Below are 57,671 nucleotides of genomic sequence, written 5' to 3' on the forward strand. Positions count from 1 at the left end.
TGTTGAAGGGGTGTTTGGGGCATACGGGTTGAGTGCGGTGGCGACCGTGCCGTGGTTTTGAGGGCAAGCTCTTAAGGTCAAGGTCGTGGGCTCGCCGCCCACACTGGCCCAGAGACCCGCAGTCGCGCGGGCCTCTGGACTCCACGCTCTTTTCACTGCGCGCTGTCGCAGGCACGATGGACATGTTTCGCGGCTCCTGTGTGTGGCGCAAAATCTTGCCGCGTTGCGGTGCCTTCACTCGGTCCTGAAGCCTCCGGTCTTCAGGCCGCTCCGTTCAGCAAGATTTTTGAACACGCCAGTCCAGAACGAATAAAACCTTCGTTCTGATTCTTTCGCAAAATCCAATGCGGAAGGGTGTTGTCTTTCCCCTTCCCCTGCGAAGGGGAAGGCCGGGATGGGGTATTAATGGCATCTCAGAAATAACCCTCTTTTTGGGGCTGTTCCTAACTCATTGATTTTAATTGTGGGTAAAAGCTTGAGGAAAAAGAGGGTATTTCTGCCTAAACAGAGATAATCTTTTACAGTTCAATGCGTAAACTTGAAAACCTAAATGTTCACTGCCGCATAGGCAGCTTAGAAACAGGCACCCACAATTGCCATTCTTAATCTGTCGTTCACTGCCGCATAGGCAGCTTAGAAATTCTCCGCTACTTTCGCAATGGCGTGACCAGCGTTCACTGCCGCATAGGCAGCTTAGAAAAAAAGAGGGTGATATCCCTTTAAAATCAACAAGTTAACTGCCGCATAGGCAGCTTAGAAAAGAACCGCATAGAAAGCGCCCCCAGCCTTCCTGTTCACTGCCGCATAGGCAGCTTAGAAAAGAGCAATGAAAGCCAAGGCCAAAACAGACGCGTTCACTGCCGCATAGGCAGCTTAGAAAGACAATCTGATACGAGCTGAAACGGTCTTGCCGTTCACTGCCGCATAGGCAGCTTAGAAATGAATAACATTCAGGGCAAGAAGATAGTCAGAGTTCACTGCCGCATAGGTAGCTTAGAAAGAACGGCTTGCGCCGATGGCAATCGGTGATGTGTTCACTGCCGCATAGGCAGCTTAGAAAGTTCACCGAGATCCGCAATTCGATTATTGCTTGTTCACTGCCGCACAGACAGCTCAAGATCGCAGGTCAATGCCGGTGGGCGCGTTCTGATGACTGAGAACAGGCGTTGTAAAATTAATTAATACTAAGATCTGATTTAAAGATGCCTGCTAATCATCATCATTATTAATTAAAGCAGGCATTTATAAAAAATCATCAGGAGTTATTATTTCGTGCAATAAACTCTTGCTTCACGAGGTGTGTATATTCCTAAAGTGACGATACGCAGGAATACATCCATTCCTGATTCCTGAACTTCAGTACGAACAACTTTATTTGCGCTGCCACAAATTTTTGCTGCGTCTATGGTATGTTCTTGTCCAATGCCATTAACGAAGAAAGCTTGTCTGGTGACATGAGCGGGTTGCTCTGCAATACCATCATTTAATTTGAATGTCTGTTGAGCACAGCCTGACAATGCAGTAACAGCAAGAACCGAAATAATAAATTTTTTCATGATAACTCATGTTGATAATAAAGAAGTGAAATCATATATTCTGGCCTGTTGATACTTTTACAAATCCGACCACTCACTATTATTAGTTATTAAAGTAAATGGTTTAGTCTGGGTTGAACTATGTGAGGATTTTCTGTGTTGTATTAAAGGATAGTAAAGGTTATTAGCCGGTTGCGTTTTTAATATGAATGATAATCAATAATATTCAGCTGTTATATTAATAATAAACGCTTCGCATTTATGCGGGTCACGGTTGGGCTGACAATTTACTGCCGTAAAGCCAGCCTCTGAACGCAAAATTCACCCCACCAAATCCCGCTCAACAAACCCTTTACGCCATTGTGTTGGTGTCGTCCCCAGCCACTGGCGAAAATGGTGACGCAACGTTTCCGGCGATCCAAAACCGGCCTGTTCGGCGACGCGGTCAATACTCAGTGTGCCGTTTTCCAGCAGGGCGCAGGCTTTTTCCAGCCGTACGCTCAGCATCCATTCGCCGGGCGTGGTGCCGGTTGCATCATGGAAACGACGCAGGAAGGTGCGGCGGCTCATTCCGGCTTGTGCAGCTAGCTGATCAATGACCATGGGCGTATTGAGATGGCTGCGCAAATCATCAAGCAGCGGGGCGAGCGTTTTTGCCGGATGCCTCGGAACGGGTTGCTGGATCAGCTGTGCCTGATTTCCTTCACGCAATGGCGGTGTCACCATCCGGCGTGCCGTGCGATTCGCCACTTCAATGCCGTAATCGCGGCGGATCAGATGCAGACACAAATCGACGCCCGCCGCACCACCGGCAGAGGTGATGATGCTGCCTTCATCGACATAAATCATGCCGTGCTCAACCTGCACTTTCGGGAATCTTTGTGCCAGAACATCGGTGCTGTTCCAGTGTGCAGTGGCGCGTTTGCCGTCCAGTAAACCGGCAGCGCCCAGCACGAAACTGCCCGCGCAGATCGATACAATCCGCGTGCCGTTGCTGTGCGCTTTTTGCAGCGCCGCAATCAGCCGGTCAGAGGCCGGTTCGTGGATGCTTCGCCAGCCGGGGATCACAATCGTTCCGGCATCTTCCAGCAGCTCCAGCCCGCCATCGACCACCAGCCGCACGCCGCCTTGTGCGCCGAACGTCCCTTCCTCGACCGATGCGACGGCTAAGTCGTACAACGGCTCGCCGGTGATTTCATCGGCGCGGCCAAAGGCTTCGACGGCAGTGCCGAATTCGAAGGTACACAGACATTCATAGGCCAGCAGTACCAGCCGCCGGTTACGCGGAACAGGGTTGCGCGGGGAAGACATCAGTGTCAGAGCAGCTTTTTGCATACAGGGAAAACCATCAGGTTGGCATAATATTGACGATACATGGCACACGGGCTGATTTCTACTGTGCCGCCAATCTTTCATGCTGTGTGTCTTTAACTCATCGCAGGATTTAAGCATGAAGAACACACTGGCGCTGATGGCCGTCTGCCTCGCTGCACTGATGTCCGGGCTGGAGATTTCCAGCGTTCCCGTTTTATCACCGGTACTTGAACAGGAGCTGCATGCCAGCTTCCGCGAACTTCAGTGGATCATGAACGCCTATACGCTGGCCTGTACCACGGTGCTGATGGCGACCGGTACGCTGGCGGACCGCTATGGACGGAAACGGGTTTTTATTATCAGTATTATCGCCTTCGGGCTGACTTCGCTGATGTGTGGTCTTGCCACAAGTTCGCAATGGCTTATAGCCGCGCGTTTCGCACAGGGACTGAGCGGTGGCGCAATGCTGACGTGTCTGATTGCGATTTTGTCTTCGCAATTTCCGCAAGGAAAAGCGCGCAGTCAGGCATTCGCCGCATGGGGGATTACGTTTGGTTTCGGGCTGGGATTTGGCCCGATCATCGGCGGCATGCTGGTCGCGTGGCTTAACTGGCGCTGGGTGTTTCTGGTTCATGTCTTTATCGCCATATTGACCCTGATTCTGGCGCTGAAAAATGTGGTGGAATCCCGTGACGGACAGGCCAAAAAATTGGATCTCGGCGGGTTGATCACGCTGTCGGTCACGGTCATGGGCGCAACTTTTCTCATTACTCAGGGCAGCAGCCTGGGCTGGGGCAGCGTCATCGCGCGTACCGTTCTGCTGGTAACCGCCCTCAGTGCGGCGATGTTTATCTGGATTGAAAAACGTCATCCGCATCCGATGTTTGATTTCTCGGTATTCCGCGTCCGCGCATTTTCCGGTGCGCTGATGGGCTCAGTGGGCATGAATTTCAGCTTCTGGCCACTGATGATTTATCTGCCGGTGTATTACCAGAGCGGACTGGGTTATGACAGCGTCACGACCGGTCTGGCATTGCTGGCCTACACGTTGCCCACGTTGCTGATGCCACCGGTCGGTGAAAAACTGACCGCACGTTTTGGCGCGTCCCGCCTTATCCCGTTTGGGTTATTCACTATCGGCGCGGGCTTTATCCTGATGCAAATCGCCGTCGTTCATCATCTGAGTTTATTGCCGGGCGCACTGCTGGCTGGCATGGCGCTCGGGCTGACCAATACGCCGGTCACGAACACTACCACCGGTTCCGTCGCAGCGAACCGTGCGGGAATGGCGTCGGGTATTGATATCAGTGCGCGGCTGATCACGCTGGCTGTCAACATTGCCCTGATGGGAAGTCTGCTGGTGGCAGGAATTGCCGCCAGCCTGAAAAAAGTTATGCCGGCAGCGGGAGATTTGTCTTCACTGGCAGAACGTATCGCAGGCGGATCGGTGGTTGAAGGATTACAAACTGCGCAGATTGCTCAGGCGCTGACGGATGGCTTTGCCGTCATTCTGATCTATGGCGCGGCGGGTGTGTGGATCCTGGCGCTGATGAGTTATTTGCTCTTTAACGATAAGGGTCGGCGTAAAACGGTAACGTGCGAGCCGTACTGACTTTAAAAATCAGCGTTGCAGAATGTGTCGCGCTGTTTTGCGTAACCTCTTCCATTTGCCTGAAAAATAATCATTTTTCTTGCGCATCATTTTACTGCTTATGGCGTTATAGCCCTGCGGGACGGGGCTTAACGAAAACAAACGGGAAGCCAAATGATAATTTGATTAAGTACGACAACTGGCGTACATTGAGGCCACATGAGTTTCAGAGAGATCAAATGGAAGGTGATCGAATGTTTAAAGAATGGAAATATTGAGTTTGAGGCACGACGCGGGATTCAGCTTAAGAATTTGTTGAGTACGGGCGACATCTCGCCCTATGAAGTGGCTGCCTTAATCGGCAGGGCATCTGGAGATAATTATCAGATTCGTCCCTACCATTTTGACAGCAGTATTGATGTCCATATCATCACTGTCAGTAGTGCCGGAGTACCCTGGTACATCAAGTGGTACTTTACAGAGCCTACCAGTGTTTTTATCAGCGTTCATCATTAAGGAAGAATATGATTATTTATAAAGTCGGAGACGAGAAAAAGGCGGTGTGTAACGTCTGTGAGGCTTTCCGCACGGTGAGTTATCAGCTGCGCGATGTACCGTTCGATGACGGCAGCGGTATGGTGAAAAATATCATCGCGGGCGTGTGTAAAACCTGCGACAACGTCGCGGTGATCCCTTATCAGTCTGTGCCTGCTATCAAAAAGCAGTTGCAGATACAACGCAAAGCAGTGGAAAGCCGTGTGCCTGCGCACATGATTGATCTGCTGAACATGGCGAGTGCGGAATTGGGGGCAACCCCTGATTTCGTGCCGTTACTGCTTAAATATTATATCCATCATCTGGCTTCCAGTCCGCAAGGCGCAATGCGTCTGGTGACTTTGCTGACGTCCGAACTGGCGACCGGTCTGGCGAACAAGCGTCTTTCCCTGAAAGGGCGCGAAATCGGCAATGATATCGAAAAACTCAAAAATCTGTCCCAAATCGACAACACCACCGAATTACTCAAAGGCGTGGTGCTGACCATCCATAACGATCTGCTGGTCAACCCTGACGCTCAACGCATCGCGCTGTTGAAGAGTTTTGTCGCCACTGTTGCCTGACCCCTCGCGTCTCCCCGAAAAAATCCGATCCTCATCACATAAAGTTCCCTCACTTTCTGCCGATAACTATTAAAGATAAATCCAATTCAAAAAGGAACAACATGTTTAACCGTATGAAAGTGGTCACGGGGATCGTGATCTTACTGGTGGTCTTCGGTGCTTTACAGTTGGTATCCGGTGGCCTGTTCTTTAAATCGTTGAAGACAGACAAAGACAACTTCACCACGTCTCAGCAGATCCGCTTACAGCAGGCAGAATTTAACGCCAGCTGGATTTATCTGCTGCAGACCCGTAACACGCTCAACCGGGCGGGTATCCGTTTCATGCTCGATGCTAACCAGATGGGCAGTGGTGCCACGGTGAAAGAGCTGATTGATACGGCGACGAAAGATCTGCAAATCGCCGATCAGCATTTCGCCAACTATCAAAAAATCCCGGTGGATGCGAGCCAGAATCCGCAGTTCGCCGCCGATGCCAAAAAGCAGTATCAGGTTCTGCATGATGCGCTTTCTGAACTGATTGAGCTGATTGGTCTGGGCCGCATCAACGACTTCTTCGAACAGCCTACACAGCAGTATCAGGACAACTTCGAAAAAGCGTTCGTGACCTATATCGACCAGAACGATCACCTGTACAACGACGCGGTGAAAGTGAGTGAAAACTCCTTCAAACACGCAATGTGGATGCTCGGCAGTGTCCTGATTGTCTTGCTGGTCTTCATCATTCTGGCCTGGACCGGCGTGCAGCGGATCCTGATCCATCCTCTGAAAAATATCGTTGAGACCATCCGCAAAATTGCGACCGGTGATCTCACGCATGAAATAGTCGTGAAAAGCCGTAATGAAATCGGCCAGCTTGCCGATAGTCTCAGGTACATGCAGGACGAACTGATCCGCACGGTTACCGGCGTGCGTCACGGTGCTGATGCTATTTACAGCGGCGCGAGCGAAATTTCGGCGGGTAACAGTGATTTATCTTCCCGTACCGAAGAACAGGCATCGGCGCTGGAAGAAACTGCCGCCAGCATGGAACAGCTGACCGCGACCGTGAAACAGAACGCCGAAAACGCCCGTCAGGCCAGCCAGCTGGCACTGAGCGCGTCAGAAACCGCGCAGAAGGGCGGCAAAGTGGTGGCAAACGTGGTTGATACCATGAATGACATCGCCAGCAGCTCGAAGAAAATCACCGACATCACCGGTGTGATCGACGGAATTGCCTTCCAGACCAACATTCTGGCACTGAACGCCGCGGTTGAGGCCGCCCGTGCAGGTGAGCAGGGACGTGGATTTGCGGTTGTGGCAGGTGAAGTGCGTACCCTGGCGCAACGCAGCGCGCAGGCAGCAAAAGAAATTAAAGGGCTGATTGACGATTCTGTCAGCCGCATTAATACCGGTTCAGTACTGGCAGAAAGTGCCGGCGAAACCATGAATGACATGGTGAATGCCGTCACACGTGTGACTGACATTATGGGCGAAATCACCTCGGCATCTGATGAACAGAGCCGCGGGATCGAGCAGGTCGCACAAGCTATTACTGAAATGGATCGGGTGACGCAGCAGAACGCCTCACTGGTTGAAGAATCCGCTTCCGCTTCGGCGGCACTGGAAGAGCAGGCCAGCCTGCTGACGCAATCTGTGGCCGTGTTTACGCTGAGTCAGACCACAAATAACAACGTGCGCCAGAACCCGGCCTCTTCGGCAAGGCTGCCTCTGTTGACTCCGAACCTTTCAGGTTCTAAAGCCGGAAAAGGTGGAGCACAAAGTACAGATTTAACTGAGAACTGGGAAACCTTCTAAGCACGTACATCAACATCGCTACCCAAACTAGTCAGGTTTGCAGAAAGGCGGCAAACGAGGAAACCCCGAGGAGCTTACTTCAGTAAGTGATTCGGGGACTCAGTGCAGCCAACGACTCTGCAGACCTGAATAACAAGGGTATTAAGACATAAGGTGCCGGTCAGGGCTGACACCTAACGAGGTTATCCATGTTTAAGCACATCCGTGTGTCCACCTGCATGTTTTTGTTATTGATCGTATTTTTTGTGATGCAACTGGTGAGCAGTGGCTTATCACTTTATGCCGCCCACACGGATAAAATGAATTTTGAGCAGATATCGAATACTGCTGAGCAGCGTGACGCGCTGAACCAGAGCTGGTCATATCTGCTACAAACCCGCAACACACTGAACCGCGCGGCCACGCGTCTGGCGCTGAAACAGCCTCAGGAAACCGTGACGCAACTGATGGTTGACGCGAAAAACAGCCTTAAGAGTGCTGAAGATTCTTACGCTGCTTTCCTGGCGCTGCCACGCAGAACCGAAAAGGCTTCCGAGCTGACCACCGTTAACAAAGCCAGCTACGAAGCACTGCACGGCATGTTGCAGGTGCTGATTGATTCGTTATCGCGCGGTGACATGGAGGCGTTTCTCGCCAGTCCGACGCAAAAATATCAGGATCAGTTCCAGCAGGAAGTTGGCAATTATGTCGCCTATGTCAGTGGCCGTTTCCAGCAGGCACAGACCCAGACTGCGGCGTCTTATCAGAGCGTGATGATCAACACCACGGTGATCACCCTGTTGTTGCTGGCGCTGACCGCACTGGCGCTGGTCGTTACCCGCCGGATCCTGTTCCGTCCGCTGACCACTATGCGTGCCCATTTTGACCGTATCGGTTCCGGCGATATTTCTGCGCCGATCGTGGCGGAAGGGCGCTACGAAATCAAAGTGATGCTCGAAAGTCTGCAACAGATGCAGACCTCGCTGGCAGAAACGGTGCGTACCGTACGCCACGGCGCTGACACCATGTTCGCTGGCCTGAAAGGCATCGCTGCGGGCAATACCGATTTGTCTTCGCGTACCGAACAACAAGCCTCTGCGCTGGAAGAAACGGCCGCCAGTATGGAACAGCTGACCGCCACCGTGAAGCAGAACGCCGAGAACGCCCGTCAGGCGACACAGCTGGCGCGTGATGCCTCAAATACCGCAGAAAAAGGCGGTGAACTTACCGGCAATGTGGTGAAGACCATGAATGACATCGCGGGCAGCTCGAAAAAAATCAGTGCCATTACCAGCGTGATTGATGGCATTGCGTTCCAGACCAACATTCTGGCGCTGAACGCCGCCGTTGAAGCCGCCCGTGCCGGTGAGCAGGGTCGCGGATTTGCGGTGGTAGCCGGTGAAGTGCGCAGCCTCGCGCAGCGTAGCGCACAGGCCGCGAAAGAAATCAAAGCGCTGATTGATGAATCTGTCAGCCGCGTCAGCCAGGGTTCCGTGCTGGTGGAATCCGCCGGTAACACCATGGATGACATCGTTCGCGCCGTGACGCGCGTGACCGACATCATGGGCGAAATCGCCTCAGCCTCTGACGAGCAAAGTCGCGGCATCGAACAGGTTTCTATAGCCGTCACGCAGATGGATCAGGTGACGCAGCAGAACGCCACGCTGGTTCAGCAGGCCGCTTCTTCCACGCATACGCTGGAAGCGGAGTCTGAAAATCTGACCCGCGCGGTCTCGGTGTTCCGTCTTGCCTCTGCCGGGAGTGCTCAGCCGCGCCACAACGGTCCGGCGCAGGGCTTTACACCACGTCAGGTGGCGCAACCCGCTTTGATTGCGGCGCCCGCGCGAGCAGGTTCTGCGGATAACTGGGAAACCTTCTGATAAGGCCATCTGATGAAAAGTCGCGGATGAACAGTCAGCGGATGAAGAGTGAATTGGGTACCCGTTACACCACCTGTCCCTTTAATGGAGCTGCACCATGAATCAACCAGGCTCGCCAATGAGTGCTGATAACACTTCGATCATGGCACAGATGATCCAGCGTTTACCGCTGTCAGATACCCATTTTCGCCGGATAAGTGAACTTATCTATCAACGTGCTGGAATTGTACTGGCAGACCATAAACGCGAAATGGTCTACAACCGCCTGGTCCGGCGGTTGCGTATCCTCGGGCTGAACGACTTTGGCAGTTATATGGTGTTGCTGGAAAACGACAGCAACAGCCCGGAATGGCAGGCGTTTATAAACGCACTGACCACCAACCTGACGGCGTTTTTCCGTGAAGCACACCACTTCCCGATCCTGGCTGAGCATGCCCGTTCACGCCCGAATAATTACAGTGTGTGGAGCACGGCGGCGTCGACAGGTGAAGAGCCGTATTCCATCGCCATGACGCTCAGTGAAGCGCTGGGTCCGCGCATGGCGAGCTGCCGTATTCAGGCCAGTGACATTGATACGCAGGTGCTGGAAAAAGCTACGGCGGGCGTTTACCGGCTGGAAGAGTTGCGCACGCTCAGCCCGCAGCAGTTACAGAAATTTTTCCTCAAAGGCACCGGCCCTCACAGCGGCCTGGTGCGTGTGCGTCCCGAGCTGGCGCAGATGGTGGCTTTCCAGCAACTGAATTTGCTGGCGAACCAGTGGCAGCTTAACGGTCCTTTTGATGCGATTTTCTGCCGTAATGTGATGATTTATTTCGATAAAGAAACACAGGAGAAAATTTTACGCCGGTTTGTTCCGTTACTTAAACCGGGTGGTCTGATGTTTGCCGGACACTCCGAGAACTTCAGCCAAATCAGCCGGGAATTTTATTTGCGCGGTCAGACCGTCTACGGCCTCGCCAAGGAGAGGTAATGAATAAAATCAGAGTGTTGAGCGTCGATGATTCGGCGTTAATGCGTCAGCTGATGACTGAAATCATTAACAGCCATCCGGATATGGAAATGGTGGCGACTGCGCCGGATCCGCTGGTGGCGCGTGATCTCATCAAAAAATTCAACCCTGACGTACTGACGCTGGATGTTGAAATGCCGCGTATGGACGGACTGGATTTTCTGGAAAAGCTGATGCGCCTGCGCCCGATGCCGGTGGTCATGGTGTCGTCGCTGACCGGTAAAGGCTCGGAAATCACCCTGCGTGCGCTGGAGCTGGGGGCGATTGATTTCGTCACCAAACCGCAGCTGGGGATCCGCGAAGGCATGCTGGCTTACAGCGAAATGATTGCCGATAAAATTCGCACCGCGTCAAAAGCGCGTCTGAATAAAAGCGTCAATACCGAACAGCCGCGCATTCTCAGCCATACGCCGTTGCTGAGCAGTGAAAAGCTGATTGCGATTGGGTCATCGACCGGTGGCACCGAGGCTATCCGCCACGTGCTGCAACCGCTGCCGCCGACCTGTCCGGCGCTGATGATTACACAACATATGCCACCGGGTTTTACCCGCTCGTTTGCGGAACGTCTGAACAAGCTGTGTCAGATCACCGTGAAAGAGGCCGAAGACGGCGAACGCGTTTTGCCGGGGCACGCCTATATCGCGCCGGGCGACCGGCATATGGAACTGGCGCGCAGTGGCGCCAACTATCAGGTTAAGTTGAACGACGGTCCGGCAGTGAACCGCCATCGGCCGTCGGTTGACGTGTTATTCCGTTCGGTGGCGCAGTTCGCCGGACGCAATGCCGTCGGGGTGATCCTGACGGGAATGGGCAATGACGGCGCAGCCGGCATGCTCGAGATGCACCGCGCAGGGGCTTACACCCTTGCACAAAACGAAGCCAGCTGTGTGGTTTTCGGTATGCCTCGCGAGGCTATCGCCACCGGCGGCGTAAACGAAGTGGTGGATCTCAGCCAAATCAGTCAGCGGATGCTGGCACAAATATCAGCCGGTCAGGCATTACGTATTTAATTTTTCAGCCTTGTGCTGGGTAGCAAACCTTAGGAGTAGATAAAACATGGCCGATCCAAATCTGAGATTCCTGGTAGTAGACGACTTCTCTACCATGCGTCGTATCGTGCGTAACCTGCTGAAAGAGCTGGGCTTCAACAACGTTGAAGAAGCGGAAGACGGCGTTGATGCGCTGAACAAACTGCGTGCTGGCGGTTTTGACTTCGTGGTATCCGACTGGAACATGCCAAACATGGATGGTCTGGATCTGCTCAAAACCATCCGTGCAGATGGCGCGCTGGCTAAATTGCCGGTGCTGATGGTGACGGCAGAAGCGAAGAAAGAAAACATCGTTGCCGCCGCGCAGGCCGGTGCCAGTGGTTATGTCGTGAAACCATTTACCGCCGCCACGCTGGAAGAAAAGCTGGGCAAAATATTCGAAAAACTGGGCATGTAGGGGCACACCTATGGCAGAGATACCAATGCCTGCAAATGATGCAGCAACCGCGGGCGATATTATCGCCCGCATTGGGCAACTGACCCGTATGTTGCGTGACAGTATGCGTGAACTTGGCCTGGATCAGGCCATTGCTCAGGCAGCTGAAGCGATCCCGGATGCACGCGATCGTCTCGATTATGTGGTCACCATGACAGCGCAGGCCGCCGAACGTGCCCTGAACTGTGTGGAAGCCGCGCAACCTCGTCAGAACAAACTTGAATCTGCCGCGAAGAAACTTGATAAGCGCTGGGATGAATGGTTTGAGAATCCGATTGAATTATCGGATGCACGCGAGCTGGTGACAGACACCCGCAGCTACCTGAAAGAGATCCCTGAGCACACCAGCTTTACCAATGCTCAGCTGATGGAAATCATGATGGCGCAGGACTTCCAGGATCTGACCGGTCAGGTAATCAAACGCATGATGACCGTGGTTCAGGAAATTGAAAATCAGCTGTTGATGGTGCTGATGGAAAATATTCCAGAACAGCAGGTTAAGCAGAAACGCGAAACTGACAGCCTGCTGAACGGCCCGCAACTCGACGCTAACGGTGTCGGCGTGGTGGCCTCGCAAGAACAGGTTGATGATCTGCTGGATTCATTAGGTTTCTGATGAAGAACGTGTTGTACCCATCCGTTTTCTGTGACAGGGAGCGGATGGGATGTTGGCTCCCTTTCCTCCTTTTTTCCTCCCTGTGTCCCCGCAAACCCTTTGCATAACGTTTCCCTCAAATTATTTTTAAAATTTTTTGCCGTCTCAGGATCCGCTATTCTTAATATTATCTGAGAAATATCCTGCATCATAAATCAGGCAGATCTGGCATCGGGCACGGCTGAATTTATCCGGTGCGCTTTATCTTAATTTTATATCAGAAAACTCCTGTGACCTGTGTAATAGAACGGTTGATTTTGCTCGCTTCATGTCATTTCAGGTGTATTGCCCAATTAAAAAACCGCCGCTACAATGCGCCGCATCCGATAATGAAAGCCTGAATGTTTATATTCAAGGGGATTATTTCGGAGTGCAGGGGGACATGTTTTTATCATGCTTTCTCTGTGCGGGGAGTCACTGGAAACAGGTCAGTGAATAATATCTCCAGACTATTGTTATATTAATTCTAACTAAATAAGGATATCACAGATGAAAAAGATCAACATGAATGAAGCAAGCGCAATTGTTGGCGGTACTACGACTTGCGTAAACAGCTTTGAATTAAACCTGGTGGGTGATGCAACTGTTTGTAACGCAGTGAAAACCTGTACTGACAAAAATGGCGTTGTGACTAAAACCTTCACCGCTGCAGCAATCATCAACTGCGGTAACGTAGGCTGAGAAACATCCGTTTCTTATTAAATCAGAATAAATAGTTTTACTGTTTTTCTGACAGGGCGTTGTATTTCATATACAACGCCCGCCTGATATTTCCCCGGTGAGCGTCGCGTATTATTATTTCAGGATGAAAAGCCTCCCATGAAAAAAAGAATTCTGCCCATTCTGGCGTATACCGTTTTTGTCGCGGTTATTTCAGCGCTGATTACGACAGCCTGGATCCATTACCTTGTGCGCAACCAAACCAGCGATGACGGACAACAGGTTCTGACGTCGCTGTCGGCGGATAAATTAGCCAAAAGTCCGATTACGGATGGTGAAGATATTATTGAAATCTTCTCATACGGTTGTCATTACTGTGCATTAAACGAAAAGAATGTTGAGGCGCTGGAAAAACGTATGCCAGCGGGTAAGAAACTGGTTCGCCTGCATTTCAGCCTGGATAATCAGGGCGGACTGGCGCGCTTTGCACCGGTATTTGCCACATTGCAGGTGATGGGCATTGAAGAAGCCCACCGTGAGAGCGCCTATGACGCGGTCATGAAAAATCACATCGATTTGGGTGATCCTGCAAAACGAGATGCGTGGCTGGCAGAGAATAAGATTGATGTAGACGAATACCATAAAGTCAGTCAGTCGGCAGAAGTCAAAGACCTGCTCGATTATATGACCCGCGTTTCACAGTATTACGACATTAATGCTACGCCGACCTTTATTGTGGGCAAAAAATGGGTAGCGATTCAGGATCGTGATTTTCCGTCATTCTCTGACAAATTGCTCTCTATTTTGAAGAATGATCAGGCGCCGGAGAAATAATGAAATTCGTTGCCCTGTGGTGCGCGCTGTTTTGGAAAAACCTCACCGTCAGATGTCAGTGGTTTTTGTATAAACTCCGGCTTACTGGCTACAGGGCGCATTGTTTATTATTCCGGCACATGCATTATCGCGTTATTTTTGCTTTGTCCCACGTCAGCCGCTTTTTAGGGCTGACAGGCCGCGATGTGAAATTACGGGCGGCGGTCGCGCAGTCTAACCGTCAGTGTCTGATGAATGACAATAAGAAATTTGATTATATCTGGCTGACCCAGCGGCGACAGCTGCTGATTCAGGCGGTGACCTACGGACAGAATCGCCGTGCATTACGTGAGCTGGCCCACTGTTCGGCCCGGCTCAATGCGGTGGTCGAGCCGCTGCAACGCGCCGGTCAGCCGGTGATCCTCGCGCCATTACACATGGTGTCGGACGTACTCAGTACCATGGTCGGTGCTGCGGCGTTTCCGGGTAAAGCAACGGTCATTACCTCGCGCAGCGCGGATGCGCATTCCGCAGCAGAACGGCAACTGGGTGGCGTCGATCTGACCTATTGTTCGATACATGAAGATAATAAAAATATTGCCGGGAATCTGATGACGTCGGTCATGGAGGCCGCCGATAACCAGCGGAATATTATTTTATTCCCGGATATCACGCCTGATTTCACGCAGTTCGCCAGTAAAGACAAAGCAGAAAAATTATCCTGCCGGATATTTGGTCGTCCCGCCAGTTTACACAGCGGTATTATCCGCCTGGCACGAATGATGTCTGCGAAGGTAATTTTTTATCATCTTTATTATGACAAGGGGCTGAATATCGTTATTCATGACCCGGTCAGTGCAAAAGAATTAAAAGAAAAAATGCCGCGTATTATTGAACAAAGTATTCGTGAACACTCAACCGACTGGATGCTGTGGCATTCACATTCGTTATTTTTTATTAATGAGTGAAAACCCATCCGCAACAGCGCAGCGATATTACTGAAAAGAACAGGGCGTTTTAAGGTATCGATTATGGATAATATTATTCCTAAGCTGGTTTATCAGGCAGAAACGAACGAGTGCGCGCTGGCCTGTGTTTCTATGCTGGCGGAAACTCAGGGCATCAGCGCGCCGCTGGACGTGTTACGCGAACGTTTCCCGACATCGTCCCACGGCACCGCGCTGTCGACCCTGTGCGACATCTTATCTGAGCTGGCGATCCCGGCGTATCCGGTGGCGTTTGATTTCGATGAGCTGGCAGAACTGCCTTTACCCGCCATTTTGCACTACGGTGCCAGTCACTATGTCCTGCTGGCCTATCGTCAGGGGAGCTATGTCTGCGTGATGAATCCGGCGATTGGCGAACAGCTTCTGCCGGTTGCCGCGCTCAGATCTGAAATCAGTGGTTACGCGGTGGTGCTCGATCTGGAGGCGCCGCGCACTGCACAACCGGCAGAAAAACAACCGCGCACGCGTCGTTTCCGCGCACTCGAATGCATGAGCCTGAAACAAACGGCAGCGATCCCCGGCATTTACAAGCTGATGTTGCTGGCATTTCTGGTGTCACTGACCTTGTTCATCATGCCGGTGATGGTCAGCTCGGCAATCAACAACGTTTTCTCTTCCGGCGGCAAAACCGAATTCCCGTATTTCTATTACCTGCTGGCCTTCGTGGTCTCGACGCTGCTGGCGTTTATTGTGCGCAGCGTGACCGAGCGGTTTATCAAACGTTTTGTCGTGATGCAAAGCGTCAGCGGTTTTGCCCGGTTGCTGAACAACACGCTCTCTTTCTTTGAGAAACGCAGCCCCGGTGAAATCTACAGCCGTTTCTCCAACTGGCAGATGGCGGCGGCGCAAAAAATTGAGCTGGACAACGGCCTGCGCGTGGACTGGGTCGTCGGCGTGATTGCGCTGGCGGTGATGTGCTATATCAGCCCGCTGCTGGCCGGCATTTCCGCCATCGGCGTCACGCTGATGGGGCTGGTCAGTGTCTGGGCGATTTTCCGCGACCGCTATTACACCCAGCAGGTTCAGGTAAAGAGTGCGGAACAAAGCGACTTCCTGCTGGAAACTATTCAGGGTTTCGCCACGCTCAAATCCGCCGGACTGAACAGCCAGCGTCAGGCGGCATTCGCCGGATATGCACTGTCGCTGTTTGACTGCCGCCAGAAACAGAAAGTGTACGAGCAGGTGAAAAGTAGCCTGTATCAGCTGATTGGCAGCCTCGAGATGGTGTTCTTTATGCTGCTGGCGCTGCCGTTGCTGAAAGATAACCGGATTTCACTGGGTGAATTCTTTGCCTACAGCTTTGTGCGTCAGATTTTTACCGCTTACATCACGCAGATTTTCTTCTCTGTGCTGCAAAAGAATCAGCTGCACGTGATTGATACCCGCGCCGCCGATCTGTTCCCGCCGGTCAGGGAAGAGGCCGCCGGTGACTTACTGCCGCCTGTCCGTTTCAGCCAGGAGCTCAGCTACCGGGAACTTCAGTTTGCTTACGATCCCGGTAAACCGGTGCTGGATCACGTGTCGGTGACGGTGCGTCATGGCGAAACACTGGCGATTGTCGGTGAGTCGGGCGCGGGGAAAAGTACGCTGCTGAAAGTCATTACCGGACTTATCGAACCTCAGGGCGGAGAAATCCTGGCCGATGGACAGCCGGTCAGCAGCCGTCAGGCACAGAAGCTATTCTTCCTGCAAAGCCAGGAGGACATCCTGTTCAATACCAGCGTTCTGCAAAACATCACGCTGTTTGATCGTGAACACGACGCGCAGAAGCAGTTGCGTATCGATAAGTCGCTGCGCGGACTGAACCTGACGGAGGTGATCGACCGTCTGCCAGGCAAACAAAACGCGCTGATCCGCGAAAGCCATCCCGCGCTGTCGCTGGGGCAACGTCAGCGTCTGATGCTGGCACGTGCGATGTACAGCGATTGTCCGGTGATGGTACTGGATGAGCCGACGGCCAATCTCGATGAAGAGACGGCGCAGCAGGTGATGCAAGCCCTGATCAGCCATTGCCGTGAATACGGAAAAACCCTGATCACCGTAACGCACAGCGAAACCGCCCTGGCCTTGTTTGACCGGGTCTGTGTGATGAGAAATGGCCGCGTAGCCGCGACAACGGGCGCTGTGATTTCCGCTATCACCCCGCAAGGAGAACCGGCGTGAGTTTCTCAATCAGACACATCGCCGCGGGACACCGCAAGGCATTTTATACGCTGATCCTTGTGGTGTTGATCCTGCTGGTCGCTGCTGCGTACGGCGTACACAGCATGATGTCCGGCACCGCCGCGCCGCTGGTCTCACAGGCCATAGGTCGCGGGGATATCGAAAAAACCGTACTGGCGACCGGTATCCTCAAACCTTCCGCGCAGGTCAACGTCGGTGCGCAGGTCAACGGTCAGTTGAAAAAACTGTATGTCCGTGCGGGCGACCGGGTCACCAAAGGCCAGTTACTGGCCGAAATCGATCCGACGCTGCAACAGAGCGAACTGCGTAAATCCGAAGCGGAACTCGACAGTGCCGTGGCGCAAAAACAGGCGTCGCTGTATACGCTGACGCAATATCAGCTGGAGCTGAAACGTCAGTTACAGATGGATCGCGACGGCTCAGGCACCAAAAGTAATCTCGAGCAGGCGCAGGCTAAAGTCGATACCCAGAAAGCGCAGATCAAAGTCAATGAAGCGCAAATTGTGCAGGCGCAGATGGCGCTGGAAACGGCGAAAGCCAATCTTGGCTATACGCGGATCCTGGCACCGGTGGACGGGCAGGTGCTCGGCATCGTCACCAAAGAAGGGCAAACCGTGGTCTCCTCGCAGACTGCGCCAACCATTCTGGTGCTGGCCAACGTCGATACCATGACGGTGCAGACCCGTATTTCAGAAACCGATATCCTGAAAGTGCATCCTGGTCAGCCGCTGTGGTTTTACGTGGTCGCCGATCCCAAACATCGTTATCAGAGCGTCATGGGCACCTTGCAGGACGCGCCAAACGACGCTTTACAGGATGAAAGCACCAGCAGCCAGACTCAGCAACCTTCTGCCGTCTATTACAACGGCGTGTTCAGCGTGCCGAATCCCGATCATCTGCTGCGCACCTCAATGACCGCGCAGGTATTTATCATCACCGAACAGGCTAAAAATGTGCTGCGTCTGCCGGTGATGGCACTGGGTCAGCCACTGGGCGATGACCGGTATCAGGTGCAGGTGGTGAACGGCGACAAGACCGAACAACGCGTGATCCGTGCGGGCATCAATGACCGTCAGTTTGTCGAAGTGAAAGACGGGCTGCGCGAAGGTGAGCACGTGGTGATGATGCAAAATGAGGCAGAGACGGCAAATGGCTAATTCTCCGGTCATCGAACTTTCGCATATCTCCCGCCGTTTTGGTGAGGGCAACGCTGCCGTTACCGTGCTCAAAGATATTTCCCTGCGCGTCAATGCCGGGGAAATGCTGGCGATTATTGGCGCGTCCGGTTCGGGTAAATCGACGCTGATGAACATTCTCGGTTGTCTGGATAAGCCGTCGGAAGGCGAAATGCGCATTATGGATGTGCCTGCGCATGTGGCGACCAGCGAACAGCTGGCGCAATTGCGCAGCCAGTATCTGGGCTTTATTTTTCAGCGCTATCACCTGATGCCGTATCTCACGGCCCTCGAAAACGTCACCATTCCGGCGCTGTATACCGACATGCCCGCGGCTGAGCGTCAGGCACGGGCGGAACATTTACTCAACCGGTTAGGGCTTGGCAACCGCATGAATTACCGGCCCGCGCAGCTTTCCGGTGGGCAACAGCAACGTGTCAGTATTGCGCGGGCACTGATGAACGGTGCGCCGGTGATCCTGGCCGATGAGCCGACCGGCGCGCTCGACAGCACCAGCGGTCAGGAGCTGATGGCGATTTTGCATGGCCTGCATCAGGCCGGGCATACGCTGATTATCGTCACCCACGACCGCAGTATCGCCGAACAGTGTCAGCGTATTGTCGAAATCCACGACGGCGAGATTGTCGCAGACCGCATCAATCCGGTGATGCAGCAGGGTAAATCTCAGGGATTACCGGCCATTGCCGCTACCGGACGCACGCCGCTCTGGCAGAGTCTGAAAGAAGCGGTGCGCATGGCGTGGCGTTCCCTGCTCGGACACCGGATCCGCGCCTTTCTTTCCATGCTCGGCATCATTATCGGCATATCTTCGGTGGTGTCCTCGATGGCGGTGGGCGAGGGCGCACGGCAGAGCATTCTCAGCCAGATAAGCCAGCTTGGTACCAGCACCATCGAAATTCAGCCCGGTCTGGGCTGGGATAAACCGCGTCCTGATTTTGAACGTTCCCTGACGCTGGAAGACGTGGATTTGCTCGGCAGACAGCCGTACATCGACAGCCTGTCGCCGGTAGTGAGCAAAACTGTAATGGCGATCCGTGGCGGAAAGCAGGTGCTGGTGTCGTTGTCGGGCGTCAGTAACGGATTCTTTCGCGTACAGGGGCTTAACTTTATTGCCGGAAACCGTTTTACCCCGCGCGATCTCGACGACCGCGAGCCGGTAGTGATTATCGACCCGAATGTGCGCAGTACGCTGTTTCCCGGACAGGATCCGCTGGGCGAAATTATCCAGCTTTCCGGCGTGCCTTACCGGGTGATCGGCGTGGCGGATAAAAAAGGGCCGAAGTATATCGGCGAGCAGCTCGGCGCGTGGATCCCTTACACCTCCTTGCTTGAACGCATGTCGGGGGATACGCCGCTGCAATCCATCACCCTGCGCATTGCCGACGGTTATCCGACGGATGTCGCCCAGCGCAACGTCGAGCAACTGCTGGATTCGGCGCATGGCAAACGCGATTTCTTCACCATGACCAACGACCAGCTGACGAAGACTATCCGTAAAACGTCGGAATCCATGACGTTGCTGATCACCGCGATTGCCGGGATTTCGCTGCTGGTGGGCGGTGTGGGCGTGATGAACATCATGCTGGTGTCGGTGACGGAAAGAACGCATGAGATTGGCATTCGTCTGTCGGTTGGCGCACGTCCGGCGGACATCATGCGTCAGTTCCTGATTGAGGCGGTGGTGATTTGTACCCTCGGCGGTCTGATCGGCATTGTCGGATCCGGCGTGGCAGGGCTGATTTTTTCTCAGGTTACGCAGGAATTCACCATGATTTTCACCTGGCCGCCGATCCTTTTAGCCTGCGGTTTCTCGGCGCTTATCGGGCTTGGCTTCGGCTTTTTCCCGGCACGCAACGCCGCGCGTTTGCATCCGACAGAGGCGCTGGCACGCGAATGAACAAACTGAATTTACTCTCAATGGCGGTGATGATGGTACTGATGACCGGCTGTGGTCAGGCGCTGAAAAGCGAATACCAGCGGCCGATGCTCTCAGTTCCGCAAACCTGGCGCGTGCAGGATACCGGCGAAGGCGTGGCGAAATTTTCCCCGCACTGGTGGGATAATTTTGATGACCCGCAGCTGTCACGGCTGATTGTTTCGGCGTTGCAAAGCAATAACGATCTGGCGCTGGCGGGCATAAAACTGCGGCAGGCGCTGCTGACGGCGGGGATCTCAGATCTGAATCTGACCCCTGATTTTTCCGCCAGTGCATCGGCCAGCAACACCAAAAATATGCGCCGCGAGACCACGCCGGTCGAAAGTTACGCAAACTCACTGTCGGCCTCTTATGAGCTGGATTTGTGGGGGAAACTGGCGCGCACCCGCGAGCAGTCCGAGTGGCTGGCAAAAGCCTCGCAGCAGGATTTGCAGGCCACGGCGCTGACGCTCATCGGCACTACCTCACAGCTTTACTGGCAGATTGCCAGCCTGAATCAGCAGATCAGTAATTTGCAGCAAAGTCTGGCGATTGCCCGGGAAACCCTGGTGATGGTGACGTCACGCTGGAAAGCCGGTGATCTCGGTCAGCTGGATTATTTGCAGGCACAGCAAACGGTGCTGAGCCGCGAAAACAACCTGCGCGATTTGTATCAACAGCGCGATGAAAACCGTAATGCACTGGCGATTTTACTCAGCCGCCCGCCGGGGCAATACCCTGCGGAGCGTCAGTCGCTGGATATTCATCAGAGCGTGCCGGTGGCGCAGCGTTTACCGCTTGAAGTGATCGCCAGAAGGCCGGACGTGCAGTCGGCTGAGCTGAATCTGCGTGCGGCGCTGGCCGGTTCGGACGTCGCACGGCTGAGCTTTTATCCGTCGCTGACGCTCAATGCGTCACTGAATGCCGGGGCTTCTGTGTTTCAGCAATGGTTCAGCAATCCGGCCAGAACGCTCGGCTCTGCGCTCGACCTGCCGTTTATCGAATGGAACAAAGTGCGGCTGACCGTTGAACAATCCGGTCTGGATGTGCAAACCGCGGCGATTCAGTTCCGCAGCGCGTCGTACAGCGCGTTGCAGGATATCGACAATGCCATGTCGCAGCGCCTGACCTATCAGCAGGAAAAACAGCGGCAACTGCAAGATCTGGCATTAAGTCAGCAGCGGCTGGCACTGGTGGAAAGCCAGTATCGCCACGGTTCGGTGGTGTATCAGACGCTGCTCGACGCGCAGAACACCTTGCTCGACAGCCAGAACACGCTGGTCACCACGCAATATAACTACCTGTATTCCACGATGAAACTCTGGCTGGCGCTGGGTGGCGGGGAAGACAACACATTGAGTCAACAAGGATAAAGCATGCAAAAGGATGTTTTACAGACGGCAGACAGGCCGCGTCGGGTGGTCGTGACAGGTTACGGTGCGGTGACCCCGCTGGGGTTGAACTCCGCCGAAAGCTGGGCCGCGATCATGGATTACACCCCCGGCTACCGCTACTGCGACAAATCAGCTGCCGGGATTAAATCGCGTTTTTATGGCCTGATTGATCATGAACCTTCGCTCAAAGGCGTGCCCGCGGCGATCCGTCGCCGCCTGCCGCGTTATGCCCGGCTGACGCTGGCATCCGCGCGGGAAGCCATGCAGATGGCGTTTGGCGATGACAAGCCGGAGCAACATTACGATTTGCGCGACTGCGGCGTCATTATGGGCACCGGCTGGGCGGGGCAGGATGAAACCCAGCTGCATTACGAAGACTATCTGCGTACCGGTATGGGTTCTCCTTTTGGTTGCTTTTTCTCCATGCCGAATTCCGCCACGGCGGCAGTCAGTTTGCTGTGGGGGCTGCGTGGCTATCAGAACACGCCGGTCGCGGCCTGTGCGACCGGAACCATCGCGGTCGGCGATGCGTTCGAACTGATCCGCAATGGCCGGGCCAGCATGATGCTGGCGGGCGCGGGGGAATCACTGCGCTCTGATTCGGCGGTATGGAATATTGACGTGCTGGGCGCGCTGGCCAGTGAACAGGAAGAGATCACCCGCGCCTGTTGCCCGTTCAGCCTGCATCGCAACGGTTTTGTGCTCAGCGAGGGTGCGGCGGTGCTGTGTCTGGAAGAACGGGAATCTGCCCTTGCGCGCGGCGCAAACATTCTCGGCGAGATCCTGGGTTACGGCAATTTCTCCGATGCCTTTGATTTTACCGCACCCGCTGAAGACAAAATTGCGCGGGTGCAAACCATCCGCCATGCGCTGGCGCAGGCCGGTATTGCTGCCAGCGATCTGGATTATATCAATGCGCACGGCACCTCTACACCGCTCAATGATCTCAACGAAACCGAAGCGATCAAGATTGCGCTTGGCGAAACGGCAGCTTACGCCACGCCGTGCTCCAGTACCAAATCCTATACCGGACATCTGATCGCGGCGGCAGGGAGTTTTGAATCCATCGTCTGTCTGCAGGCGCTTGAGCATCAGATCATGCCCGCAACCTGCCATCTTGATGCGCCCGATCCGGCGTGCGATCTGGATTACGTCCCCAACGTGCATCGCCCGGCGGTACTGAACACCACGCTGAACCTGAGTTTCGGCTTCGGCGGGGCGAACGCCGCGCTGGTGATCGGAAGGGGGAAATAATGCTGGCGGCTGACACTCTGCGTTACAGCCTGTCGGATGCCGAACGCTGGGCGGCATTTTCCGGTGATTACAATCCGATCCATTTTGACGCGGCAGAGGCGCAGCGTCTTGGTCTGACCGGATTATGCGTTCACGGAATGCGCGCGATGCTGGATATGAAATCGGCGCTGAGTACCTCGCGTGAAAAGCACGGGTTTACGGCAGACGGGCTGATGTTCACCAGCCGTCTGCGCGAACCGGTGTTGTGCGACACGCTGTATCAGCTGCCGGTGCGCGAAACGCTGCGTGATGATGGTGTGCAGCTGAGCGCCAGTTTGCGTCATGTGCAGTCACAGCAGGCCAGCATCAGCAGCAAACTGACTGCGACGGACGCGCTGGTGTTACCGCCGGTCACGCAGATGAATACGCTGGGCGCGCAGGAAATGGCAACGCTGCATACGCAGTTTCTGGCTGTCGGCAGCCCGGTGGTTCCGGCGTGGAGCTTTCTTGACGCGGTGCTGTTTCGCCAGCTGGTGAACGCTCCGCAGACGCTGGAAACCGTGCACAGTCTTTTACCGTCGGTTCAGGCGACCAGCCTGGGTGACGTGTTTACCCGGGTACAGGTGGTGCAGACGCATCATGAAACGCATTTTTCCCCGCAATTACTGACCCAGACAGAGCAGGGACAGTATTTCGGCGCGATACATTACGCCATCCGGCCGACGCTGGTCATGGGCGACAAACAGCGCGGACTGGTGCTGCTGGCAGGCATTCAGGCATGGCAGGACGGTGAACCGCTGATGTCCGTCGCAGTCACGCTTAAAACCGGACCGCTGACTGAATGACACACTGATTTTTCATAAAAAACAAAGACAACTGACTCACTTAAAGGAATAAAACATGGCGAATTATGATGAGGTTTACAGCAAGGTTTGCGAGATGCTGTGTGACGCGAAGGATCTGGAACAGGAAGATCTCACCCCGGACATGCCGTTATATCAGCTCAAACTCGACAGCCTGGATTACGTTGAACTGATGGTGCTGGCGAAGAAAGAGTTTGGCGTCACCATCGAAGCTGATTTGTTCGTCGATAACGTGAACATTACGGTGCGTGAGCTGTGCCAGTATCTCAGCGAAAAAGCCACTAAGCCATGAAAGAAGTCATGGAAAATCAATGGATTTTAATCACCGGTGGCAGCCGGGGGATCGGACGCGCCGCCGTGCAGCGTCTGGCGAAAGAATGGAATGTGGTGTTTACCTGGTGTCAGGGCGAAAGCGCCGCCCGTGAGGTGGAACTGGCCTGTGCGGGATTGCCCGGCCGGGTCGAAGGTCATCAGTGCGACGGGCGTGATGAGCAGGCAGTTATGCGTCTGGCCACTGAACTGCTGGCACGCTACGGCGCGCCGCGTGCAGTGGTGCATAATGCGGGTATCACCCTTGATGCGCTGCATATTCACCAAAACGCCGATAACTGGCGCAAGGTGATGGACACCAACTTAAACGCCATCTTCTACTGGAACAGCCAGTTACTTGAACCGATGATGATGCAGGGCGGTGGTTCGGTGGTAATGATGTCGTCGGTGACGGGCATAAAGGGTAACAGTGGCCAGAGTGCTTACGCGGCGAGTAAGGCTGCGATGATCGGCCTGGCGCGGACGTTATCGGTAGAACTGGGGCGCTTTAACGTTCGGGTTAACTGCCTGCTGCCCGGTTACATCGACACCGAAATTCTCGCTGATATGCCTAAAGATAAGCTGGTGGCGCTGCGTAAAACGATTCCGATGAAACGTTTCGGAAAGGTGGACGAAGTGGCAGGCGCGGTGGCGTGGCTGGTCAGTGAAGACAGCACGTACATGACCGGACAAAGTCTCATTCTGGACGGTGGTCTTTCCGCCTGATCCCCCGTTATCTTCAGCCTGGCCAAAACAGGACGCATTGCGTCCTGTTTTTTTTGCTTTTATGCAACCTCAGGTTGTTCCTGCTTTACTTATCCCCGCCGTAGCCGTTAAAAAAATGACTTGTGGTTGCCAGATCACCGAATATTTGGCACAACTTTCGGATGTTCAGCTATACCCCTGAAATAAAATCCTCTCCCGCTTTGAAAATGCGTAAAAAGCCTCAGAAATTTCCTTGTAAAAAATTCCTGCCACAGGCAGGATAAAACGCCTCCGTAGCCCCCGAATTGAGAGGGGATTAAAGGGTTAATGCGAAAATACGCCATGCTGATTGCCACGTCCGCGACAGGTTAAATATAATTCACAATAGTTTAAAAACCGTGAATTATTTTAAATTACGCCTCCGTTATGGCGAATATGATATAAACTTAATTGTCAGTGGTGATAATCATAAAGCTTTGGTTTTTATTTTCTTCTATTTGATGGCGTTTGGTTTAGGACGTATATTGAAAATGAGTGAATTGACTTTATACGCATCACTTTAAGGAGGGCTTTAAACACACAGGGATATTAAAAACCCCTGTTATTAAACGATGAATTAATGAACCGCTGTGCAGCAGGCGATCACTAATTCCATTTTCGGAAAAGTGTTGAATGATGAGTGCCACTGAAATCAATACTTATCCGGGACACCATGAACATGAAGAGGCACTATGAAAAATCGTAAATACCTGACTCCGTCTGAGGTTGAGAAACTGCTTGAGGCTACGTTGCGCGGGAGGCACGCAGAACGGGATTATTGCCTGATCTGGATGTGTTTTATCCACGGTTGCCGGGTCAGTGAAATCAGCAGCTGGCGGCTCTCGGATATCGACATGGAAGGCAATAATATCTACATCCACCGGTTAAAAAATGGCTTCTCTACCGTTCATCCTCTCTATATGCGGGAAAGGAAATCGTTAATGCTCTGGATGAATAAAAGAAAGCAATACCGTGGTGCGGATTCCGACTGGTTGTTTCTTTCTAATCGCGGTTCAAAATTATCACGACAGCGCATTTACTGGTTAATTAGAAATTATAGTCAGGCCGCTAATCTGACTATTAACGCCCATCCGCATATGTTAAGACACGGCTGTGGCTTTGCGCTGGCAGACAGAGGGATTGATACCCGCTTAATTCAGGATTATTTAGGTCATCGTAATATTCAGAACACGGTTTTATATACGGCGAGCAACGCCAAAAGATTTAAAGAAGTCTGGTAGTTAACCTGTAATTAATTGTTTCAATGGAGTCATTTTGAACTAAATTGGAGCATACTCTAATCAGCCGGTAAATTTCTGTCAATACTGAGTGCACCCCTCCGCAGAAGTTTATTAAAATCATATAAAATTCAATTGCTTAAAAGTTAATTTGTTATTTCAGCACACCGGAAGTCTCTCGGTTTTTTCTTATATCCTCTTCGCTTGATTTCTCACGCCATACTCACTCAGCCTGTCAATGCTTTAGTTTAATCTCATAAAATCATCATATAAAAGAATTATATTCTTCACGGAGTTCTATATTTAGCATAAAAAACCAAAGGAGTCACTTTAGTTCAAAATGAATCGTTTGGGTTTCGGGGTTAAACCCGTCCGGCGGCTTATTAAGTGGGGTGGAACCTCATGAACTAAATAAAGGAATGACAGATGGTTTTGTCAAAACTAATTCGGACACCGGGAAAGGTGTTTCGATGTGCATTATGTTAATAGGAAAAATTTCGTGAAAAAGAATCTTCTTGCTGTTGCCCTGGTCGCCTCTTCTGTATTCGCTTCTTCTGCTTTTGCAGCAGATGGCGCCGTTAACTTCACTGGCACTATCACAGATGCGGCTTGTACGATCGATACTGCATCTCAAAACCAGGATGTCTTCCTGGGTAATATCGCCCGTACCGCGTTCCCTGTTGCGGGTTCACTGGCCGCTGCCAAAAAATTCACTTTAGTTCTGACCGACTGCCCTGACACCGTGACCGGTGCGACCGTGCGTTTCGACGGTACTCAGGTTTCTGGTGACAACACCGTGCTGGCGCTGACTGCCGGTGACAGCACTGCTTCAGGCGTAGGTATTCAGATTTCTGACAACCAGAACAAAGTGGTTCCGTTGTACGAAGACTCCTCTGTTTATCCGCTGGTCAGCACCGGTCCTAACAACCTGGACTTCAGCGCCCGTTACATCTCCCTGACTGACTCAGTCACCGTGGGTGATGCAAACGGCGTGACTCAGTTCACCGTGGTTTATCAATAAGCCTTTTGATTCGCTTCAGTTGAATTAAGTCAGACCAGGGGAGTGCATGCCCCTGGTCTATTTGAATGGTTAAGACAGGCAGGGACACCATGAAAACATGGCGCGCTACAGCGGTGGCAGCATTATTAATGACCTTCGGCATGGCCGCACAGGCGGGTGTCGTGGTCGGCGGCACGCGTCTCATTTATGACGGCGGCAAGAAAGAATCCTCCATCAATATCAGTAACCCCGATAAAACGCCTTATCTGATCCAGTCCTGGGTGGATGGCGCTGAAAACGGCAAAACAGCACCGGCTGACAAAGCGCCGTTCATCGTGACGCCACCTTTATTCCGCCTTGACGGTAATCAGCAAAACATTCTGCGCGTAGTGCGTGCGGGCGGTGATTTGCCTGAGACCAAAGAGTCACTGTACTGGCTGAACATCAAATCGATTCCTTCTGCCGAGAAGCGGGAAAACACCCTGCAGATTGCCGTGAAAACGCGCATCAAGCTGATTTTTCGCCCGTCAGGTGTGAAAAGTACGCTGGAAGAGTCCGCAAAAACGCTGACATGGAAACGCACCGGTAACCGCATTCAGGTGACCAATCCGTCGGCGCATTACATCACTTTCTTCAACGTGAAAATCAATGGCAGCGCGATGAAGAACGTCACCATGGTCGCACCGCAGTCTGATGCCACTTTTGACTTACCGGCTGGTGTCACCGGCGGATCACTGAGCTGGCAATTCATCAACGATTACGGCGGCACCAGCAAACCTTTTATTGCCAGTCTCTGATCTGAATTAATGACCAGCAGAAGTCTGTCACGGCGGTAAACAAGGAAGGCGAGGGAGTAGCGCCAGAAATTCTGGCTGCGTTGCAACATGGAATTAACACAATGAAGAACAAAACGAAAAGTCATAATTCGACCGGCTTTACGCGTTCCCGGCTTGCCTGGCTGGTGTCGTGCCAGATAGCAATGTTAATGGGCGGAACGCATCTGGCCAGCGCAGCGGAATATTTCAACCCGGCCTTACTGGAAATCGATAATCCTGCACAGGGAAATGCGGATCTGTCGATTTTCGAAGAGGGGGATTTACAGCCGCCAGGCACTTATCGTGTTGATATTTATCTGAATGGGTCAGAGGTCGATACCCGCGACGTAAAATTTACCCTGACGACGGATGCGGCGGGTAAACAAAGCCTGCAGCCTTGCCTGAGCGGCGAACTGCTGCGGGATATGGGCGTGAAGATTGGCATGTTCCCCGGCATCCAGGCGACAGACGAGTGTGCCAATTTTACCGGTGCGATAGCGCAATCCTCTGCTGCTTTCCGCTTCGATCAGCAACGGCTGGATCTGAGCATTCCCCAGGCGGCGCTGAATTCGCAGGCGCGCGGTTACGTGTCTCCCGATAAATGGGATCCGGGCATTCCTGCGTTGCTGATGAACTACAGCTTCAGCGGCGCGAACACTGAAGCGCGGGAAAACGACACGCGTAACAGCAATACCTATTACCTGAATCTGCGTTCCGGGGCGAATCTGGGTGTCTGGCGTTTGCGTAACTATTCCACCTGGAACCGCGACAGCAAAGGCACTGACCACTGGGATTCCATCAACACCTATTTGCAACGTGATATCCAGACGCTGCGGAGTCAGCTGACGTTAGGCGACAGTAACTCGCCGACCGAAGTGTTCGATACGGTGCCGTTTCGCGGTTTACAGCTGGCCTCCGACGACGACATGTTGCCGGACAGCATGAAAGGCTATTCGCCGGTGGTGCGTGGCATTGCCAACAGTAATGCGCAGGTGACCATCCGCCAGAACGGGTATGTCATCTACCAGAGCTACGTGCCTGCCGGGCCTTTTGCCATTTCAGATCTCTATCCGACAGCGGGCAGCGGCGACCTGAATGTGACGATTAAAGAAGCCGATGGCAGTGAGCGAAACATGGTGGTGCCTTTCGCGTCGGTGCCAGTGCTTCAGCGCGAAGGACATCTGAAATACAGCTTCACCAGCGGTCAGTACCGCTCGTATAACGATAACGTCGAAAAGACGCCATTCACTCAGGGCACCGCGATTTATGGTTTATCGCACGGTGCGACGGTGTATGGCGGCTTGCAGGCGGCCAGCAAATACCAGTCGGTGGCGATGGGGCTGGGTCAAAACCTCGGCAGCATCGGTGCGCTTTCCGCTGAGGTGACGCAGGCCTGGACCAAACAGGAAGACGCGCCAAAAGACAGCGGTCAGTCTTACCGTCTGCGTTACGGCAAAAGCTTTGTTGAGTCAGGCACCAACTTCAGCCTGGCCAGCTACCGCTATTCCACCGCCGGTTTTTACACCTTGCAGGAAGCGCTGGAAAGTTACTCCGGCGGCAGCGGGTATTACAGCGATCATAAGAAAAGCCGCGCTGAACTGACCCTGAGCCAGAACTTGTGGGAAAAGGGCGGTGCGCTTTCGCTGAGTCTGGTGAAAGAAGAATACTGGAATAACAACCGGTCAACTCAGTCGGGCAGCGTGGGTTACAACAACACCTGGGAAGGCATTTCCTGGGGGGTTAACTACACCTATAACCGCAATGGCACGGACAGCAACGGCAACCGGACCTATTACACCGATCAGATTGTGGCCGTCAACATCAGCGTGCCGTTGAGCAAATGGCTGCCGGGCAGTTACGCCACCTATAACCTCAACAGCAGTAAAAACGGTAACACTTCGCATAACGTCGGGTTGAGCGGCACGGCACTGCGTGACGACAATTTGAATTACAACATCAGTCAGGGTTACACCACGCAGGGGCAGGGTGCGAACGGCTATGCCAGCGCCGACTATAAAGGCGGATACGGCGAAGTGAATGCCGGTTACGGCTACGACCGCAGCCAGCGCCGTATGGATTACGGTCTGCAGGGCGGCATTTTACTGCACGAAAATGGCGTCACCTTCTCGCAACCGCTGAGTGAAACGGTGGTGCTGGTGAAAGCGCCGGGCGCCGACGATGTCAGCATCGCCAGCAATACAGGGGTTAAAACCGACTGGCGCGGCTACGCGGTGGTGCCTTACGCCACGGCGTACCGCCGTAACCAGATTTCCCTTGATACCTCAACCTTGCCGGACAACGTCGATATGACACTGACCAGCACCACGGTGATCCCGACGCGTGGCGCGGTGGTGCGTGCAGATTTTGATCCGAACGTCGGGCAGCGTGTGCTGATGACACTGACCCGCGCCAACGGCGAGCCGGTGCCATTTGGTGCCACCGCAGGCGTGAACAACGGGGACAAGGAGAACAGCAGCATTGTCGGGGACGGCGGGCAGGTTTATCTGTCAGGCATGTCCGACAGCGGCACGCTGACAGTGAAATGGGGTAATTCAGCGGCGCAGTCCTGTCAGGTGAACTATCGCCTGCCTGAACAACCGGCCACGTCGGGTATTCAACTTATTAACGGAGACTGCCGGTAAGGCGGAACATGGACATGACCGATCGTATGAATCAATTATCAACAGACGTGACTTCACCACGCCAGCCAATCCTCCGCCACGTGTCCGCGGGTAAGAAGGGCGCATTGTTCGGCCTGATGCTGGCCGGTGGCATGTTGAGCGCTAATGCGCAGGCAGGTGACTGCGCTCCGACGGACGGGACAAAATCCTATACGTTCAACATGAGTTATTTGTTAACCGACCCGACCCAAAACACGGCCGGGAAGATCGTCAACAACGCCTATCAGTGGAACCTCAGCGGTAACTACAATGTGACCTGTTCCTGCACTGGCAGCTACGTCGGGGGTTACGTGACCGCAAAAGTACCGGATACCGGGCTGGCGTACACCGACGGTAACCTGAATTATTACAGTATTAACGAGTTTCTGGCCGTGGCCAGTCAGGTTTATATCGCCGGGGGATTTGGCGACTATAAATCGACGCCGTTCACCAGTGTCAGCAACCAGAATACCGCCACCAGCTGCGCCCGATATCCTTATGCCACCGGCGCACGCGGCACCATTTCACTCTACTTCCGCCGGCCTTTTGTCGGTGTTCAAACCATTCCGCTGACCAAAGTCGTGGATGTGTATATCGCTTCTGATGCGACGACGCAGTCGGCCGTTCCTGTCTCGACCGTCTGGATGAGCGGCACAGTGACGGTGCCACAGTCGTGCGTTATCAATGGCGGTGGCGTGATCACGGTACCGTTTGGCGACATCTTGTCGGGCGATATCGCCACCAAAGGCCAGATGGCGAAAAACTTCTCGCCGAAAAACGTCAATTTCAACGTGGCCTGCACCAATATTTCTGAAGGCGTCAATGTCAGCCTCTCTTTCCAGGGAACGCCGGATGCCAACGATCCGACCGCACTCTCGACGACTAACGCCGATGTGGGCGTCAGGATCCAGGACAGCGCGGGCGCCACCGTGGCACCGCTCAGCGGCCGCTTACCGCTGACGATGGATTACGCCTCTCAGGTGGGCACGTCGCAGATTAACTTATTTCCGATTAACACCAGTGGTAAAGAGCCGGGCACCGGTGATTTCACCGCCACCGCGACTATCCGCGCAGAAATACAGTAATTCCGGGACGTGACCGGTAAGGGAATATCACCATGATGAAAGGCTTAACGGCATTTGTAATCACCAGGGGAAAAGCACCGGCGCTGTTTCTGGCGCTTGGGCTGGGGCTGACGGTCAGCACGCTGTGGCAACCCGCCAGCGCGGACACCATGCTGAATATCACCGGCAATATTAAAGCGTCGCCGTGCACGATCAGCCTGCCTTCCGGCGGAATGAATGTGGATCTGGGGCAGAAGATTCTGGCCTCGTCGATGGCAGAGGCCGGCTCATCATCAGACTGGAAACCTTTCTCGATTGCGCTGACGGCGTGTCCGGCCTCGACCTCCGAAGCCACCATGACCGTGAACGGGACACCGGATGAGACTGAAAGCGACATGTACGCCAACACCGGCAGCGCCACGCAGGTGCAAATTCAGCTACAAACCAGCGACGGTACGGCACTGGGAAACGCGGCGCAGAAAGTTCAGAACATTGACACCGCCACCCGCAGTACCACGTTCGATATGCGTGCCCGTGCGTACAGCGCGCAGGGGAAGGTGACGCCGGGGACGATTGTCGGCAGCGTACAAGTCACGTTTACCTACCAGTAAGCCCGTTGGACGCTCAGCAACTGAGGAAAATAAGGATTTTGTACCGGATTATGTCCCTGTCGGGAATGTGACTGAAAAAACAAGGAAGCTATGATGAACAGTGTCGAAAACCTCACGCCGGGTCATGTTACCCCTGACGCTTTCCGCCCAAATTTACCGGCGGAAGGCGTACTGATTATGGACGCTTGTCCCGTTACTGCTCTGGGCATGAAGCGTGTACTGACCGGTTCCTGCGGCATCACAAAATCCGTCAATTATGTACAACGCCTTGCGGGAATTCCGGCAGCCATTGCCCGCTCACTGCCGGCACTGCTTATCATGGACATCTGCGGCGAAAAGGAATCGGTGCTTGATGGCCTGCGGTTGCTGGCTCATCTGCAAGATTCACATCCGGAGATGAAAATCATCATCTGCACTGATTTCAGCGATCACCGCGTGCTGGAACTGCTGGCGTCCTCTCCGGCCAACGGTGTGTTACTTAAACACGAGCCGGAGCTGGCGCTGGTGCAATGTGTTTTTGACGTGATGGCTGGCGGGGAACAGTGGCTGAGCCCGAAAGCAAAGAGGCTGGTGACGACCACCGCGATGAAAAACCCGGCACTCACCGCCCGTGAACTGGAGGTGCTGACCTGTCTTTTCTCGGGCATGAGCGTTTCGAGCGTCGCACAGACGCTGCATCGCGATATCCGCACGGTGAGCACGCATAAGCGTAATGCGATGATGAAACTGGGTTTTCACAATGACAGTGAACTCTTTGCCCAGGGCACATGGATGGCGAAGATTGGTCCGGCTGCCAGCCATTAATCACGGTGGCAAAAGGGCATCCGCAAATGGAACGGTGCCGGGAAATGACGCCCGGCAGCAAGGAGCAAGAGAGTTATGCATCATACTCATACATCGACCCGCGCCGTGGCGCTGATGGACAGCCAGCCGCTGACGCTCTCCGGGCTGTCATCACTGATCAAGTCCATTGATAGCGGCTGCGATATCCGCGTGAAAGAGACATGTCTGGAGAAAATCTCAGAAGCCCTGATGTATCAGTCCGTGGATATTCTGGTGACGGATCTGCAAAGCGCGCAGGAAAACCTGCACCAGGGGCTGGATATTCTGCTAAATCTCAGTGAGCAATTTCCCCGTCTGAATATGGTGGTCTATACGCTTTGCCATAACGGCAACGAACTGAGAAAGCTGGTAAACCAGCGCAATATCAGTCTGATTGCACGCGGTGAATCGCTGAGTGACACAGAGGATTATTTCAGACAGGCATTTGCCCGAAAACGCGTTTTAAGCCCGCGGATCTGTTGCGACCTGGTACGTCTGACTGAGCAAAATATTCAGGTTTCCGCGCGGATCACGCGAAGCGAAACTGAGGTGCTGCGACATCTTTATAACGGCATGGACCTGCGTGAAATTGCGCAAGCTAAGCAGCTGAGCATCAAAACCATCAGTGCGCACAAATGCAATGCGATGCGTAAGCTGGGAGTGAAAACCGATTCCGAGCTGTTCCTGATGTTGAAAAACATGTGCTAAAAAACAGGTCTTAAAAAAAGTCTTCAAAAAGGCGATGAACAGGCCGTTAAGGGGAGAGGCCGACGGGCGGGGGGAAATGCCCCTTCATAATTAAAGCGGGCATTTCCGTTTGGGGTGCAGATCACTACGGCTAAATATTGATGGCCCTGAACCGTTCTGCATTACTTGCCGTATAAATAACGGTATTTTGAATATTTCTGTGGCCGAGATAATCCTGAATCAGCCGGGTGTCACATCCTTTATCTGCCAGCGCAAACCCGCAGGCATGGCGGAGCATATGAGGATGAACATTGACATTGATACCGGCTTGTTTTCCATAGTTGCGTATTAAACGGTAGATCTGCTGGCGGGAGATCTGACCACCGTGTCGTGAGAGAAATAACCACTCAGTGTCTGAATCAAGATATTGCGAACGGACTTTCAGCCAGTCTTTAATTGCCTTTACCTCGCGGATTTGTAACGGGTGATGAACCGAAAAACCATTTTTCAGCCGGGATATGTGAATTATATTCGTTGCCAGCTCAATGTCGTTTACCCGTAACTTTGTTAATTCACTGACGCGAAGGCCATGAATGAAACACATTAATAACATGCATTTATCTCTGACTGCGTTCTTTCCGACCGCAGTTGCGGCGACCAGTTTCTCAATTTCCAAATGAGTGAGATATTTTCTCCCTGCCATTGTCCTAATCCTTTGAGCAATTCTTTTATTTTACAGGTTGTTGTGCTTCATACGCGATGGTGAGCTATTTAAGCATTAGATTATACATTCAGCAAATGAATTATTCAGACTATGTATTATTCGCCGGCTTATGTAATTAAATTTCGGGATTTAGATCCCAAAAATATAATGTAATAAGGAAATCATTATGCATGAAATTAGTTTTTCTGCCTGCGTTGTTTAATTTAAAAGTTATTTAAACAGGCCCCATAATTAATTGTTTTGTTTATCAATCTTAGAGGATCCCAGGATTATTCCTATTAGGCGTGCCCCGTCTGACTGGCGGGTAAATCATAAGCGTCCGGCGCGATGATATTTTCGTAATTGTCACAAAATAGCCAAATGTAAATTTTACCGGTGACGACTCAGCACCCTACGCTATTTTCACTTTCCTGAACCAGGCACGCCGTCCCGTTTGATTTAGGGAAAAGACCTCAAAACCTCCCTTTGTTCTCCCCATCGAACCTGCTGATGTTTGTCATGCTAAGCCTGAAATTGTGCCTGTCGCGTTTTTATGCGCCGGGTAAATGCTGACAGGAACCGCCGGTGGCTGAAGAAAGCGATCTCGAAAAAAGTGAGGCCCCCACCGCACACAGGCTTGAAAAAGCACGTGAAGAAGGGCAAATCCCGCGCTCGCGCGAACTGACGTCCGTTCTGATGCTCGGCGGCGGTTTAACGTTGCTGTGGATGTCCGGTGAATCGATGGCGCGCCAGCTTGGTGTGATGATTTCTCAGGGGCTGAAATTCGATCACGGCATGGTCAGCGATGACCGTCAGGTTTTGCAGCAGATGGCGACGTTGCTAGGACGTGCGGTCTGGGCGTTACTGCCGGTGATCGGCGGTCTGATTTTGATCGCCCTTGCTGCGCCGTTACTGCTCGGCGGCCTGATGTTCAGCGGTAAATCCTTTGAATTCAAATTCAGCCGGATGGATCCGATTGCCGGTTTTAAACGTTTATTCTCCGGACAGGTGCTGGCCGAACTGCTGAAAGCCATCCTCAAAGCGTTACTGGTGGGCACCGTCGCCGGATTGTATTTGTGGCATAAATGGCCGGACATGATGCGCCTGCTGGCGCAACCGACCATCCCGGCGCTCGGTGAAGCACTGAACATGGTGGTGTTCTGCGGACTGATGGTGGTACTCGGGCTGACGCCGATGGTCGGATTCGACGTGTTCTGGCAAATCTGGAGCAACCTGAAAAAACTGCGCATGAGTAAGCAGGATATCCGCGACGAACATAAAAGTCAGGAAGGCGACCCGCACGTGAAAGGGCGTATCCGTCAGCAGCAACGTGCCATGGCAAAACGCCGCATGATGGCCGATGTGCCGAAAGCTGACGTGATTGTCACCAACCCGACGCACTACGCCGTGGCGTTGCAGTACAGCGAAAACAAAATGAGTGCGCCGAAGGTTCTGGCAAAAGGTGCAGGTGAAGTGGCGCTGCGCATTAAAGAACTCGGTGCCGAACACAAAATCCCGATGCTGGAAGCGCCGCCTCTGGCACGTGCGCTTTACCGGCATAGTGACATTGGTCAGCAGATCCCGGCGGCATTATATGCGGCTGTGGCGGAAGTGCTGGCCTGGGTTTATCAGCTCAAACGCTGGAAGCGTGAAGGTGGTCTGATCCCGAAAAAACCTCAACATTTGCCAGTGCCTGACGGCCTGGATTTTGCAGCAGGAGAGAGTGATACCCATGGCTAATCTGGCCGCGATACTGCGTTTACCCGCCAACTTTAAGTCCGGACAATGGCAGGTGCTGGCAGGCCCCATTCTTATCCTGATCATCCTGTCGATGATGGTGCTGCCGTTGCCACCGTTCATCCTCGACTTGCTGTTTACCTTCAACATTGCACTTTCCATCATGGTGCTGCTGGTGGCGATGTTCACCCAGCGTACGCTGGACTTCGCCGCGTTCCCGACCATTCTGCTGTTTTCCACCTTATTACGTCTGTCGCTGAACGTGGCCTCGACGCGTGTGATCTTAATGGAAGGTCACACCGGCGGTGCGGCAGCAGGACGGGTCATCGAAGCCTTCGGCCACTTCCTGGTCGGCGGTAACTTCGCTATCGGTATTGTGGTGTTTATTATCCTGGTGCTGATCAACTTCATGGTTATCACCAAAGGTGCCGGACGTATCGCCGAAGTGGGTGCGCGTTTCGTGCTCGACGGGATGCCGGGTAAACAGATGGCAATCGACGCGGATCTTAACGCCGGTCTGATTGGTGAAGACGAAGCGAAAAAACGCCGCAGCGACGTGACGCAGGAAGCGGACTTCTACGGTTCGATGGACGGTGCGAGTAAATTCGTGCGCGGTGACGCCGTTGCCGGTCTGATGATCATGATCATTAACGTAGTCGGCGGCCTGCTGGTCGGTGTGCTGCAACACGGAATGGATCTCGGTCATGCGGCGGAAAGCTACACCCTGCTGACCATCGGTGACGGTCTGGTCGCGCAGATCCCTGCGCTGGTTATCTCCACCGCTGCCGGTGTTATCGTCACCCGCGTCGGTACCAACGAAGACGTCGGCGAGCAGATGGTCACTCAGCTGTTCCGCAATCCGCGCGTAATGATGCTGAGCGCCGGTGTTCTGGGCTTGCTCGGTATGGTGCCGGGAATGCCAAACCTGGTGTTTCTGATGTTCACTGCCGGTCTGTTAGCACTGGCGTGGTGGACGCGCGGACAGGAACAGAAAAAACCTCAGGCGAAAGAAGCAGTTCCGGCGGCGGCTGAAAGCGGCAAACAGATGGTGGAAGCCAGCTGGCAGGACGTGCAGCTTGAAGATCCGCTGGGGATGGAAGTCGGTTACCGCCTCATCCCGATGGTGGATTTTGCGCAGAACGGCGAGTTGCTGGGACGTATCCGCAGTATCCGTAAGAAATTCGCGCATGAAATGGGCTATCTGCCGCCGGTCATTCATATCCGTGACAACCTCGAACTGCCGCCTGCGGGCTATCGCATTTTGATGAAAGGCGTGGAAATTGGCACCGGCACCGCACATCCGGGGCGCTGGATGGCAATTAACCCGGGCAGTGCGATTGGCGAACTGCCGGGCGAACCGACGGTGGATCCGGCATTCGGGCTGGCGGCGGTGTGGATTGAACCCGCCATGCGTGAACAGGCACAAATTCAGGGCTTCACCGTGGTGGAAGCCAGTACCGTAGTCGCGACGCACCTCAATCACCTGATCAGCCTGCACGCTAAAGAATTGTTTGGCCGTCAGGAAACGCAGGAACTGATGGAGCGCGTCACCAAAGAAATGCCGAAGCTGACGGAAGATTTCATTCCGGGCGTCATTTCCCTGACCAACATGCATAAAGTGTTGCAGAATCTGCTCTCCGAGCGGGTCTCTATCCGCGACATGCGTACCATCGTCGAAACGCTGGCAGAGTACGCGCCGAATCAGCCGGATCCGAACGAACTGACGTCCGTGGTCCGTGTTGCGCTTGGACGAGCCATCACTCAGCAATGGTTCCCTGGTAATGGCGAAGTGCAGGTCATTGGCCTCGATACCTCGCTGGAACGCCTGCTGTTACAGGCCTTACAAAGCGGGGGAGGCCTCGAGCCGGGGCTGGCAGAACGGTTGCTGACCCAATCCGAAGCCGCGTTACAGCGTCAGGATATGCTCGGCGCACCGCCGGTTCTGCTGGTCAATCATGCGCTGCGTCCGCTGTTGTCGCGCTTCCTGCGCCGTTCGCTGCCAAATATCGTGGTGATGTCGAATCTGGAAATGACCGACAGCCGTCAGATCCGCATGACTGCCACCATCGGCGGGGAATAATATGCGCCGCCTGGTGATGTTGCTGCTGGGAACACTGAGTCTGTCTGCGATGGCCGCGACAGGCTCATGGTCTGACACCCGCCACGGCGTCACGCTGCAAAATCGTGGCGTGATGATGTCCTCGGCGGCACTGGCTGCCACCCGCTCCGCGCCCGTCAGACAGCGGACGTCAGCGACCATCACCAATGTCAGCTGGAAGGTTGAGCTTTTAGGCGCAAGACCGGCGGGCTTGCAGGTGCAGTTGTGTAATACGGTCAATCACTGCGTGATGCTGGATGCTGAAGGTGGAATGACGAAATCCTTTTATGGTCAGGCCGCTATTTCTCCGCTGAGATTCGTGTATTTCGTGCCCGGTTCCGGTGCGCTGAATACGCCGCTGCGGGTGGTGAGCAATCAGGTGATCGTGAACTATCAGTAAAGCAGGGCGCATTGCGGTGCGCCACATATCCCGTTCGTACAATCCTCCATTCCCGGTTCTGTTTTCTTAATCCAACGTCTTAATCTATTTTCCTGAAATACATAGCGTTATTTCATGGTTCTGGCGGTGCCGCCGACACTCTACACTCGAAAAAATTGCTTTTTTCACCTGTGGAGTATGACCTCAATGAAAGTCCGTGTTCCTTCCCTGTTATTTTTGCTCATGATGGCGGTTACCCGCGTGGACGCCGCAACGCCTGCGGATACGCTGGTGGTGGCCGGTTCGCTCGAAGGTATTATCAGCCTGGATCCGGCTGAAAGTTTTGAAACGGTCAGCTCCGGCAATCTGGTCAATCTGTATCAGCAACTGGTGGCGTCTGACCGTCAGCATCCTGATAAGCTGGATCCTGATGCTGCCGCCAGCTGGCAGCCGGGGCCGGACGGACACAGCCTGATCTTTACCCTCAAGCCCGGCCAGAAATTTGCCAGCGGCAATCCGCTGACGGCAGACGACGTGATTTACTCGTTTACCCGCGTGGTCAAACTCAATAAAAGCCCGTCATTTATTTTGGGGGAACTGGGCTGGACGCCGGAGAACGTCGACGGCAATCTGAAAAAACTGAGCGACGATAAAGTGCAGCTCAGCTGGCCTGCCGATATTGGCAGCGGGTTAGTGCTGAGTATCTTATCCGCGCCTGTCGCCGGTATCGTGGACAGTAAACTGCTGAAAGAACATGCCGAACAGAACGATTTCGGCAACAGCTGGCTGCGTTCGCGTTCAGCAGGCAGCGGTCCGTTTGAGGTGCGTAACTATGTGCCTCATGAGGCGTTAATCCTCAAGCGAAATCAGAACGCGAAGCCTTTAGCTAAACTGGAAAACGTGCTGTTTAAAAACGTCGGCGACCCGTCCACCCGCCGGTTGCTGGTGCTGAACGGAGATGCGGACGTCGCGTATGATCTGGGTGCAGACCAGTTCAGCTCGCTGCAAAAAGAGAAGGGCGTGCATGTCGCGCAGTTCCCGGCGGCGAAAGTGTTCTATCTGGCGTTTAACGTCGGCGATACCACACAACCAGCGCTGGCAAATCCGGCATTGTGGGAAGCCGCCCGCTGGCTGGTGGATTATCAGGGGATTTCGACTGACCTGCTCAAAGGCCAGTACGGTATTCATCAGACCTTCCTGCCAGACGGTCTGGCGGGTGCCATTGATGACCAGCCATTCAAATATGATGTGGCGAAAGCCAAAGCCATTCTCAGCAAAGGCGGTATCGCGCCGGGCACTAAAATCGATTTAATCGTCATTAACCAGCCGCCATATTCTGATATCGCGCAGGCATTGCAGGCCAGTTTTGCCAAAGCCGACATCAATTTAGTGGTACATCCGCTGGTAGAAAGCGACGTGCTGACCCGTATGCGGGCGCACAAATTCCAGTCCATCTTCACCTACTGGGGCGCGGATTATCTCGATCCGAATACCAATGCCAGCACCTTTGCGTATAACGTGCCGAATGGCCCGAAAACGCTGGCTCAGCGTATTCAGTGGGTGATCCCGGAAATCAGCAAGCAGACACGCGCTGCTGCGGCAGAATCTGACCCGGAAAAACGCAAAGCGCTGTATGCCGATTTACAGCGTGAGCTGCAAAAAAGTTCACCGTTCGTGGTGGCGTTGCAGAGCAAATTGCTGGTGGCAATCCGTGACAACGTGAAGGGCGCGAGTCAGAACGTGGCGGGCAGTCAGCTGTATCTTGATACGGTGAGCAAGGAGTAAATATCCGGTTATCTGTTGCTGTTTCATTGGATATTTTACCGGTCGGACTGATCGAGCGCCTTTCGGTTTACACCATTACCGGCTGGCAAATTGCCGCCGAAACAGGGCTCAAAACGCAGTTGCGGTACTAAAAAACCGTGCTCCTGCCGCAATAATCAGCGGAAGGAGCACGTCAGTTTTTCCTGATGTTTTACCCGTGGTTAGCCGATGGTCATCAGGCTCGCATTTCCGCCCGCCGCCGCCGTGTTCACACTTAATGAACGCTCATGCAGCAGACGTTCCAGCAGGATGTTGTCTTCCCCACGCGCAAAACCCTGCACCGAGATAATCGGCCCGGAACGCTGGGCGATAGTCTGACACAGTTCGCGCAGCTGATCGGCGTCACCGTGATAAATCACCGCATCAAACACCAGCGCGTCGTTCTGCCAGTCTTTGGTGAAATCAACGCGTTCCTGCACGGCTTTCGGCAGGGTATTGAACAGGTCGCGTTGCAGCGGTGCATCCGGCCACAGAATGCGGCAACCGGTAGCAGTTACTGCCGCCAGCTGGGTCAGCGCATCTTCCTGATTATCGGCCAGCGCCAGAACACGTTCACGCGGCAGCAATGCGTAAGTGTTGCGTTCGCCGGTCGGCCCCGGCAGGGTGCGCAATGTGCCGCCCTGACTGGTCTGCGCGAACCGCTCGCAAACTGCCACTAACTCCTCGCGGTGTTTCTGCTCCGTTGCCCATTGTTGCAGGGCACGGTGCGGTGCCAGCAACGCTTCACGTACGGACGTATCCAGCGGCAGCTCTCTGTCCTGACGCAGCAACGTTTGCTGCACGGCATCCTGCGGACGGCTGCTCAGCAGGCGATACAGATACAGCGGCCCCCCGGCTTTCGGGCCGGTGCCCGACAATCCTTCGCCACCGAACGGCTGCACGCCAACCACTGCGCCGACCATATTGCGGTTCACGTACATATTGCCGACGTGCGCCTGCTGCGTGACACGATGAATGGTTTCATCGATGCGGGTATGAATACCCAGCGTCAGGCCGTAACCGGCCGCATTAATCTGACCGATCAGCTTATCCAGATCCTGACGGGCATAACGCACCACGTGCAGTACCGGTCCGAAAATCTCTTTCTTCATCTCATCGAAACTTTCCAGCTCGATAAGCGTAGGTTTCACAAAGGTGCCGTGCGGCCATTCCTGCTGATCGGCGGCAAATTCCTGCGCCGCCTGATACACGGTGCGGCCTTTGGCGCGCATCGCATCGATGTGTTTTTCGATACCCGCTTTGGCTTCGGCGTCGATCACCGGCCCGATATCGGTACACAGACGTTCCGGATTACCCATGCGGCATTCCGCCATCGCACCGCGCAGCATTTGCAGCGTGTGATCGGCTACGTCGTCCTGAATACACAATACGCGCAGGGCGGAACAACGCTGACCGGCACTGTCGAATGCCGAGGCAACCACATCCGTCACCACCTGTTCGGTCAGTGCGGAGGAGTCGACAATCATTGCATTCAGACCACCAGTTTCGGCGATAAGCGGCGTCGGACGCCCCTGCGGATCAAGACGACCGGCAATGTTGCGTTGCAGGATACCTGCGACATCTGTCGAGCCGGTAAACAGCACGCCGCGCACGCGTTCGTCATTCACCAGTTGCGAACCGACGGTTTCACCCTGACCCGGCAGCAGTTGCAGTACGCCAGCCGGAACCCCGGCTTCATGCAGAATGCCCACGGCTAATGCAGCAATCAGCGGCGTCTGTTCCGCCGGTTTCGCCAGCACGCTGTTACCGGCAGCAAGTGCCGCCGCAATCTGACCGGTGAAAATGGCCAGCGGGAAGTTCCACGGGCTGATACACACGACGGGGCCCAGCGGACGGTGGGTGTCGTTAGCGAAATCTTCACGGATCTGACCGGCGTAATAATGCAGGAAGTCCACGGCTTCACGCACTTCGGCGATGGCGTTATTAAAGGTCTTTCCGGCCTCACGCACCAGCACGCCAAGCAGGTTTTGCAGCTGAGCTTCCATCAGTTCTGCACCGCGTTGCAGGATTGCGGCACGCTCTTCGGGAGGCGTCGCAAACCAGATGGCACCGGCGGCGGCAGAAGCGTCCAGCGCACGGCTGATTTCGGCCTCCGTTGCTTCGCGCACGTACCCGACGATGTCGCTGTTTTGCGCCGGGTTGCGCACCGGCAGGAACTCGCCGTCGTCAGTTTGTGCATCAATAATCGGCTGGGCTTTTACCGGATGGCTGGCGCTTTGCAGCAGAGCGCTGGAAAGGGAAGCCAGACGGTGCTCGCTGGACATATCCAGACCGGCGGAATTCACGCGTGCTGTACCATAAGAGCTGCCGTAAAGATTACGCGGCAGGGGAATACGCGGGTGCGGCAATCCGACCTGACCTTCGCTGGCGGCCAGCGCTTCAACGGCCAGCACCGGATCGGCAACCAGTTCTTCAATCGGCAATGTGGCATCGGCAATACGGTTAACGAATGAAGTGTTCGCGCCGTTTTCCAGCAGACGACGCACCAGATAGGCCAGCAGCGTTTCATGTGTGCCGACCGGTGCATAAATACGGCAAGGGCGGTTCAGTTTGCCCTCGGAAATCTTACCCACAACCTGCTCGTACAGCGGTTCACCCATGCCGTGCAGGCACTGGAATTCATACTGACCCGGATAATAGTTGTTACCCGCCAGCTGATAAATAGCCGCCACGGTGTGGGCGTTGTGCGTCGCAAACTGCGGATAAATCAGGTTTGGCACCGCCAGCAATTTGCGGGCGCAGGCCAGATAAGAAACGTCGGTGTAAACCTTGCGGGTATAGACCGGATAATCTTCCAGACCTTCAACCTGCGCACGCTTGATTTCGCTGTCCCAGTACGCGCCCTTAACCAGACGGATCATCAGGCGACGACGGCTGCGTTGTGCCAGATTGGTCAGATAATCAATCACCATCGGGCAGCGTTTCTGATAAGCCTGGATCACAAAGCCGATGCCGTTCCAGCCCGCCAGCTCCGGTTCGAAGCAGAGTTTTTCCAGCAGATCGAGGGAGATTTCCAGACGGTCTGCTTCTTCGGCGTCAATGTTAATGCCGATGTCGTAACTGCGCGCCAGCAAGGTCAGGGAAAGCAGGCGCGGGTATAACTCTTCCATCACTCGTTCATACTGCGCGCGGCTGTAACGCGGATGCAGGGCGGAAAGTTTGATGGAAATTCCGGGGCCTTCATAAATACCGCGACCGTTAGAGGCTTTACCGATGGCATTAATGGCCTGCTGATAAGACTGCAAATACGCCTGCGCATCTTTTTCCGTCAGCGCGGCTTCACCCAGCATATCGTAGGAATAACGGAAGCCTTTCTCTTCGTGTTTGCGGGCATTGGCCAGCGCTTCGGCGATGGTTTCACCGGTCACGAACTGTTCGCCCATCAGACGCATCGCCATATCTACGCCTTTGCGGATCAGCGGTTCACCACTTTTACCGATAATGCGGTTGAGGGATGTCGACAGGCTGGCTTCGTTATGTGTCGCCACCAGTTTACCGGTGAACAGCAAACCCCAGGTGGCGGCGTTGACGAACAACGACGGGCTGCGGCCCAGATGAGAATGCCAGTTGCCATTGCTGATTTTGTCGCGGATTAACGCGTCACGCGTTGGTTTGTCCGGAATACGCAATAAGGCTTCGGCGAGACACATCAGCGCCACGCCTTCCTGAGAAGACAGGGAGAATTCCTGCAACAGGCTTTGCACCATCCCGGCGCGACCGTTTGCACTCTTCTGGTTACGCAGTTTTGTGGCGATGTCGGCGGCCAGTTTCAGCGCAGCGTCGCCAAGCGGGGCAGGTAAACGGGCCTGCTCCAGCAGCATAGAAACCGCTTCAGGCTCGGGACGACGATAGGCGGCGGTAATGGCGGAACGGCTGACCGACTGCGGTAAAATCTGCTCGGCAAAATCAAGGAACGGCTGATGCGTTTCCTGAACCGCCGGTAAGGCAGCCTCGTCGCTTTCGCCGGCAGTTGCGCCGTTCAGCGCCGGGATCTCCGGCAAAGCATCACCATTTTCCAGACGTTCCAGATAAGAAAAAATCGACTGCTTAATCAGCCAGTGCGGCGTGCGGTCAATTTTAAGCGCCGCCTCTTTTAGCCTGTCGCGTGTGCTCTCGTCCAGCTTCACGCCCATCGTTGTCATACCCATGCGCAACCACTCCATATGAAAAGGTTCAGGTGAATTCATTATCTTTATGGCAAGCAATATCTTCTATGTTGCAACCTTGTGCAACCCTGTTAATGCACGAAGTATGCCTGATGTGATTTATTTGGCATTTTTAACAAAATGCGGCGTCTGGAAAAGCCTGTCTGACTGATATCACTCTAAACAGAAGGGGCGCAGCTGGTGCAACTTACGCAGTTGCAACGTGCAACCCGGATACAAAATAACTGTGATGGAGAGTGAATTTTAAGTATCGAAATTGTTAAAACAATTGAAAAGTCGTTGCCGCTGAACCAGTATCCGGCACGACAGGATTTTTGAATAACAACCCTACTTAAGACGCTGACTAATGACGCGTAACGATAAAAATATGGAGAGTAATGCTGAAACCTTTGCCGGTTTCAGCCATCATCTCGCCCCGGCAGGCTTTTGACCGTCTTTCCTAAGAAAGGCGTCAGGACAGACAGGTGCCGGACAACATCGCAAATAAGAAGAAAGTGGAGAATGGAATGACAATGAACACACCGATGCTGGTGACGTTTTGTGTTTATATTTTCGGGATGATTTTGATAGGGCTCATCGCGTATTTACGAACCAAAAACTTTGATGATTATATTCTGGGTGGACGCAGTTTAGGCAGCGTGGTGACCGCGCTTTCAGCCGGGGCTTCTGATATGAGCGGCTGGCTGTTAATGGGGTTACCGGGCGCGATTTTTATTTCCGGAATTTCTGAAAGCTGGATTGCGATTGGCCTGACGATCGGCGCGTATCTGAACTGGAAACTGGTGGCGGGGCGCTTACGTGTGCATACCGAAGCCAACAACAACGCGCTGACGCTGCCGGATTACTTCACCCATCGTTTTGAAGATTCCAGCAAGCTGCTGCGTATTATCTCGGCAATCGTGATTTTGGTGTTCTTCACCATTTATTGCGCTTCCGGCATCGTGGCCGGTGCGCGTCTGTTTGAAAGCACCTTTGGCATGACGTATCAGACGGCGCTGTGGGCCGGTGCGGCAGCGACCATCATTTATACCTTTATCGGCGGTTTTCTGGCGGTCAGCTGGACAGATACCGTGCAGGCCAGCCTGATGATTTTCGCGCTGATCCTCACGCCGGTGATCGTTATCCTCGCCGTGGGCGGTATTGATACCTCAATGATGGTGATTCAGGCTAAAAACCCTGAGTACACCGATATGTTTAAAGGCATGAATCTGGTGGCGATTTTGTCACTGCTGGGCTGGGGACTGGGCTATTTTGGTCAGCCGCACATTCTGGCGCGTTTCATGGCCGCCGATTCTCATCACACTATCCGCAGCGCACGCCGTATCAGCATGACCTGGATGATCTTGTGTCTGGCCGGCACCATCGCAGTGGGCTTCTTCGGGATTGCATACTTCAGCAATAATCCGGGTGAAGCGGGCAACGTGACCCAAAACGGTGAGCGCGTATTCATCGAACTGGCGAAAATCCTGTTCAACCCGTGGATCGCCGGTATCTTGCTGTCCGCCATTCTGGCGGCGGTGATGAGCACCCTGAGCTGCCAGCTGCTGGTGTGTTCCAGTGCGATCACAGAAGACTTGTACAAAGCGTTCCTGCGTAAAGGCGCGAGTCAGCGTGAACTGGTCTGGATTGGTCGTCTGATGGTGCTGGTGGTTGCGCTGGTAGCGATTGCGCTGGCAGCCAATCCTGAAAACCGGGTGCTGGGTCTGGTGAGTTACGCGTGGGCTGGTTTCGGTGCGGCGTTTGGTCCGGTTATCCTGATTTCGGTGATGTGGAAACGTATGACGCGTAACGGCGCACTCGCGGGCATGATCGTCGGTGCGGTCACGGTTATCTTGTGGAAACAATATGGCTGGACTGAACTGTATGAAATCATTCCGGGCTTTATCTTCGCCTCGCTGGCTATCTGGATTGTCAGCCTGATGGGACGCAAACCTTCTGCTGCGGTGGAAGAGCGTTTCACGACGGCGGAAGCAGAATACAACACCATTTAACACGCGGGCTTTATAGCCGTAACACATTTTGCCGTAACGATTTTTTAGCCGTTACAACAATGCCGAACGGGGTCGTCTGACCCCGTTTCTCAGACTCTCCCGCCACACTTTTCCCCATACTTCTCACCACGTGTTTCACCAGGCGTTTCATTAAAGAAAGTCCCGCTCTGTCATTTCATGCGCATTTCCTCGGACGCCTGCAAAAAAGGGTCGGTTACCTCTTGTATTTCTTTTGGCAAGAATGATAATCACTATCGTTTCTTTTTACTTTTCTTTACAGAGCCCTTACAGTTTTTGCCGATTCATGGGGTCAGGAGTTATCGCTATGTTCGTTCCGTTTCTCATTATGTTTCGCGAAGGGCTGGAAGCGGCGCTGATTGTCAGCCTGATCGCCAGCTATTTAAAACGGACGCAACGCGGGCAGTGGCTCGGTGTGGTCTGGATTGGCGTGTTCGTTGCTGCGGCGTTATGTCTGGCGCTGGGGCTGTTCATCAACGCCACCACCGGTGAATTTCCGCAAAAGCAGCAGGAATTATTTGAAGGCATCGTCGCCGTGGTCGCGGTATGCATTCTGACTTACATGGTGTTCTGGATGCGCAAAGTGTCGCGTTCCATCAAGGTGCATCTGGAAGGCGCAATTGATAATGCGCTCAGTTCCGGGCGCGGGCAGGGCTGGGCGCTGGTGGCTATGGTGTTCTTTGCCGTCGCGCGTGAAGGCCTGGAATCGGTGTTTTTCCTGCTGGCGGCTTTCCAGCAAGACGTGGGAATAGCCGCACCCATCGGCGCCATGCTGGGGCTGGGCGCGGCCATCGTGCTGGGTTTCCTCATCTACTACGGCGGTGTGAAACTGCATCTGGCAAAATTTTTCAAATGGACCAGCCTTTTTATCCTCTTCGTTGCGGCCGGTCTGGCGGCAGGTGCGATCCGCGCATTCCACGAAGCGGGATTGTGGAACGGTTTACAGGACATTGCGTTTGATTTGAGCAATACGCTCTCCACGCATTCCCTGTTCGGCACCTTGCTGGAAGGGATGTTTGGTTATCAGGAAGCGCCAAGTGTGAGCGAAGTGCTGGTCTATTTCCTGTACCTGATCCCGGCGCTGTTCTTCTTTTTCATGCCTCAGGGAAAATCCTCTGTGGCCGCCCCGGCCTCTGCCGGGCAAAAAACACAACGTTGATTTCATTCACTTCTCATCACCTTGCCTTTGCCATGGAGTTGTACATGCCACATTTTCGCCGTAAAGCTTTACAGATTGCACTGCTGTCTCTGCCGGCTTTTGCGCTGAGCGCAAACGTACTGGCAGCAGACGTTCGTCAGGTCAAAATTACTGTGAATGATAAACAGTGTGAACCGATGGCCCTGAGCGTCCCGGCCGGTAAAACACAGTTTGTTATCCACAACGACAGCCAGAAGAACCTGGAATGGGAAATTCTGAAAGGCGTGATGGTGGTGGAAGAGCGTGAAAACGTCGCGCCGGGCTTCACTCAGAAAATGACCGCCAATCTGGAGCCGGGCGAATATGACATGACCTGTGGCCTGCTGAGCAATCCAAAGGGCAAACTGACCGTGACCGCAGAAGGCGCGGCGGCTTCCGCTAAACCGGACGCGATGGCGCTGGTCGGGCCGATTGCAGAATATAAAGTGTATGTGACTCAGCAGGTTGGCGAACTGGTTTCCCACACCAAAGCGTTCACCGATGCTATTAAGAAAGGCGACCTGGCGAAAGCGCAGTCTCTTTACGCATCGACCCGCGTTTACTATGAGCGCATCGAGCCCATCGCGGAATTGTTCTCAGATCTGGACGGCAGCATTGATGCCCGTGAAGACGATTTCGAGAAAAAAGCGGAAGATCCAAACTTCACCGGTTTCCACCGTCTGGAGAAAATCCTCTTCGCAGATAAAACCACTAAAGGCGCGGAGCCTTTTGCTGACAAGCTGTATACCGACACGGTTGATCTGCAAAAACGTATCACTGACCTGACCTTCCCGCCTAGTAAAGTGGTCGGCGGTGCAGCAGGGCTTATCGAAGAAGTGGCAGCCAGCAAAATCAGCGGTGAAGAAGACCGTTACAGCCGCACCGACCTGTGGGATTTCCGCGCTAACCTCGACGGCGCGCAGAAAATCGTAAACCTGCTGCGTCCGCTGCTGGAAAAAGCCGACAAGCCGCTGCTGGATAAAATCGACGCAAACTTCAAAACTGTCGATTCTCTGCTGGATAAATACAAAACCAAAGACGGTTACGAGAACTACGAAAAACTGTCCGATGCCGACCGTAACGCCATGAAAGGCCCGATCACCACGCTGGCTGAAGATCTGGCTAAACTGCGCGGTGTGCTTGGTTTAGATTGATACTCTTAAGCTTCCTCCCCTGCGAAGGGGAGGGTTGGGGTGGGGTATTAAAGTAAAATTCAGCGGCTAAAGTGTGCCTAACCCCCAGTTTTGTTATTAATACCCCCTCCCAACCTCCCCCTTCGCAGGGGGAGGAGCGTTACACCGAGGCATAGCAATGAGCAATAAAAACGATAATAAGTCCGTTAATCAGGACGACGTTTCTTCTTCACGCCGCAGCTTGTTAAAAGGCGTGGGATTGTTAGGCGGGGCATTTGCCCTGGGCGGCGCAGCGACTGCGCAGGCTGAGAAAGCACCCGGAGCAAAAAAAGAGTACACGCCAGGCACCGTTTCCCCCGACGAACGCTGGGGCAAGCAACCGTATTATGGCGAACATCAGGCGGGGATTTTAACGCCGCAGCAGGCCTCGATGATGCTGGTGTCCTTCGATGTGCTGGCCACCAACAAAGCCGATCTGGAGCGTTTATTCCGTCTGCTGGATTCCCGTTTTGCATTTCTGACTACCGGTGGCACCGCGCCGTCACTGGATCCGAAATTCCCGCCGATGGATTCCGGAGTGATGGGCGCTGAAATTTATCCCGATAACCTGACCATGACATTGTCCGTCGGCGAATCACTGTTTGATGAACGCTTCGGACTGGCGCCGCATAAGCCGCTGAAATTAAGCCGCATGACGCGTTTTCCGAATGATTCCCTTGATGCGAAACTGTGTCACGGCGACCTGTCATTGCAAATCTGCGCCAACAACAGCGATACCGTGGTTCACGCATTGCGCGACATCATTAAATACACGCCGGATTTGCTCAGCGTGCGCTGGCGTCGTGACGGCTTTATCTCTTCTCATGCCGCGCGCAGTCAGGGCAAAGAGACGCCGATTAACCTGCTGGGCTTTAAAGACGGCACGGCCAATCCGGATTCCAAAGACAAGCCGCTGATGGATAAAGCCATCTGGGTGACGCCAGATCAGGCAGAGCCAGCCTGGACAACGGGTGGCAGCTATCAGGTGACACGTCTGATCCCGTTCAAAGTGGAATTCTGGGACCGCACGCCGTTGCAGGAACAGCAATCCATTTTTGGTCGCCATAAAGCCACCGGCGCGCCACTGGGCATGGAAAAAGAGCACGATGTGCCCGATTACACCAAAGACCCGGAAGGCAAAGTGATCCCGCTGGACGCGCATATCAGGCTGGCCAATCCGCGAACTAAAGAAACCGAAGACAATCTGATGCTGCGTCGTGGTTACAGCTATTCGCTGGGCGTGACCAATTCCGGCCAGCTGGAAATGGGGCTGATTTTTGTCTGCTACCAGCATGATCTGGAAAAAGGCTTCCTGACGGTGCAAAAGCGCCTGAATGGCGAAGCGCTGGAAGAATATATCCGTCCCAATGGCGGCGGTTTCTTCTTCACGCTGCCGGGCAATAAAGATGAAAGTCACTACCTCGGACAATCTTTGATCGAAGCATAATTGAGCTCCTCCCGCTGCGAAGGGGGAGGAACTCAATCCTGAAATGCTTTTTACGGCTGGTTACGCAATTCACGACCTGTTAATACTCCGCTTAATTCCTGAAAATCTCAGTAATGTCATGATGATAAATCGCGTAAATGATTTATCACGATGCCAGTTCTGAGATTGCTATGACCATCAACCATTCCCGCAGAAAACTGCTGATTTTCGGTATCGGGCTGTCGCTGACGGCGCCGCGGCTTTACGCTGCGCAAAAGGCGGTACGCATTACCATGACGTCGGATGCCAGTCAGATCCACGTTGAATTACCGGCAGCCGATAAGCGTTGTCGCGTGTTTACGCTTAGCGCGCCGGAGCGGGTGGTGATCGACATGCCGGTGACGTCATTCCCGCCAGAACTGGAACATGCGCTGACCGTGGTGCGGCAGAAATTCCCGTGGGTGGCAGAAGGGCGTCTTGCCCATTTCAGCCCGGACGTGGCGCGTATTGTATTGCAGGTGAAGGGTAAACCAGTGATTACGCGCAGTACGGAGAATGGCGTGCTGAAAGTCTCGATCACAGAACAGAATGCCGCGCAGAATTTGCCGCAGACAATCCCCGTCACCACCACCACGCCGCGCGCTGAGAAACCGCTGCTGGTGATGATCGATCCCGGTCACGGCGGTAAGGATCCGGGGGCGATCGGCAATGAAGGCACTTACGAAAAACACGTGGTGTTGCACATCGCCAGACGGTTGCAAACGTTGCTGGATAAACAGTACGGTATTCATGCAGTGCTGACGCGTCAGGACGACGTGTTTATCCCGTTGTATCACCGCGTCAGTCTGGCGCATCAGCACCAGGCGGACCTGTTTATTTCCATCCACGCCGACGGGTTTACTAACGATCAGGTGTCGGGCGCGTCGGTTTTTGCCCTGTCTGAGCATGGCGCAGGCAGCGCGATGGCGCGGTATTTATCGCAAAGTGAAAACAGCGCAGACGTGCTGTACGACAACGATTTTAAGACCGACGATCAATACCTTAAAGAAACACTGTTTGATCTCGACCAGCACGAAACCATTCATCGCAGCATGAATTTTGGCACGCATCTGGCGGCGAATATCGTCAAAGTCCATCACATGCACAGCCCGCATCCGGAGCAGGCAGGTTTTGCGGTTTTAAAATCTCCACGCATTCCCTCGGTGCTGGTGGAGACCTCGTTCATCACCAATAAACAGGAAGAAAAACTGCTCGGCGAACCGGTCTTTCAGGAGAAAATGGCCCGTGCGCTGGCAGATGGCATTAACAGTTACTTCATCAATGAAAAGAAAAACAATCTGCTGAGCTGAGTAAAATTCAGCGTGCTTGCGGAGGATCTGAAAAAGATCCGCGTGATCCTATTGACGCCAGCCACAAACTTTTTTACATTTTGGTAACGCAAATATTTCAGCTGTCATTATACTGAAATTATAAAGTGATAGTTTTTAAGATGTACAAGACAGGTTTTCACAAGGTGTACGGCAGGTGCCGTTAATAACACTGCGGGGAGCGCGAATGGTAAAGTCCATGTTTGGGCTGGTGAACGAAAATAACATGCTTCACTGCCTGACTCGTTGTTGTCGCTTAAATGCAAACGAGGGCAAGGCCACCGTATCTCCAATATTGACGTCATCATTTTCAGTTTATTCCTGCCGCTTTTTACAACAATCATCATCCACGCAACCTCAACCCTGTTCTTTAAATGACCCCTCAATTGTTGATAAAAATGATGTGAATATCACTGGCTTTTATCCTGGATATCTCATTTTATGGGTCAGCGGTTTGTCATTATTGACGACATTGGCAATGCCTCCTCGTGAACAGAAAACAACCAGGAGATTATTATCCAATCGCTTTGGTTTATTTTCCTCTTCACGTTATTCATTGGCTCTACTTGGTCTAAAAGGAGACCAAAACCTCATTTGTTAGTGAAACATAACCGTGCGGGCATTATGCCTTAGCGTTAAGTGAATCAAACTGTAAGGTGCCACTATGGGAAGACAGAAAGCAGTGATCAAAGCTCGTCGTGAAGCAAAACGTGTTATTCGTAATGATTCACGCAGTCACCGCCAGCGCGAGGAAGAGTCTGTGACGTCACTGGTACAGATGGGCGGTTTGGAATCGATCGGAATGGCTCGCGACAGTCGCGATACTTCCGTCATCGAAGCGCGTACTGAAGCTCAAGGTCATTACTTATCAGCCATAGAGAATAAGCAGTTAATTTTTGCCACCGGCGAAGCGGGCTGCGGCAAAACATTTATCAGCGCTGCGAAAGCGGCAGAGGCATTAATTCATAAAGAAATCGACAGAATTATAGTGACACGTCCGGTATTGCAGGCCGATGAAGATCTCGGTTTCTTACCCGGCGATATTTCTGAGAAGTTCGCGCCTTATTTCCGTCCGGTTTACGACATCTTATTACGTCGACTGGGTTCATCATTCCTGCAATATTGCTTGCGACCGGAAATAGGCAAAGTTGAAATTGCGCCATTCGCTTATATGCGCGGGCGAACTTTTGAAAATGCAGTGGTTATTCTGGATGAAGCCCAGAATGTCACGGCCAGTCAGATGAAAATGTTCCTGACCCGTCTCGGTGAAAACGTGACGGTGATCGTTAACGGTGATATTACCCAGTGCGATTTACCACGCGGCGTAGTATCGGGTCTCAGCGATGCAATGTCCCGCTTCGAAGAAGACGAGATGGTTGGCATCATTCAGTTTGGCAAAGAGGATTGCGTGCGTTCAGAACTGTGTAAACATACGCTGCACGCGTACTCTTAATTCCTCCCATGTTTCAGTAAAAAGCCCGGCGACTGGACTGTCCGGGCTTTCATCTCTTCAAATCACCAGCAACCCGTATTTACAGCACTTTTTCCAGAAACCTGCGGGTACGCGCATGGCGTGGACGGTCGAGCACCTGCGCCGCGCTGCCGGTTTCCACCACTGCACCATCCACCATAAACACCACCTGATCGGCCACCTGACGCGCAAAGCCTATTTCATGCGTCACTACCACCAGCGTGACGCCTGACTGCGCCAGTTTCCTGATCACGTCCAGCACCTCGCCGACCAGTTCGGGATCCAGCGCTGATGTGGGTTCATCAAATAACATCACTTTCGGATTGAGTGCCAGCGCGCGGGCAATGGCGATGCGTTGTTGCTGTCCGCCTGACAGATGTCGGGGCCATGCCAGCGCTTTTTCACGCAGGCCGACGGTGTCGAGTAATTCATATGCGCGGGCGATGGCCTGTTTGCGGCTTAGCAATCCGTGAACCACCGGCGCTTCGATAATGTTATCCAGCACGGTCATGTGCGGGAATAAATTGAAATTCTGGAACACATACCCGACGTGAGTACGTTGCTTGAGAATGGCGCGTTCTTTCAGTTCATACAGCGTGTCGCCTTTGCGCCGGTAACCAATGTAATCGCCATCAATCTGGATAAAACCTTCATCAACCCGTTCCAGATGATTAATGGTGCGCAGCAGGGTGGATTTTCCCGAGCCGGAAGGGCCGAGGATCACCGTCACCGTGCCCGGTTCTATGCTCAGACTGACGTTATCCAGCGCCTTGTGTGCGCCGTAATATTTACTCAAATTGCTGATGTCGATGCGCCCGATGGTTGCGCTGTGCGGTTTAGGCACAAATTGCCGTTCTGCGGGAGCATCTGCCGGGCGGTTAACGAATAAATCAAAGGCTTCGGACATAGGATTTTCCCTTTAATGAGGACGGGCAACGCGCCACTGACGCAGACGCTGCAACGGAGTCGGCGCGACCTGACGAACGGTGCCGCGGGAGAAATAACGTTCGACGTAATACTGCAAAACAGACAGCACGGTGGTGATCAGCAGATACCAGATCGTCGCCACCATCAGCAACGGAATGACCTGCTGCGTGCGGTTGTAAATCACCTGCACGGTATAAAACAGTTCCGGCATCGACAGCACATAAACAATCGACGTGCCTTTCGCCAGGCTGATCACTTCATTAAACCCGGTCGGCAGAATGGAGCGCAGCGCCTGCGGCAAAATAATGCGGAAGGTGCGACGGTAAGCCGGTAATCCCAGCGCGGCGGCGGCTTCATGCTGCCCGTGCTCAACACCTAAAATCCCGCCACGGATAATTTCTGCGGTATAGGCGGACTGCACCAGCGAAAGGCCGAGAACGGCAACCGAAAACTGATCCAGCAAATCCACCGTCGGGGTGCTGAAAAAGGAGATTGTAGTGAACGGAATGCCCAGCGACAGGTTGTCGTACAGATAGGAAAAGTTGTAGAGGATGATTAATACCAGCAACAGCGGCAATGAGCGGAACAGCCAGATATAGCCCCAGGCCAGCGCATTCAGCAGATAAGATTTCGACAGGCGGGCGAGGGCGAGAGCCGTGCCGAAAATGACGCCAAACAGGGTGCCCAGCAGGGTGAGTAACAGCGTCTTGCCCAGACCCGATAAAATCACGGGATCAAAAAACCATTGCCGGAACACGCCCCATTCCCAGCGGGAATTTGTCGCAATCGACTGAATAATCCCGAGCAGAATAAACGCTGAAAAGACGGCACCGGCCAGCCGCCACGGATAACGCGCCGGCACCACTTTCAGCGGGGGATGATTCACAGATGAAGGGGCATTTTCGCTCATAGTCTTTCTCTTTCTGTTTGCTGCTGATTACGACACCGGAACGTCGGCGGTCAGTTTCTTGGTAAACGGCAGACGACCGTCATAAGGAGACCGGGAATAGACTTCCGGATCCAGTCGCGTATCGAACTGCGGCTGATAACCGTGAGATAAGTACAACCCGACCGCTTCCGGCTGGCGGAAACCGGTGGTGAGAAACACCTGCCGGTAACCGTAAGCGGCAGCGCGGCGTTCCAGTTCATGCAAAATTTTCTGTGCCAGCCCCTGACGGCGCAGCGAGCGGTGCGTCCAGATGCGTTTCAGCTCGGCGGTTTCGGCGTCGTACCGCTTATACGCGCCCATCGCAATGGGCGCTCCGTTTCTCAGCAGAACAATAAATGCGCCGTCGGGCCGGGCGAACACGCTGTCATCCTCAGGTTCCTTGCTGGCAAAATAGTCGCCGTAACGTTCACGGTATTCGCCGAATAAACCCTGAATCACCGGCGCAATCAGCGGATCTTCCGCTACGGTCTGGATAAATACGTCTTCGCTCATCGTGGCGTCCTCTGATTAATCGCCCAGTCCAGGCGGGTTAATTTCTGAATGATCGATTTTTTCGACGCTCTCACCCCAGCGGTCCAGCACTTTGATATAAGCCCCGCTGGCAATGGCGCTGTTCAGCGACGCCTGCACGGCATCCACCAGTCCGTTACCTTTTTTCAGCGTCACTGCGATATTGGCGGTTTTCGGCCAGCCGCCCGGCACCGTGCCGACCAGTTTGGTTTTGCCAGTCAGCAGCGCTTTATACGCACCGGTGACGTTAGGCCCGAAAGTGGCATCGGCGCGACCGGACTGGATCGCCAGCGTGGCAGCAGCGTCATCGGTGACATATTGCGGTTTCAGTGCCGGTAATCCCTTAGCCTGATTCTCTTTGTCCCAGGCAAGCAACACGGCTTCCTGATTGGTGCCGGAACCGACGATGATGCGTTTACCGGCGATATCCGGCGCAGAAGTAATGGATGTGATTTTGCTGTCGCTTTTCACGTAAAAGCCCAGCGTGTCCTGACGATAGGTCGCGAAATCAAACTTGGTTTTGCGGTCTTTAGTGACGGTGATGTTGTAGATGGCAGCGTCATATTTCCCCGACGTCACACCCAGCGGCCAGTCTTCCCATGAAGCCGGCACCACTTTGAGTTTCAGGCCTAAACCGTCCGCCACCAGACGGGCGATATCGGCTTCGCTGCCGATCACAGTTTTGTTATCGCGGGCATACAGCCCGAACGGCGGGGCGCTCCCAAGAACCGCCAGTGCCACGGTCAGCGTGCCCGGTTCGACAAACTTAAAGTTCGCCGGGATTTTTGCCACGGCTTCCGGGCTTTTCGGCGTATTAATGGGGGTTTCATTCGCCACCAGATCAATACCTGGCGCGGCGTATGCCGCTGATGAAAAACTTAATATTGCCGCGATGGCGGTAGCTGTGATGGTTGCGCTATGTTTCATCATTATTATTTTTACCCTGCATTCTTATTTTAAGAGGTGATGACCGTGAGGTGACGCTTTCACTATTCCCGAGTGTTACAGGGATGTAAAACAACAAAATTAAATAATCAAATAGCTAAAATAGAAATGCCATACGCAAAGGGCTTCGACGAAACATAAGAGATAAAGGCCAGCAACATTATTGATACCTTTTGGAGTGAGTTTTTCTAAAAAGAAAAAATAAAGAGGCACATGTTATTTTTGAGATTCACCTTAAAATATTCACATTTATCGGTGTGTGAGAATCCCCTGAAGCACGTAGAATAAACTTTCATTCGGAAGTGATTTTTTAGTTTTCTTGTTTTATTTATAAGGATATATCCCATGAGCGATGCCCAAAAAAGTCCAATCGTACGACGTAAATCAACATTACTTTATGTGGGCAAAGTGCCTGTTGGCGGAGATTCGCCAATAACGGTACAGTCAATGACGAATACCAATACGAACGACGTGAATGCCACGGTGAGTCAGATTAATGCTCTTGAAAAAGCAGGCGCAGACATTGTTCGTGTATCAGTCCCAACTATGGATGCGGCGGAAGCATTCAGAATGATTAAGGAACAGGTGAATGTTCCCCTGATCGCAGATATTCATTTTGATTATCGGATAGCGTTGCAGGTTGCAAAATACGGTGCTGATTGCCTGAGAATAAATCCCGGTAATATTGGTAATGAAGCCCGTATTCGCTCGGTCGTTGACTGCGCACGTGACAAAAATATTCCCATTCGTATCGGCATCAATGGCGGTTCACTGGAAAAAGATATTCAGGAAAAGTATGGCGAACCCACACCGGAAGCCTTGCTGGAATCTGCGATGCGTCACGTAGATATTCTGGATCGTCTGAATTTTGATATGTTTAAAATCAGTGTAAAAGCGTCAGATGTTTTTCTGGCGGTACAGTCATACCGTTTGCTGGCGGCACAAATTGTGCAACCTCTGCATCTGGGGATCACTGAAGCAGGCGGATTGCGCAGTGGTTCGGTAAAATCGGCGATTGGACTTGGTATGCTGCTGTCAGAAGGGATTGGCGATACTCTGCGTGTCTCTCTCGCCGCTGACCCTGTCGAAGAAGTGAAGGTAGGATTCGATATTTTAAAATCCCTGCGTATTCGCTCCCGTGGTATTAATTTCATTGCCTGTCCTACCTGTTCCCGGCAGGAATTTGATGTGATTAAGACAGTAAATGAACTGGAACAACGCCTGGAAGATATTA

At 53.4% G+C, this 57,671-nt stretch carries 49 protein-coding genes and 1 CRISPR repeat array (2 of these 50 cut by a window edge); of the genes, 41 read left to right on the forward strand and 8 right to left on the reverse strand.

Going from position 1 to position 57,671, the window contains the following annotated elements:
• Positions 1 to 61, forward strand: partial view of a type I-F CRISPR-associated endoribonuclease Cas6/Csy4 gene (cas6f, locus tag ACJY2G_RS10550; protein ID WP_430319707.1) — the end only. It extends 494 nt beyond the left edge of the window; 61 of the gene's 555 nt are visible here — the last part of the coding sequence; its start codon lies beyond the left edge, outside the window; its stop codon occupies positions 59 to 61.
• 491 nt (positions 62 to 552) lie between these two features.
• Positions 553 to 1,060: a CRISPR direct-repeat array (repeat unit 28 nt; unit sequence GTTCACTGCCGCATAGGCAGCTTAGAAA).
• Between the two features lie 205 nt (positions 1,061 to 1,265).
• Here cas6f and ACJY2G_RS10555 read toward each other — a convergent pair.
• Together ACJY2G_RS10555 and ACJY2G_RS10560 are read right to left on the reverse strand one after the other, a co-directional pair.
• Positions 1,266 to 1,556 (reverse strand): Bor family protein, encoded by a 291-nt coding sequence (locus ACJY2G_RS10555; RefSeq protein WP_120162729.1) that lies wholly within the window; start codon positions 1,554 to 1,556, stop codon positions 1,266 to 1,268.
• A 300-nt stretch (positions 1,557 to 1,856) separates the two neighbouring features.
• The gene (locus ACJY2G_RS10560; RefSeq protein WP_439291694.1) at positions 1,857 to 2,870 is read right to left on the reverse strand and encodes a helix-turn-helix domain-containing protein; all 1,014 of its coding nucleotides are present in this window, start codon (positions 2,868 to 2,870) and stop codon (positions 1,857 to 1,859) included.
• Positions 2,871 to 2,985: 115 nt separating this feature from the next.
• Here ACJY2G_RS10560 and ACJY2G_RS10565 point away from each other — a divergent pair, with 115 nt between their 5' ends.
• The 28 genes from ACJY2G_RS10565 to ACJY2G_RS10700 all read left to right on the forward strand — a co-directional run bounded on the left by ACJY2G_RS10565 (position 2,986) and on the right by ACJY2G_RS10700 (position 33,598).
• On the forward strand, positions 2,986 to 4,461 hold the full coding sequence (locus ACJY2G_RS10565) for an MFS transporter (protein WP_430319705.1): 1,476 nt from the start codon (positions 2,986 to 2,988) through the stop codon (positions 4,459 to 4,461).
• 198 nt (positions 4,462 to 4,659) lie between these two features.
• On the forward strand, positions 4,660 to 4,956 hold the full coding sequence (locus ACJY2G_RS10570; protein ID WP_120162732.1) for a hypothetical protein: 297 nt from the start codon (positions 4,660 to 4,662) through the stop codon (positions 4,954 to 4,956).
• Positions 4,957 to 4,964: 8 nt separating this feature from the next.
• Positions 4,965 to 5,558, forward strand: coding sequence for a hypothetical protein (locus ACJY2G_RS10575; protein ID WP_430319704.1), 594 nt, complete (start codon positions 4,965 to 4,967; stop codon positions 5,556 to 5,558).
• Between the two features lie 101 nt (positions 5,559 to 5,659).
• Positions 5,660 to 7,354: a methyl-accepting chemotaxis protein gene (locus tag ACJY2G_RS10580; RefSeq protein ID WP_120162734.1), complete on the forward strand. Its 1,695-nt coding sequence runs from the start codon at positions 5,660 to 5,662 to the stop codon at positions 7,352 to 7,354.
• Positions 7,355 to 7,542: 188 nt separating this feature from the next.
• Positions 7,543 to 9,213 (forward strand): methyl-accepting chemotaxis protein, encoded by a 1,671-nt coding sequence (locus ACJY2G_RS10585; RefSeq protein ID WP_120162735.1) that lies wholly within the window; start codon positions 7,543 to 7,545, stop codon positions 9,211 to 9,213.
• A 97-nt stretch (positions 9,214 to 9,310) separates the two neighbouring features.
• Complete coding sequence (gene cheR / locus ACJY2G_RS10590; protein WP_439291695.1) at positions 9,311 to 10,183, forward strand: protein-glutamate O-methyltransferase CheR; 873 nt, start codon at positions 9,311 to 9,313, stop codon at positions 10,181 to 10,183.
• Positions 10,183 to 11,232, forward strand: coding sequence for a protein-glutamate methylesterase/protein-glutamine glutaminase (locus tag ACJY2G_RS10595; protein WP_120131073.1), 1,050 nt, complete (start codon positions 10,183 to 10,185; stop codon positions 11,230 to 11,232). Before cheR ends, ACJY2G_RS10595 begins: the two co-directional genes overlap by 1 nt.
• Positions 11,233 to 11,278: 46 nt before the next feature.
• The gene (gene cheY / locus ACJY2G_RS10600) at positions 11,279 to 11,668 is read left to right on the forward strand and encodes a chemotaxis response regulator CheY (RefSeq protein WP_104922338.1); all 390 of its coding nucleotides are present in this window, start codon (positions 11,279 to 11,281) and stop codon (positions 11,666 to 11,668) included.
• 10 nt (positions 11,669 to 11,678) lie between these two features.
• Positions 11,679 to 12,323 (forward strand): protein phosphatase CheZ, encoded by a 645-nt coding sequence (gene cheZ / locus ACJY2G_RS10605; protein ID WP_112291593.1) that lies wholly within the window; start codon positions 11,679 to 11,681, stop codon positions 12,321 to 12,323.
• Between the two features lie 528 nt (positions 12,324 to 12,851).
• Positions 12,852 to 13,043 (forward strand): DUF4762 family protein, encoded by a 192-nt coding sequence (locus tag ACJY2G_RS10610; protein ID WP_095922324.1) that lies wholly within the window; start codon positions 12,852 to 12,854, stop codon positions 13,041 to 13,043.
• A gap of 138 nt (positions 13,044 to 13,181) precedes the next feature.
• Entirely contained in the window at positions 13,182 to 13,856 is a 675-nt protein-coding gene (locus tag ACJY2G_RS10615; protein ID WP_120162736.1) for a DsbA family protein, read from the forward strand.
• Positions 13,856 to 14,803: an ABC transporter gene (locus tag ACJY2G_RS10620; RefSeq protein WP_430319701.1), complete on the forward strand. Its 948-nt coding sequence runs from the start codon at positions 13,856 to 13,858 to the stop codon at positions 14,801 to 14,803. The genes ACJY2G_RS10615 and ACJY2G_RS10620 overlap by 1 nt, the downstream gene beginning before the upstream one ends.
• A 63-nt stretch (positions 14,804 to 14,866) precedes the next feature.
• Entirely contained in the window at positions 14,867 to 17,005 is a 2,139-nt protein-coding gene (locus ACJY2G_RS10625) for a peptidase domain-containing ABC transporter (protein WP_439291696.1), read from the forward strand.
• Between the two features lie 104 nt (positions 17,006 to 17,109).
• Positions 17,110 to 18,183, forward strand: coding sequence for an efflux RND transporter periplasmic adaptor subunit (locus ACJY2G_RS10630; protein ID WP_112291609.1), 1,074 nt, complete (start codon positions 17,110 to 17,112; stop codon positions 18,181 to 18,183).
• Positions 18,176 to 20,119 carry a MacB family efflux pump subunit gene (locus ACJY2G_RS10635; protein ID WP_120162739.1) on the forward strand — a complete coding sequence of 648 codons (1,944 nt, stop codon included), beginning with the start codon at positions 18,176 to 18,178 and terminating at the stop codon, positions 20,117 to 20,119. The genes ACJY2G_RS10630 and ACJY2G_RS10635 overlap by 8 nt, the downstream gene beginning before the upstream one ends.
• Entirely contained in the window at positions 20,116 to 21,510 is a 1,395-nt protein-coding gene (locus ACJY2G_RS10640) for an efflux transporter outer membrane subunit (RefSeq protein ID WP_439291697.1), read from the forward strand. The genes ACJY2G_RS10635 and ACJY2G_RS10640 overlap by 4 nt, the downstream gene beginning before the upstream one ends.
• Positions 21,511 to 21,513: 3 nt before the next feature.
• A complete protein-coding gene (locus ACJY2G_RS10645; protein WP_439291698.1) occupies positions 21,514 to 22,785 on the forward strand; it encodes a beta-ketoacyl-[acyl-carrier-protein] synthase family protein in 1,272 nt (423 codons plus the stop codon).
• Positions 22,785 to 23,609: a MaoC/PaaZ C-terminal domain-containing protein gene (locus ACJY2G_RS10650; RefSeq protein ID WP_439291699.1), complete on the forward strand. Its 825-nt coding sequence runs from the start codon at positions 22,785 to 22,787 to the stop codon at positions 23,607 to 23,609. Before ACJY2G_RS10645 ends, ACJY2G_RS10650 begins: the two co-directional genes overlap by 1 nt.
• Positions 23,610 to 23,664: 55 nt before the next feature.
• On the forward strand, positions 23,665 to 23,919 hold the full coding sequence (locus tag ACJY2G_RS10655) for an acyl carrier protein (protein WP_112287865.1): 255 nt from the start codon (positions 23,665 to 23,667) through the stop codon (positions 23,917 to 23,919).
• Positions 23,920 to 23,927: 8 nt separating this feature from the next.
• Positions 23,928 to 24,662, forward strand: coding sequence for an SDR family NAD(P)-dependent oxidoreductase (locus tag ACJY2G_RS10660; RefSeq protein WP_439291700.1), 735 nt, complete (start codon positions 23,928 to 23,930; stop codon positions 24,660 to 24,662).
• A 710-nt stretch (positions 24,663 to 25,372) separates the two neighbouring features.
• Positions 25,373 to 25,921, forward strand: coding sequence for a tyrosine-type DNA invertase (locus tag ACJY2G_RS10665; RefSeq protein ID WP_095922315.1), 549 nt, complete (start codon positions 25,373 to 25,375; stop codon positions 25,919 to 25,921).
• Positions 25,922 to 26,417: 496 nt separating this feature from the next.
• Positions 26,418 to 26,939 (forward strand): fimbrial protein, encoded by a 522-nt coding sequence (locus tag ACJY2G_RS10670; RefSeq protein WP_112287866.1) that lies wholly within the window; start codon positions 26,418 to 26,420, stop codon positions 26,937 to 26,939.
• A gap of 89 nt (positions 26,940 to 27,028) precedes the next feature.
• Complete coding sequence (locus ACJY2G_RS10675) at positions 27,029 to 27,715, forward strand: fimbrial biogenesis chaperone (RefSeq protein WP_112287867.1); 687 nt, start codon at positions 27,029 to 27,031, stop codon at positions 27,713 to 27,715.
• A 101-nt stretch (positions 27,716 to 27,816) separates the two neighbouring features.
• A complete protein-coding gene (locus tag ACJY2G_RS10680; RefSeq protein WP_439291701.1) occupies positions 27,817 to 30,375 on the forward strand; it encodes a fimbria/pilus outer membrane usher protein in 2,559 nt (852 codons plus the stop codon).
• A 14-nt stretch (positions 30,376 to 30,389) separates the two neighbouring features.
• The gene (locus tag ACJY2G_RS10685) at positions 30,390 to 31,478 is read left to right on the forward strand and encodes a fimbrial protein (protein ID WP_430319693.1); all 1,089 of its coding nucleotides are present in this window, start codon (positions 30,390 to 30,392) and stop codon (positions 31,476 to 31,478) included.
• A 32-nt stretch (positions 31,479 to 31,510) separates the two neighbouring features.
• Positions 31,511 to 32,068: a fimbrial protein gene (locus ACJY2G_RS10690; protein ID WP_430319692.1), complete on the forward strand. Its 558-nt coding sequence runs from the start codon at positions 31,511 to 31,513 to the stop codon at positions 32,066 to 32,068.
• 90 nt (positions 32,069 to 32,158) lie between these two features.
• The gene (locus ACJY2G_RS10695; RefSeq protein WP_232829840.1) at positions 32,159 to 32,872 is read left to right on the forward strand and encodes a response regulator transcription factor; all 714 of its coding nucleotides are present in this window, start codon (positions 32,159 to 32,161) and stop codon (positions 32,870 to 32,872) included.
• 75 nt (positions 32,873 to 32,947) lie between these two features.
• The gene (locus ACJY2G_RS10700; RefSeq protein ID WP_112287873.1) at positions 32,948 to 33,598 is read left to right on the forward strand and encodes a helix-turn-helix transcriptional regulator; all 651 of its coding nucleotides are present in this window, start codon (positions 32,948 to 32,950) and stop codon (positions 33,596 to 33,598) included.
• Between the two features lie 130 nt (positions 33,599 to 33,728).
• Here ACJY2G_RS10700 and ACJY2G_RS10705 read toward each other — a convergent pair whose 3' ends face one another.
• Complete coding sequence (locus ACJY2G_RS10705) at positions 33,729 to 34,280, reverse strand: tyrosine-type DNA invertase (protein WP_112287875.1); 552 nt, start codon at positions 34,278 to 34,280, stop codon at positions 33,729 to 33,731.
• Between the two features lie 585 nt (positions 34,281 to 34,865).
• Between ACJY2G_RS10705 and flhB the strand changes: the two genes are divergently transcribed.
• From flhB to ACJY2G_RS10725, 4 genes are all read left to right on the forward strand, one after another.
• Entirely contained in the window at positions 34,866 to 36,020 is a 1,155-nt protein-coding gene (gene flhB, locus ACJY2G_RS10710) for a flagellar biosynthesis protein FlhB (RefSeq protein ID WP_120162748.1), read from the forward strand.
• Positions 36,013 to 38,097 (forward strand): flagellar biosynthesis protein FlhA, encoded by a 2,085-nt coding sequence (gene flhA / locus ACJY2G_RS10715; protein ID WP_439291702.1) that lies wholly within the window; start codon positions 36,013 to 36,015, stop codon positions 38,095 to 38,097. The genes flhB and flhA overlap by 8 nt, the downstream gene beginning before the upstream one ends.
• A gap of 1 nt (position 38,098) precedes the next feature.
• Positions 38,099 to 38,515 (forward strand): flagellar protein FlhE, encoded by a 417-nt coding sequence (locus ACJY2G_RS10720; protein WP_430319690.1) that lies wholly within the window; start codon positions 38,099 to 38,101, stop codon positions 38,513 to 38,515.
• A gap of 186 nt (positions 38,516 to 38,701) precedes the next feature.
• Complete coding sequence (locus ACJY2G_RS10725) at positions 38,702 to 40,279, forward strand: ABC transporter substrate-binding protein (protein WP_217173205.1); 1,578 nt, start codon at positions 38,702 to 38,704, stop codon at positions 40,277 to 40,279.
• A 200-nt stretch (positions 40,280 to 40,479) separates the two neighbouring features.
• Here the strand turns inward: ACJY2G_RS10725 and putA are convergent, their stop codons facing one another.
• Positions 40,480 to 44,466 carry a trifunctional transcriptional regulator/proline dehydrogenase/L-glutamate gamma-semialdehyde dehydrogenase gene (gene putA, locus ACJY2G_RS10730; protein WP_439291703.1) on the reverse strand — a complete coding sequence of 1,329 codons (3,987 nt, stop codon included), beginning with the start codon at positions 44,464 to 44,466 and terminating at the stop codon, positions 40,480 to 40,482.
• A 524-nt stretch (positions 44,467 to 44,990) separates the two neighbouring features.
• On the opposite strand from putA, the gene putP reads away from it, so the two are divergent.
• From putP to phoH, 7 genes are all read left to right on the forward strand, one after another.
• Positions 44,991 to 46,475: a sodium/proline symporter PutP gene (gene putP / locus ACJY2G_RS10735; RefSeq protein WP_439291704.1), complete on the forward strand. Its 1,485-nt coding sequence runs from the start codon at positions 44,991 to 44,993 to the stop codon at positions 46,473 to 46,475.
• Positions 46,476 to 46,800: 325 nt separating this feature from the next.
• On the forward strand, positions 46,801 to 47,652 hold the full coding sequence (efeU, locus tag ACJY2G_RS10740) for an iron uptake transporter permease EfeU (RefSeq protein ID WP_279919285.1): 852 nt from the start codon (positions 46,801 to 46,803) through the stop codon (positions 47,650 to 47,652).
• A 44-nt stretch (positions 47,653 to 47,696) separates the two neighbouring features.
• The gene (gene efeO / locus ACJY2G_RS10745) at positions 47,697 to 48,824 is read left to right on the forward strand and encodes an iron uptake system protein EfeO (protein WP_165353144.1); all 1,128 of its coding nucleotides are present in this window, start codon (positions 47,697 to 47,699) and stop codon (positions 48,822 to 48,824) included.
• A gap of 157 nt (positions 48,825 to 48,981) precedes the next feature.
• Entirely contained in the window at positions 48,982 to 50,289 is a 1,308-nt protein-coding gene (gene efeB, locus ACJY2G_RS10750) for an iron uptake transporter deferrochelatase/peroxidase subunit (RefSeq protein WP_430319688.1), read from the forward strand.
• Positions 50,290 to 50,561: 272 nt separating this feature from the next.
• Entirely contained in the window at positions 50,562 to 51,617 is a 1,056-nt protein-coding gene (locus ACJY2G_RS10755; protein WP_279630528.1) for an N-acetylmuramoyl-L-alanine amidase, read from the forward strand.
• A gap of 205 nt (positions 51,618 to 51,822) precedes the next feature.
• Positions 51,823 to 52,236, forward strand: a complete 414-nt coding sequence (locus ACJY2G_RS10760) for a hypothetical protein (protein WP_120163465.1) — start codon at positions 51,823 to 51,825, stop codon at positions 52,234 to 52,236.
• 63 nt (positions 52,237 to 52,299) lie between these two features.
• On the forward strand, positions 52,300 to 53,088 hold the full coding sequence (gene phoH / locus ACJY2G_RS10765; RefSeq protein WP_112289210.1) for a phosphate starvation-inducible protein PhoH: 789 nt from the start codon (positions 52,300 to 52,302) through the stop codon (positions 53,086 to 53,088).
• 79 nt (positions 53,089 to 53,167) lie between these two features.
• On the opposite strand, the gene ACJY2G_RS10770 is transcribed toward phoH, so the two are convergent.
• Genes ACJY2G_RS10770 through ACJY2G_RS10785 form a run of 4 tightly spaced genes read right to left on the reverse strand, consistent with a single transcriptional unit; the run spans position 53,168 to position 56,419 of the window.
• Positions 53,168 to 54,013, reverse strand: a complete 846-nt coding sequence (locus tag ACJY2G_RS10770) for an amino acid ABC transporter ATP-binding protein (RefSeq protein WP_430319687.1) — start codon at positions 54,011 to 54,013, stop codon at positions 53,168 to 53,170.
• A 12-nt stretch (positions 54,014 to 54,025) separates the two neighbouring features.
• Positions 54,026 to 54,943: an amino acid ABC transporter permease gene (locus ACJY2G_RS10775; protein ID WP_112289211.1), complete on the reverse strand. Its 918-nt coding sequence runs from the start codon at positions 54,941 to 54,943 to the stop codon at positions 54,026 to 54,028.
• 27 nt (positions 54,944 to 54,970) lie between these two features.
• Positions 54,971 to 55,474 carry a GNAT family N-acetyltransferase gene (locus ACJY2G_RS10780; RefSeq protein WP_430319686.1) on the reverse strand — a complete coding sequence of 168 codons (504 nt, stop codon included), beginning with the start codon at positions 55,472 to 55,474 and terminating at the stop codon, positions 54,971 to 54,973.
• A 15-nt stretch (positions 55,475 to 55,489) separates the two neighbouring features.
• Positions 55,490 to 56,419 carry an ABC transporter substrate-binding protein gene (locus tag ACJY2G_RS10785; RefSeq protein ID WP_430319831.1) on the reverse strand — a complete coding sequence of 310 codons (930 nt, stop codon included), beginning with the start codon at positions 56,417 to 56,419 and terminating at the stop codon, positions 55,490 to 55,492.
• Between the two features lie 363 nt (positions 56,420 to 56,782).
• Here ACJY2G_RS10785 and ispG point away from each other — a divergent pair, with 363 nt between their 5' ends.
• Positions 56,783 to 57,671 carry the 5' portion of a flavodoxin-dependent (E)-4-hydroxy-3-methylbut-2-enyl-diphosphate synthase gene (gene ispG / locus ACJY2G_RS10790; RefSeq protein ID WP_439291705.1) on the forward strand. Its footprint extends 233 nt past the window's final position, so the window shows 889 of its 1,122 coding nt (coding positions 1-889); the start codon lies at positions 56,783 to 56,785; the stop codon falls past the right edge of the window.

Source organism: Rahnella sp. ATs2 (assembly GCF_051851855.1).
GTDB lineage: Bacteria > Pseudomonadota > Gammaproteobacteria > Enterobacterales > Enterobacteriaceae > Rahnella > Rahnella variigena.

Coding starts and splice junctions, on each gene's coding strand:
- ACJY2G_RS10555 (WP_120162729.1), bottom strand. CDS start 1,556: ATGAAAAAATTTATTATTTCGGTTCTTGCTGTTACTGCATTGTCAGGC.
- ACJY2G_RS10560 (WP_439291694.1), bottom strand. CDS start 2,870: ATGCAAAAAGCTGCTCTGACACTGATGTCTTCCCCGCGCAACCCTGTT.
- ACJY2G_RS10565 (WP_430319705.1), top strand. CDS start 2,986: ATGAAGAACACACTGGCGCTGATGGCCGTCTGCCTCGCTGCACTGATG.
- ACJY2G_RS10570 (WP_120162732.1), top strand. CDS start 4,660: ATGAGTTTCAGAGAGATCAAATGGAAGGTGATCGAATGTTTAAAGAAT.
- ACJY2G_RS10575 (WP_430319704.1), top strand. CDS start 4,965: ATGATTATTTATAAAGTCGGAGACGAGAAAAAGGCGGTGTGTAACGTC.
- ACJY2G_RS10580 (WP_120162734.1), top strand. CDS start 5,660: ATGTTTAACCGTATGAAAGTGGTCACGGGGATCGTGATCTTACTGGTG.
- ACJY2G_RS10585 (WP_120162735.1), top strand. CDS start 7,543: ATGTTTAAGCACATCCGTGTGTCCACCTGCATGTTTTTGTTATTGATC.
- cheR (WP_439291695.1), top strand. CDS start 9,311: ATGAATCAACCAGGCTCGCCAATGAGTGCTGATAACACTTCGATCATG.
- ACJY2G_RS10595 (WP_120131073.1), top strand. CDS start 10,183: ATGAATAAAATCAGAGTGTTGAGCGTCGATGATTCGGCGTTAATGCGT.
- cheY (WP_104922338.1), top strand. CDS start 11,279: ATGGCCGATCCAAATCTGAGATTCCTGGTAGTAGACGACTTCTCTACC.
- cheZ (WP_112291593.1), top strand. CDS start 11,679: ATGGCAGAGATACCAATGCCTGCAAATGATGCAGCAACCGCGGGCGAT.
- ACJY2G_RS10610 (WP_095922324.1), top strand. CDS start 12,852: ATGAAAAAGATCAACATGAATGAAGCAAGCGCAATTGTTGGCGGTACT.
- ACJY2G_RS10615 (WP_120162736.1), top strand. CDS start 13,182: ATGAAAAAAAGAATTCTGCCCATTCTGGCGTATACCGTTTTTGTCGCG.
- ACJY2G_RS10620 (WP_430319701.1), top strand. CDS start 13,856: ATGAAATTCGTTGCCCTGTGGTGCGCGCTGTTTTGGAAAAACCTCACC.
- ACJY2G_RS10625 (WP_439291696.1), top strand. CDS start 14,867: ATGGATAATATTATTCCTAAGCTGGTTTATCAGGCAGAAACGAACGAG.
- ACJY2G_RS10630 (WP_112291609.1), top strand. CDS start 17,110: ATGATGTCCGGCACCGCCGCGCCGCTGGTCTCACAGGCCATAGGTCGC.
- ACJY2G_RS10635 (WP_120162739.1), top strand. CDS start 18,176: ATGGCTAATTCTCCGGTCATCGAACTTTCGCATATCTCCCGCCGTTTT.
- ACJY2G_RS10640 (WP_439291697.1), top strand. CDS start 20,116: ATGAACAAACTGAATTTACTCTCAATGGCGGTGATGATGGTACTGATG.
- ACJY2G_RS10645 (WP_439291698.1), top strand. CDS start 21,514: ATGCAAAAGGATGTTTTACAGACGGCAGACAGGCCGCGTCGGGTGGTC.
- ACJY2G_RS10650 (WP_439291699.1), top strand. CDS start 22,785: ATGCTGGCGGCTGACACTCTGCGTTACAGCCTGTCGGATGCCGAACGC.
- ACJY2G_RS10655 (WP_112287865.1), top strand. CDS start 23,665: ATGGCGAATTATGATGAGGTTTACAGCAAGGTTTGCGAGATGCTGTGT.
- ACJY2G_RS10660 (WP_439291700.1), top strand. CDS start 23,928: ATGGAAAATCAATGGATTTTAATCACCGGTGGCAGCCGGGGGATCGGA.
- ACJY2G_RS10665 (WP_095922315.1), top strand. CDS start 25,373: ATGAAAAATCGTAAATACCTGACTCCGTCTGAGGTTGAGAAACTGCTT.
- ACJY2G_RS10675 (WP_112287867.1), top strand. CDS start 27,029: ATGAAAACATGGCGCGCTACAGCGGTGGCAGCATTATTAATGACCTTC.
- ACJY2G_RS10680 (WP_439291701.1), top strand. CDS start 27,817: ATGAAGAACAAAACGAAAAGTCATAATTCGACCGGCTTTACGCGTTCC.
- ACJY2G_RS10685 (WP_430319693.1), top strand. CDS start 30,390: ATGACCGATCGTATGAATCAATTATCAACAGACGTGACTTCACCACGC.
- ACJY2G_RS10690 (WP_430319692.1), top strand. CDS start 31,511: ATGATGAAAGGCTTAACGGCATTTGTAATCACCAGGGGAAAAGCACCG.
- ACJY2G_RS10695 (WP_232829840.1), top strand. CDS start 32,159: ATGATGAACAGTGTCGAAAACCTCACGCCGGGTCATGTTACCCCTGAC.
- ACJY2G_RS10700 (WP_112287873.1), top strand. CDS start 32,948: ATGCATCATACTCATACATCGACCCGCGCCGTGGCGCTGATGGACAGC.
- ACJY2G_RS10705 (WP_112287875.1), bottom strand. CDS start 34,280: ATGGCAGGGAGAAAATATCTCACTCATTTGGAAATTGAGAAACTGGTC.
- flhA (WP_439291702.1), top strand. CDS start 36,013: ATGGCTAATCTGGCCGCGATACTGCGTTTACCCGCCAACTTTAAGTCC.
- ACJY2G_RS10720 (WP_430319690.1), top strand. CDS start 38,099: ATGCGCCGCCTGGTGATGTTGCTGCTGGGAACACTGAGTCTGTCTGCG.
- ACJY2G_RS10725 (WP_217173205.1), top strand. CDS start 38,702: ATGAAAGTCCGTGTTCCTTCCCTGTTATTTTTGCTCATGATGGCGGTT.
- putA (WP_439291703.1), bottom strand. CDS start 44,466: ATGGGTATGACAACGATGGGCGTGAAGCTGGACGAGAGCACACGCGAC.
- putP (WP_439291704.1), top strand. CDS start 44,991: ATGACAATGAACACACCGATGCTGGTGACGTTTTGTGTTTATATTTTC.
- efeU (WP_279919285.1), top strand. CDS start 46,801: ATGTTCGTTCCGTTTCTCATTATGTTTCGCGAAGGGCTGGAAGCGGCG.
- efeO (WP_165353144.1), top strand. CDS start 47,697: ATGCCACATTTTCGCCGTAAAGCTTTACAGATTGCACTGCTGTCTCTG.
- efeB (WP_430319688.1), top strand. CDS start 48,982: ATGAGCAATAAAAACGATAATAAGTCCGTTAATCAGGACGACGTTTCT.
- ACJY2G_RS10755 (WP_279630528.1), top strand. CDS start 50,562: ATGACGTCGGATGCCAGTCAGATCCACGTTGAATTACCGGCAGCCGAT.
- ACJY2G_RS10760 (WP_120163465.1), top strand. CDS start 51,823: ATGGTAAAGTCCATGTTTGGGCTGGTGAACGAAAATAACATGCTTCAC.
- phoH (WP_112289210.1), top strand. CDS start 52,300: ATGGGAAGACAGAAAGCAGTGATCAAAGCTCGTCGTGAAGCAAAACGT.
- ACJY2G_RS10770 (WP_430319687.1), bottom strand. CDS start 54,013: ATGTCCGAAGCCTTTGATTTATTCGTTAACCGCCCGGCAGATGCTCCC.
- ACJY2G_RS10775 (WP_112289211.1), bottom strand. CDS start 54,943: ATGAGCGAAAATGCCCCTTCATCTGTGAATCATCCCCCGCTGAAAGTG.
- ACJY2G_RS10780 (WP_430319686.1), bottom strand. CDS start 55,474: ATGAGCGAAGACGTATTTATCCAGACCGTAGCGGAAGATCCGCTGATT.
- ACJY2G_RS10785 (WP_430319831.1), bottom strand. CDS start 56,419: ATGAAACATAGCGCAACCATCACAGCTACCGCCATCGCGGCAATATTA.